Annotated in this window: 44 protein-coding genes, 1 tRNA gene and 3 pseudogenes (2 of these 48 cut by a window edge); 22 read left to right on the plus strand and 26 right to left on the minus strand. The window is 72.1% G+C overall.

The genetic code is table 11. The annotated features are described in order from the left end of the window. Together BM237_RS14095 and BM237_RS14100 are read right to left on the minus strand one after the other, a co-directional pair. A protein-coding gene (locus BM237_RS14095; protein ID WP_093849950.1) for a hypothetical protein crosses the window boundary here: on the minus strand, nt 1–277 show its 5' portion. 2 nt of this gene lie to the left of the window's left edge; only the first 277 of its 279 coding nucleotides appear in the window; its start codon is at nt 275–277; its stop codon straddles the left edge of the window (only 1 of its three bases is visible, at nt 1). Next, on the minus strand, nt 274–594 hold the full coding sequence (locus tag BM237_RS14100; RefSeq protein WP_175541005.1) for a helix-turn-helix domain-containing protein: 321 nt from the start codon (nt 592–594) through the stop codon (nt 274–276). Before BM237_RS14100 ends, BM237_RS14095 begins: the two co-directional genes overlap by 4 nt. A gap of 309 nt (nt 595–903) precedes the next feature. Here BM237_RS14100 and BM237_RS14105 point away from each other — a divergent pair, with 309 nt between their 5' ends. After that, nucleotides 904–1,323, plus strand: coding sequence for a hypothetical protein (locus BM237_RS14105; protein WP_093849952.1), 420 nt, complete (start codon nt 904–906; stop codon nt 1,321–1,323). Between the two features lie 224 nt (nt 1,324–1,547). Next, nucleotides 1,548–1,739, plus strand: coding sequence for a hypothetical protein (locus BM237_RS14110; protein ID WP_217655861.1), 192 nt, complete (start codon nt 1,548–1,550; stop codon nt 1,737–1,739). Here the strand turns inward: BM237_RS14110 and BM237_RS14115 are convergent. The 4 genes from BM237_RS14115 to BM237_RS14130 form a co-directional block, all read right to left on the minus strand. Further along, nucleotides 1,736–2,992, minus strand: a complete 1,257-nt coding sequence (locus BM237_RS14115) for a tyrosine-type recombinase/integrase (RefSeq protein WP_093849954.1) — start codon at nt 2,990–2,992, stop codon at nt 1,736–1,738. The two genes, BM237_RS14110 and BM237_RS14115, sit on opposite strands and share 4 nt — an antisense overlap. 109 nt (nt 2,993–3,101) lie before the next feature. Further along, nucleotides 3,102–3,174: transfer RNA gene (locus BM237_RS14120), tRNA-His, on the minus strand. 122 nt (nt 3,175–3,296) lie between these two features. Beyond that, nucleotides 3,297–3,902: an oligoribonuclease gene (orn, locus tag BM237_RS14125; protein WP_093849955.1), complete on the minus strand. Its 606-nt coding sequence runs from the start codon at nt 3,900–3,902 to the stop codon at nt 3,297–3,299. A gap of 10 nt (nt 3,903–3,912) precedes the next feature. Next, a complete protein-coding gene (locus BM237_RS14130; protein ID WP_093849956.1) occupies nt 3,913–5,205 on the minus strand; it encodes a helix-turn-helix domain-containing protein in 1,293 nt (430 codons plus the stop codon). A 700-nt stretch (nt 5,206–5,905) separates the two neighbouring features. Between BM237_RS14130 and BM237_RS14135 the strand changes: the two genes are divergently transcribed. After that, nucleotides 5,906–6,427, plus strand: coding sequence for a universal stress protein (locus tag BM237_RS14135; protein ID WP_093849957.1), 522 nt, complete (start codon nt 5,906–5,908; stop codon nt 6,425–6,427). Between the two features lie 239 nt (nt 6,428–6,666). Here BM237_RS14135 and glmS read toward each other — a convergent pair whose 3' ends face one another. From glmS to BM237_RS30420, 4 genes and pseudogenes are all read right to left on the minus strand, one after another. Then, nucleotides 6,667–8,493 carry a glutamine--fructose-6-phosphate transaminase (isomerizing) gene (gene glmS / locus BM237_RS14140; protein ID WP_093849958.1) on the minus strand — a complete coding sequence of 609 codons (1,827 nt, stop codon included), beginning with the start codon at nt 8,491–8,493 and terminating at the stop codon, nt 6,667–6,669. An 84-nt stretch (nt 8,494–8,577) separates the two neighbouring features. Further along, the gene (locus BM237_RS14145) at nt 8,578–8,853 is read right to left on the minus strand and encodes a hypothetical protein (RefSeq protein ID WP_093849959.1); all 276 of its coding nucleotides are present in this window, start codon (nt 8,851–8,853) and stop codon (nt 8,578–8,580) included. Between the two features lie 152 nt (nt 8,854–9,005). After that, entirely contained in the window at nt 9,006–9,944 is a 939-nt protein-coding gene (locus BM237_RS14150; protein WP_093849960.1) for a DUF4429 domain-containing protein, read from the minus strand. A gap of 492 nt (nt 9,945–10,436) precedes the next feature. After that, nucleotides 10,437–11,009 (minus strand): annotated as a pseudogene (locus BM237_RS30420) (N-acetylmuramoyl-L-alanine amidase); the annotation flags it as partial. Nucleotides 11,010–11,320: 311 nt separating this feature from the next. Between BM237_RS30420 and BM237_RS14160 the strand changes: the two are divergent. Beyond that, nucleotides 11,321–13,993: a SpoIIE family protein phosphatase gene (locus BM237_RS14160; protein ID WP_093849962.1), complete on the plus strand. Its 2,673-nt coding sequence runs from the start codon at nt 11,321–11,323 to the stop codon at nt 13,991–13,993. 95 nt (nt 13,994–14,088) lie between these two features. Here BM237_RS14160 and BM237_RS14165 read toward each other — a convergent pair whose 3' ends face one another. From BM237_RS14165 to BM237_RS14180, 4 genes are read right to left on the minus strand one after another with little or no spacing between them, the layout of a single operon-like run. Beyond that, nucleotides 14,089–15,252: an acyl-CoA dehydrogenase family protein gene (locus BM237_RS14165; RefSeq protein WP_093849963.1), complete on the minus strand. Its 1,164-nt coding sequence runs from the start codon at nt 15,250–15,252 to the stop codon at nt 14,089–14,091. Nucleotides 15,253–15,257: 5 nt separating this feature from the next. Continuing rightward, complete coding sequence (locus BM237_RS14170) at nt 15,258–16,283, minus strand: hydroxymethylglutaryl-CoA lyase (protein WP_093849964.1); 1,026 nt, start codon at nt 16,281–16,283, stop codon at nt 15,258–15,260. Then, entirely contained in the window at nt 16,280–18,421 is a 2,142-nt protein-coding gene (locus tag BM237_RS14175; protein WP_093849965.1) for an acetyl/propionyl/methylcrotonyl-CoA carboxylase subunit alpha, read from the minus strand. The genes BM237_RS14170 and BM237_RS14175 overlap by 4 nt, the downstream gene beginning before the upstream one ends. Before the next feature lie 14 nt (nt 18,422–18,435). After that, nucleotides 18,436–20,067: a carboxyl transferase domain-containing protein gene (locus tag BM237_RS14180; protein WP_093849966.1), complete on the minus strand. Its 1,632-nt coding sequence runs from the start codon at nt 20,065–20,067 to the stop codon at nt 18,436–18,438. Between the two features lie 86 nt (nt 20,068–20,153). Here BM237_RS14180 and BM237_RS14185 point away from each other — a divergent pair. From BM237_RS14185 to BM237_RS14195, 3 genes and pseudogenes are all read left to right on the plus strand, one after another. Beyond that, nucleotides 20,154–20,747 (plus strand): annotated as a pseudogene (locus BM237_RS14185) (SACE_7040 family transcriptional regulator); the annotation flags it as partial. A 336-nt stretch (nt 20,748–21,083) separates the two neighbouring features. Continuing rightward, nucleotides 21,084–22,241, plus strand: coding sequence for an acyl-CoA dehydrogenase family protein (locus tag BM237_RS14190; RefSeq protein WP_093849968.1), 1,158 nt, complete (start codon nt 21,084–21,086; stop codon nt 22,239–22,241). Nucleotides 22,242–22,296: 55 nt separating this feature from the next. Continuing rightward, the gene (locus BM237_RS14195; RefSeq protein ID WP_093849969.1) at nt 22,297–23,220 is read left to right on the plus strand and encodes an acyl-CoA thioesterase; all 924 of its coding nucleotides are present in this window, start codon (nt 22,297–22,299) and stop codon (nt 23,218–23,220) included. Between the two features lie 29 nt (nt 23,221–23,249). Here BM237_RS14195 and BM237_RS14200 read toward each other — a convergent pair whose 3' ends face one another. Continuing rightward, nucleotides 23,250–24,044, minus strand: a complete 795-nt coding sequence (locus tag BM237_RS14200; RefSeq protein WP_093849970.1) for a phosphatase — start codon at nt 24,042–24,044, stop codon at nt 23,250–23,252. Nucleotides 24,045–24,235: 191 nt separating this feature from the next. On the opposite strand from BM237_RS14200, the gene speB reads away from it, so the two are divergent. From speB to BM237_RS14220, 4 genes and pseudogenes are all read left to right on the plus strand, one after another. Continuing rightward, nucleotides 24,236–25,213 carry an agmatinase gene (gene speB / locus BM237_RS14205; RefSeq protein ID WP_093849971.1) on the plus strand — a complete coding sequence of 326 codons (978 nt, stop codon included), beginning with the start codon at nt 24,236–24,238 and terminating at the stop codon, nt 25,211–25,213. A gap of 97 nt (nt 25,214–25,310) precedes the next feature. Further along, nucleotides 25,311–26,597, plus strand: a complete 1,287-nt coding sequence (locus BM237_RS14210) for an AAA family ATPase (RefSeq protein WP_175541006.1) — start codon at nt 25,311–25,313, stop codon at nt 26,595–26,597. Beyond that, nucleotides 26,537–26,782 (plus strand): annotated as a pseudogene (locus tag BM237_RS30425) (transposase); the annotation flags it as partial. The gene BM237_RS14210 and the pseudogene BM237_RS30425, both read left to right, overlap by 61 nt. 22 nt (nt 26,783–26,804) lie before the next feature. Then, entirely contained in the window at nt 26,805–27,218 is a 414-nt protein-coding gene (locus tag BM237_RS14220) for a cytidine deaminase family protein (protein WP_093849972.1), read from the plus strand. Nucleotides 27,219–27,542: 324 nt separating this feature from the next. Here BM237_RS14220 and BM237_RS14225 read toward each other — a convergent pair whose 3' ends face one another. Further along, complete coding sequence (locus BM237_RS14225; protein WP_093849973.1) at nt 27,543–28,004, minus strand: ATP-binding protein; 462 nt, start codon at nt 28,002–28,004, stop codon at nt 27,543–27,545. A gap of 257 nt (nt 28,005–28,261) precedes the next feature. Here BM237_RS14225 and BM237_RS14230 point away from each other — a divergent pair, with 257 nt between their 5' ends. After that, a complete protein-coding gene (locus BM237_RS14230) occupies nt 28,262–29,116 on the plus strand; it encodes a helix-turn-helix domain-containing protein (protein ID WP_093849974.1) in 855 nt (284 codons plus the stop codon). 11 nt (nt 29,117–29,127) lie between these two features. Then, nucleotides 29,128–29,328: a DUF397 domain-containing protein gene (locus BM237_RS14235; protein WP_093850035.1), complete on the plus strand. Its 201-nt coding sequence runs from the start codon at nt 29,128–29,130 to the stop codon at nt 29,326–29,328. 99 nt (nt 29,329–29,427) lie between these two features. On the opposite strand, the gene BM237_RS14240 is transcribed toward BM237_RS14235, so the two are convergent. Next, nucleotides 29,428–30,030: a TetR/AcrR family transcriptional regulator gene (locus tag BM237_RS14240; RefSeq protein WP_093849975.1), complete on the minus strand. Its 603-nt coding sequence runs from the start codon at nt 30,028–30,030 to the stop codon at nt 29,428–29,430. 71 nt (nt 30,031–30,101) lie between these two features. Between BM237_RS14240 and BM237_RS14245 the strand changes: the two genes are divergently transcribed. Next, nucleotides 30,102–31,016 (plus strand): oxidoreductase, encoded by a 915-nt coding sequence (locus BM237_RS14245; protein WP_093849976.1) that lies wholly within the window; start codon nt 30,102–30,104, stop codon nt 31,014–31,016. A 369-nt stretch (nt 31,017–31,385) separates the two neighbouring features. Then, nucleotides 31,386–31,682 carry a hypothetical protein gene (locus tag BM237_RS14250; RefSeq protein WP_093849977.1) on the plus strand — a complete coding sequence of 99 codons (297 nt, stop codon included), beginning with the start codon at nt 31,386–31,388 and terminating at the stop codon, nt 31,680–31,682. 279 nt (nt 31,683–31,961) lie between these two features. On the opposite strand, the gene BM237_RS14255 is transcribed toward BM237_RS14250, so the two are convergent. Together BM237_RS14255 and BM237_RS14260 are read right to left on the minus strand one after the other, a co-directional pair. Then, a complete protein-coding gene (locus BM237_RS14255; protein WP_093849978.1) occupies nt 31,962–32,366 on the minus strand; it encodes a PIN domain-containing protein in 405 nt (134 codons plus the stop codon). After that, nucleotides 32,359–32,637 carry a type II toxin-antitoxin system Phd/YefM family antitoxin gene (locus tag BM237_RS14260; RefSeq protein ID WP_093849979.1) on the minus strand — a complete coding sequence of 93 codons (279 nt, stop codon included), beginning with the start codon at nt 32,635–32,637 and terminating at the stop codon, nt 32,359–32,361. The genes BM237_RS14255 and BM237_RS14260 overlap by 8 nt, the downstream gene beginning before the upstream one ends. A gap of 269 nt (nt 32,638–32,906) precedes the next feature. Between BM237_RS14260 and BM237_RS14265 the strand changes: the two genes are divergently transcribed. Continuing rightward, nucleotides 32,907–36,722: an ABC transporter ATP-binding protein gene (locus BM237_RS14265; RefSeq protein ID WP_245793623.1), complete on the plus strand. Its 3,816-nt coding sequence runs from the start codon at nt 32,907–32,909 to the stop codon at nt 36,720–36,722. A 54-nt stretch (nt 36,723–36,776) separates the two neighbouring features. Here the strand turns inward: BM237_RS14265 and BM237_RS14270 are convergent, their stop codons facing one another. The 3 genes from BM237_RS14270 to BM237_RS14280 form a co-directional block, all read right to left on the minus strand. Beyond that, the gene (locus BM237_RS14270) at nt 36,777–36,998 is read right to left on the minus strand and encodes a hypothetical protein (protein ID WP_093849981.1); all 222 of its coding nucleotides are present in this window, start codon (nt 36,996–36,998) and stop codon (nt 36,777–36,779) included. Nucleotides 36,999–37,015: 17 nt separating this feature from the next. Next, on the minus strand, nt 37,016–37,555 hold the full coding sequence (locus BM237_RS14275; RefSeq protein ID WP_093849982.1) for an NUDIX domain-containing protein: 540 nt from the start codon (nt 37,553–37,555) through the stop codon (nt 37,016–37,018). A 137-nt stretch (nt 37,556–37,692) separates the two neighbouring features. After that, nucleotides 37,693–43,464 carry a glycosyl hydrolase family 18 protein gene (locus BM237_RS14280; protein WP_093849983.1) on the minus strand — a complete coding sequence of 1,924 codons (5,772 nt, stop codon included), beginning with the start codon at nt 43,462–43,464 and terminating at the stop codon, nt 37,693–37,695. Between the two features lie 269 nt (nt 43,465–43,733). Here BM237_RS14280 and BM237_RS14285 point away from each other — a divergent pair, with 269 nt between their 5' ends. Then, complete coding sequence (locus BM237_RS14285) at nt 43,734–45,149, plus strand: S28 family serine protease (RefSeq protein ID WP_093849984.1); 1,416 nt, start codon at nt 43,734–43,736, stop codon at nt 45,147–45,149. 113 nt (nt 45,150–45,262) lie between these two features. On the opposite strand, the gene BM237_RS14290 is transcribed toward BM237_RS14285, so the two are convergent. Continuing rightward, complete coding sequence (locus tag BM237_RS14290; RefSeq protein WP_139238106.1) at nt 45,263–46,651, minus strand: hypothetical protein; 1,389 nt, start codon at nt 46,649–46,651, stop codon at nt 45,263–45,265. A gap of 123 nt (nt 46,652–46,774) precedes the next feature. Beyond that, nucleotides 46,775–47,917: a LacI family DNA-binding transcriptional regulator gene (locus tag BM237_RS14295; RefSeq protein WP_093849986.1), complete on the minus strand. Its 1,143-nt coding sequence runs from the start codon at nt 47,915–47,917 to the stop codon at nt 46,775–46,777. A 116-nt stretch (nt 47,918–48,033) separates the two neighbouring features. On the opposite strand from BM237_RS14295, the gene BM237_RS14300 reads away from it, so the two are divergent. Genes BM237_RS14300 through BM237_RS14310 form a run of 3 tightly spaced genes read left to right on the plus strand, consistent with a single transcriptional unit; the run spans nt 48,034 to nt 51,241 of the window. Beyond that, nucleotides 48,034–49,203 (plus strand): Gfo/Idh/MocA family protein, encoded by a 1,170-nt coding sequence (locus BM237_RS14300; protein ID WP_093849987.1) that lies wholly within the window; start codon nt 48,034–48,036, stop codon nt 49,201–49,203. Then, nucleotides 49,200–50,369 carry a dihydrodipicolinate synthase family protein gene (locus BM237_RS14305; protein WP_093849988.1) on the plus strand — a complete coding sequence of 390 codons (1,170 nt, stop codon included), beginning with the start codon at nt 49,200–49,202 and terminating at the stop codon, nt 50,367–50,369. The genes BM237_RS14300 and BM237_RS14305 overlap by 4 nt, the downstream gene beginning before the upstream one ends. After that, a complete protein-coding gene (locus BM237_RS14310) occupies nt 50,366–51,241 on the plus strand; it encodes a sugar phosphate isomerase/epimerase family protein (RefSeq protein WP_093849989.1) in 876 nt (291 codons plus the stop codon). Before BM237_RS14305 ends, BM237_RS14310 begins: the two co-directional genes overlap by 4 nt. A gap of 137 nt (nt 51,242–51,378) precedes the next feature. Here the strand turns inward: BM237_RS14310 and BM237_RS14315 are convergent, their stop codons facing one another. Next, a complete protein-coding gene (locus BM237_RS14315; RefSeq protein WP_093849990.1) occupies nt 51,379–51,606 on the minus strand; it encodes a hypothetical protein in 228 nt (75 codons plus the stop codon). Nucleotides 51,607–52,099: 493 nt separating this feature from the next. Here BM237_RS14315 and recD2 point away from each other — a divergent pair, with 493 nt between their 5' ends. Then, entirely contained in the window at nt 52,100–54,322 is a 2,223-nt protein-coding gene (gene recD2, locus BM237_RS14320) for an SF1B family DNA helicase RecD2 (RefSeq protein WP_093849991.1), read from the plus strand. A gap of 132 nt (nt 54,323–54,454) precedes the next feature. After that, nucleotides 54,455–55,759 carry a citrate synthase gene (locus BM237_RS14325; protein WP_093849992.1) on the plus strand — a complete coding sequence of 435 codons (1,305 nt, stop codon included), beginning with the start codon at nt 54,455–54,457 and terminating at the stop codon, nt 55,757–55,759. 524 nt (nt 55,760–56,283) lie between these two features. Here the strand turns inward: BM237_RS14325 and BM237_RS14330 are convergent. Continuing rightward, nucleotides 56,284–57,671, minus strand: the 3' portion of a protein-coding gene (locus BM237_RS14330) for an ABC transporter ATP-binding protein (RefSeq protein WP_139238107.1). The gene runs 442 nt beyond the window's last position; 1,388 of the gene's 1,830 nt are visible here — the last part of the coding sequence; the start codon falls outside the window, past its right edge; its stop codon occupies nt 56,284–56,286.

Raw genomic sequence — 57,671 nt, forward strand, 5'->3', positions numbered from 1 at the left:
AGGCGGACTGCCGTGCGCGGCCGCGGCGCGGCTTGATGACGTCCGCCAGGGGGTGCGGGCCCGACGCGGCGGGCTGCGGGTCGGCCGGCTTCCGGCCGCCGGGCTCGATGTGGAACAGCCGGAACATCTCGGCGATGTCGGAGTCGGTGAAGAACACGACCCCGCCGATCTTCGAGTGCGGCAAGGACCGGATGTTGTTCCGCAGCCACGACTCTTCGACCGGGGCGAGCAGCTCGGCGGCCCGCTTGTAGTCGTAGAACCCGGGAAGCTCGCTCATGCGGGCACCACCTCGTACTCGTCGGCGGTGTCCGACTCGGCGGGAACGGCGCGGCCGGTCAGCTCGAACAGGAACGGCGTGTCGACGCCGAGCACGCGGGCGATCCGGGGGGCGACGTCGAACGGCACGTCGCGGCGGGTCCCGTTGGACAGGCTGCCGATCGTGCCGTGCGAGACGCCGGCGGCGGCGGCGAGTTCACGCGTGGTGATCTTGCGGCCGGTGCCGGTGCGCTCCATGGCTATGCGCAGTCGGTCGGTGCTGACGAGCCGCCAGGGCGGCAGGTCGGTGGCCTGCGGGGCAGGCTCGGGGACAGGCATGTTTACCCCAGAGATCGAAGTGTTCATTCGGGTGAACACCCCGAGCATGGCACACCGTGAACACCTTGTTCAACTCTCTGGTGAACAAAATGTTCAGCGAAATAAACAGCAGGGCATCGCGTGCTCAACCCGATGCACGCGATGCCGTGCACCTGCCGTGCGCCCTGCCGCTACCTCGCGATAGCGTGAACAATCTGTTCAACGTGTGGACTGACCACCCGCATGCCGGACAGGGGCACATCGGCTCGCGCACCACTGGTCACCGCACGACCCAGCGGACGACGCGACACAGACAGGATGGAACCCACGATGACACAGCAGGACAGGCCAACACCCCCCAGAACCGACCTGTCCGACCTCGTGCGCAACCGCCGCGCAGAACTGAACCTCAGCCTGCGCGGACTGGAACGCCGCACGGTAGGAGACGACGGCGAACCCGTCCTCAAGTACGGATGGCTCAACCGGCTCGAAAAGGCCGTCCCGAACCTCACACCGCCCTTCTACGAGGATCTGCAAGCCCTCGCCCGCGCACTCGACCTCCCCCTGCAACGACTCCAGGACGCGGCCGGCGCGCAGTTCTTCGGCATCCAGTCCGTGTGGCACCCCAGCGGCCGGGCACGTGCTATCGCCGTCGCCTCCGACCAACTCGACGAGCGGAAGCAGGAGCAGATCTACCGCCTGATCGAGACGCTCCTCCCGGAACAGGGCGAGGGCGAGCAACGGGCATGACCCTTGGCCACGACATGCACCCTCGGTAGTGATCACGTAGCAGGTATGGATGATTTCCAGACTTGCTGACACGATGTTGAACCGTCTGAGGGGCGCCGTGTTTCGGTAACCTGCATATGCCGGTCGGGCTCGAACGTGTGTCCGAACGGGGGACAGGGAGGTCAGCAGTGATAGACCGTCAACCCGCAGCGCACGCCCGAGTCGAGATCGTCCCCAACGATCTCATGCCCGATGGCCTGAACGTCCTGTGGCTCGAACGGGACGGCGAGGGCCTGTGGGCCGTCAGAGAAGGATGCTCGCTCATGGACGCCATGAGCGAGCTGAACATGGCGCTGGTCTACCTCAGCACAGTCGGGCTGTGGCTCCAGCGCTGGGGCGGCCCCTGCGAGCCGCCCCAGCTCCGGATCGCCGCTTAGGCGCCGCCGGAAACCGCCCGGAGGCCCGGGCTGATCACCCGGGCCCCGAGCGCACCCTCGATCGCCGCCGTGATCTCGTCGTCGAGCCCGCGCACGAGGTGCCCGTACCGGTCGACGGTCGTCGAGATCGACTCGTGCCCCACCCTCGCCTGAATCGCCGGCAGCGGAATGTTCGCCGCGATCAGCCACGACACGTGCGTGTGCCGCAGATCGTGAATCCTCGGACGCTTCGGCAGGCCCTTGTCGATCGCGGCGTCGACCGCCGGCCGCCACTTGCGGTTGTAGAAGTTCGCGTGCCGCCACGACTTGCCGCCCGGGGTGCGGAACAGGAACGCCTCGGGCTTCTGGCCGCTCATCAGCCGTCGTACCACATCGAGCTGAGCGGGCGACAGGGCCACCAGCCGCCGCGCCTTGCGGGTCTTGGGCGGCCCCAGGAAGAACGCCGACGCCGAGCCCTTCGGGGACTTCTTCCATGCCCGCTGGACGGACGCTGTGCCCCGCGTCAGGTTGATGTCCGACACCCGCAGCGCGGTCGCTTCACCCCACCGCATGCCCGTCCCGACGAGCCAGTCCGCGAGGTCGGCGGCGGCCGGGTCGATGGCGCGCAGCTCGGCGGCGATCCGCGCGTACTCCTCATGTTCGAGAAAGCACATCTCCTCCTCGATGTGGTCGTCCAGCCGCGGCAGTCTCGTGCCCTTGCACGGGTTCGTCGTCCGCAGCTGCGGCTCGGCGTCGACCGCGGCCTGCATGATGCAGAACAGCAGCCCGTGCCGGTTCCGGATCGACTTCGGGTTCGCCGGCCGCCGCAGCCACTTCTCGGGGTCGCCCGGGTCGGGTTCGCCCTTCACCTCGGCCCGGACCCAGTCCTGCACATCGTCCTTCGTGACGTTGCAGACGGTCGCGTCGACGACCCGGCCGGACACCTCGGTGTGCTTGAGCAGAGACAGGTGCTGCTCGACGTCGCGCCGGTAGTCCTCTTGGGTGCGCTCGTCGACCTCGACGAGCCGGTCGACGTACCGCCGGGCCCACGTCATCAGCGGCATGTCGCCGGGGACGGGGTCGGGTTCGACGAATCCCTCGCCCTTGATCCAGCCGTGCGGCCACTGGCCGTCGTGGGCCTCGACCAGCTTGCGGAACTTCTCGGCGCTGTCGGGGTCGTCGAACCCTTCGGTCTGCCAGGCGCCGTCTTGCCGCCACTTCACCTGATACGTGGTCTCACCGCTCTTGCGCGGTCGCTTCACGATGCTCGCCATGGCCCGAAGATAGGGCGGTTCAGGCGGCTTGTGTTCCCACGATGTTCCCAAATTCCTTAGCAAGACGAAGGGCTGACCCGTTTTCGCAGGTCAGCCCTTGATCATCTAGGGTGAGTAACGGGACTCGAACCCGCGACATCCTGGACCACAACCAGGTGCTCTACCAGCTGAGCTATACCCACCATGACCGGCGCTCGTGGTGCTTTCCGCACCGGCCGATAAGAGTGTACAGGGTCGTGGACCCTGTCCGCGCACCATTGTTCCGTGTGGCACCGGACGGCCCCGGGAGGAGCCCCGGGGCGCCTCAGCCCGCGGCCGGCAGCACGTGCCGGGCCGCGATACTCCGCGCCGTCTCCGAGTCCGGGCCGGGTCCGGGGACGAAGACCGCCTCGCGGTAGTAGCGCAGTTCCGCGATGGACTCCCTGATGTCCGCCAGCGCCCGGTGGTTGCCGCTCTTCTCCGGACTGTTGTAGTACGCCTTCGGATACCAGCGCCGAGCCAGCTCCTTGATCGAGGAGACGTCGACGATCCGGTAGTGGAGGTAGCCCTCCAGCGTCGGCATGTCGCGCATCAGGAAGCCGCGGTCGGTCCCGACGGAGTTTCCGCACAGCGGGGCCCGTCCGGGCTCGGGGACGTGCTTCCTGACGTACTCCAGGACCCGCTGTTCGGCGTCCTCCAGCGTGGTGCCCCCGGCCAGCTCGTCGAGCAGACCGGAGGCGGTGTGCATCTCGCGGACGACGTCGGGCATGGTGTCCAGCGCCTCGGCGGGCGGACGGATCACGATGTCCACCCCGTCACCGAGCACGTTCAGCTCCGAGTCGGTGACCAGCGCGGCCACCTCGATGAGAGCGTCTTCGGACAGCGAGAGCCCGGTCATCTCGCAGTCGATCCACACCATGCGATCGTTCATGCGCTCCAGCCTACGGGGCCCGGCCGGGTGTACGGCCCCGCTGGGAGGGCAGGCGGGGGGTGTAGGTGTCGGATTCCGGTTTGCCGTTCTCGCCCCGTGGGCCACGCTCCGTCCGGTCGGCGCGCTCCCCCCGGTTTCCCCGTTCCCCCTTGTCCCCTCTTTCTCCCCTGTCCGCTCTCTCCGCTCTCTCCGCGCGCACGGAGTGGGCCGCGCCGTGCGCGGTGGGCTCGGCTGCGGTCTGGTCGGCGCGTGCCTCGGAGGCGCGCTCCCCGCCGCCCTCCGGCCTGCCGGTGCGCGCCCGGTAGGCCGCCCGGTACGCCGCCGGGGAGGCGCCGAGCTGCCGCCGGAAGTGACCGCGCAGCGCGACCGGCGAGCGGAAGCCGCAGCGTCCGGCGACCTCGTCGACCGAGTAGTCGGAGGTCTCCAGCAGCCGCTGTGCCTGGAGCACCCGCTGGGTGATCAGCCACTGCAGCGGCGCGCTGCCGGTCAGCGAGCGGAACCGGCGGTCGAAGGTCCGCCGGCTCATGTAGGCCCGCGCGGCGAGCGTCTCCACGTCGAACTGCTCATGGAGGTGCTCCAGGGCCCAGGCCACGACCTCGGCGAGCGGGTCGGTGCCGATCTCCTCGGGTAAAGACCTGTCCAGGTAGCGCTCCTGGCCGCCGTTGCCGCGCCGGGGCGGTACGACGAGGCGGCGGGCCAGGGCTCCCGCCGCCTCGGCGCCGTGGTCGGTGCGCACCACGTGCAGGCACAGGTCGATACCCGCCGCCGTGCCGGCGGAGGTGAGGATGTCCCCGTCGTCCACGAACAGCTCGCGCGGGTCGACGTGGACGGCCGGGTACCGCTTGGCCAGTGTCGGCGCGTACATCCAGTGCGTCGTCGCGGGGCGGCCGTCGAGCAGCCCCGCCGCGGCGAGCACGAACGCGCCCGTGCACAGGCCTATGATCCGCGCCCCCTCCTCGTGCGCCCGCCGCAGGGCGTCGAGGGCCGCGGAGGGCGGCGGCTGGGTGATGGAACGCCAGGCGGGCACGACGATCGTGCCCGCCCGGGAGAGCGCCTCCAGGCCGTACGGAGCGGTCAACTCCAGGCCTCCCGTGGTGCGCAGGGGTCCCTCTTCGCCCGCGCACACCAGAAGGCGATAGCGGGGAACGCCGGCGTCCTGCCGGTCGATGCCGAAGACGGACAGCGGGATGGAGCTCTCGAAGATCGGGCCGCCGCCGAAGAGCAGTACGGCGACGATCTCGCGGCGGCGGCGCGCGGCCAGCTTGCGCGTCGTCCCAGGGCCGTGCGGTGGCTCCTGGCTCATGGAACTAAGCCCCCCTCAGTCGTCGCGTCCTTCCGGTCCTGCACGTTTCCCCCGCCGTGGTTAGCCAAGATCGAATCTACTGTGTCTGTCGAGGCTGACGGGACAAGTTCACCACTCGCCGCTATGTCGACATGACAACTTGGCGTGAAGCGTTCGATCACGAAGCGTTCCACTCGTCGGCGCCCCTGGGAAGAACGCCTTGCTCCGTGGCCGTCCGTCCGCGGGGTGCACTTGTTCGCCTCGATTCTCCCCACCCTGGTGGGCGGTGCGGGGTCAGCCTCTGGCAAGTTGTGTACCACGGCTGGAAGTTGGCCGAAAAGCGCGGGGGCTCAGAAAGCGGCGACCGGGGTCCCGGGGGTGTGCGCCGCGCACTGGGGGGCGGACTGAGGGCGGTGTCTTCTGCTTCCGTGCGCCCCTGTGCGCCCCTGTTTCGGTACGGCCGGGACGGCCCGCGCCGCCCCACCCCATTCCGCCCCACCGCGGGCGCCGGGAGGCCCCGGACGGTCACGGAGAGGCGCCGGGGCGGCACGGAGACGGCACGGGGGACCGCCCCGGCATTGCGCAACGCTTTCCGCTCCGGCATGCTGCACCGGCAGTGACCGCAGCCTCTGGGCAAGGGGGGAGTGCCGTCGTACCCTCAGGGGTATGGGCTGAGGAACATGCTTCCAGGACGTATTCCTAGGCACACGTGACGTAACCGATGGCTGGACACGAGATCCCCGACCCCGCGGACCGCAAGCGGCTCGCCGATCCGGAGGCGACGCCCCGGGCGGCGGACGAGACGCGCCACTCCTGCGATCCGGCGTTCCGGCACGGGGTCGTGGTGGGATTCGACGGCTCGGTCTCCAGCGAGCGGGCCCTGGCCTACGCCATCGGCATGGCGAGGCGCTCCGACTCCGGGCTGATCATCGTCCATGTCGCCAACCGGCTTCCGACGACCGTGTGGGCGGGCTGCGAGCCGCCGGTCTTCGTCGACGTCCCCGACCACCGCACCGAGGTGCTGGGTCTGGAGCTGGCCTGCGCGGACCATCTGTCCGAGGTCCCCTGGATCCTCGTCGAGCGCGGCGGCGACATCTGCCACGAGCTGGAGGAGGTCGGCTGCGAGTACGAGGCCGACGCCATCGTCGTGGGCTCCACGCACGGCCTCGTCGGCCGGTTCTTCGGCTCGGTCGCGGGCCGCCTCGCCCGCCGCGCGCGGCGCCCGGTCGTCGTCATCCCGTAGCGGCCGCCCCGCCGCTTCCCTCCAACTCGCCCCGGGTGGAGGCGAGTCGGTGAATTCCTCCTCGCCCGGAGGTGGATCGCGCGCCTGTGGCGGGCATACAGACAGCATCGTGCCGCCGCGCGGGAAGTGACGGTCCCACGCCGGTGGCCCACCGCCGGCGTGATGGGCGACGCCGGCGCAGGGAGGCGGTCCCCTCGTGCGCTCGGTGGCACGCACGGGGGGACCGCCCGCTCTACCGCCTACTCCACCGTCACGGACTTCGCCAGGTTGCGGGGCTTGTCGATGTCGCGCCCCAGGGCCAGGGCCGTGTGGTAGGCGAGGAGCTGGAGCGGGATGCCCAGCAGGATCGGATCCAGCTCCACCTCGTTGCGCGGTACCACGATCGTGTGCTCGGCCTTCTCCTGCCCGGAGTGGGCCACGGCCAGGATGCGGCCGCCGCGGGCCCGCACCTCCTCCAGCGTGGCGCGGTTCTTCTCCAGCAGCTCGTCCTCGGGCAGCACCGCCACGGTCGGCACGGCGGGCTCGATCAGGGCCAGCGGACCGTGCTTGAGCTCGGAGGCCGGGTACGCCTCGGCGTGGATGTAGGAGACCTCCTTGAGCTTCAGGGACGCCTCGCGCGCCACCGGGTAGCCGCGCACCCGGCCGACGAACATCATCGACCTCGCGTCCGCGTACTCCTTTGCCGGCTTCGCGATCTCCTCCTCCTTCCCCAGGATCTCGGCGATCTGGCCGGGCAGCCTGCGCAGACCGTCGATGATCCGCCGGCCGTCGGCCACCGACAGGTCGCGGATGCGGCCGAGGTGGAGGGCGAGCAGCGCGAAGGCGACGGCGGTGTTGGTGAAGCACTTGGTGGACACCACGCACACCTCCGGCCCGGCGTGCACGTACACGCCGCCGTCGGTCTCGCGGGCGATGGCCGAGCCGACGACGTTGACCACGCCCAGCACCCGCGCGCCCTTGCGCCGCAGCTCCTGGACGGCGGCCAGGGTGTCGTAGGTCTCCCCGGACTGGCTGACGGCGATGTAGAGGGTGTCGGGGTCCACCACCGGGTTGCGGTAGCGGAACTCGCTGGCGGGCTCGGCGTCGGCGGGCACCCGGGCCAGCTCCTCGATCAGCTGGGCGCCGATCAGACCCGCGTGGTACGCCGAGCCGCAGCCGAGGATCTTCACCCGGCGCACCCCGCGCGCCTCGCGGGCGTCGAGGTTGAGGCCGTCGAGGCGGACGGTGGCGAAGCGGTCGTCGATCCGGCCGCGCAGCACCCGGTCCACGGCCTCGGGCTGCTCGCAGATCTCCTTGTGCATATAGGTGTCGTGGCCGCCCATGTCGTACGACTGCGCCTCCCACTCCACCGTCGTGGGGACGGCGGAGGTGCGGCTGCCCTCGGTGGTGCAGGTGCGGTAGTCATCGGCCTTGACGGTGGCCATCTCGCCGTCCTCCAGGGTGACCACCTGGCGGGTGTGGGAGACCAGGGCGGCCACGTCGGAGGCGACGAACATCTCGTGCTCGCCGATGCCGAGCACCACCGGAGAGCCGTTGCGGGCCACGACGATGCGGTCGGGGAAGTCGGCGTGCAGGACGGCGATGCCGTAGGTGCCCTCGATGTGGCGCAGCGCCTCGCGGACCCGCTCCTCCAGCGTCGCGGCCCGCGAGCGGCCGACGAGGTGGGCGAGGACCTCGGTGTCGGTCTCGGAGGCGAACTCCACACCCTCCGCGGCCAGCCTCGCGCGCAGCTCCCCGGCGTTGTCGACGATGCCGTTGTGGACGACGGCCACCCGGCCGCCGGCGTCCCGGTGCGGGTGGGCGTTCTCGTCGCTGGGGGCGCCGTGGGTGGCCCAGCGGGTGTGGGCGATGCCGGTGGTGCCCGCGAAGCGCTCGGGCAGGCGCGACTCCAGTTCGCGTACGCGGCCCTTGGCCTTGACCGTGCGCAGACCCGCGGCCCGGCCGGTGCCGCTGCCGTGAACGGCGATGCCGGCGGAGTCGTAACCCCGGTACTCCAGGCGCTGGAGGCCCTCCAGCAGGAGCGGGGCGGCTTCGCGCCCGCCGATGTATCCCACGATTCCGCACATACGGGGTCCTCGGTTTCTCGGAAGGTTCTCGGAGGGTTCGATTCGGGCTGGCGGCCTCTCGGGCGCCCGGCTCCCGGGAGGTCGTCAGCCGTAGACGATGCGGCGCAGCTGCCGCAGGGAGAGTCCGGGCGGGGCCACCGCGCGGTGCGGCAGTTCGGCCGTGATCCGCTCGAAGATCTCCTGGTTCGCCATCCCCCGGGACCGCAGCTCGCGGTGGCGGCGGCGCACGAACTCCTCGACGGTCTCGTCGAAGTACGCCAGGACGTCCAGGACCACCCGGGCCGCCTCGCCGCGCCGCAGCGGCGTGGAGCGCACGAGGTGGTCCACGAGGTCGTCATGGGCCGAGGGATGTTCGAGCACCCGTAGATACTGAGGCCCACGCTCGCCCTTGTGCAAGAAATCTGCCCGATATCGGGCAGGGGTGGGCTGAAAGAGGGTGGGGTCGAACCCCGGGGTGACCCGGGCGCCGCCGTCCCGCCGCCCTCCCGCTGCCGTCTGCCGCCCTCCCGCTGTCAGAAGCGGCGCAGCACGGCCCGCTTGGCCGCGGTGAACTCCTCCTCGGTGAGCACTCCCTCCCGGTGCAGCTCGCCCAGCTCACGCAGCCTCCGCAGCAGGGCGTCGTGATCGGCCCCTTCGGGGCCGGAGCCGGGTTCCTTCCCGGACCCGGACCCGGAGTCGGAGTCGGCTCCGGTCCCGGGGCGCGGGCCGCCCGGGGACGGCAGGGCGGGAGCGGAGGTGGGGGCCGACGGGTGCGGCAGCCGGGCGGTGACGGCGGCGGCCAGCAGCACCGAGCTGACGTCCTTCGCCTGCCGCACCCCCCACAGCACCAGGCAGTTGGGATCGTGGTCGGGCTTGAGGACGGCGTGGGAGCCCCTGGGGCGGAAACGCAGGAAGCCGTTCTCCAGCCCGACCGCCGGGGACCACTCCACACCCGCCAGCTCGCGCAGCGCGAGTGTCCGCGGTCCGGCGGAGGACTTGCTCCCCTCGGCCACCCAGTTCCAGTCGATCCGCACCAGGTCCCCGTCGAAGGAGGCCGTCCCGTCGGTGCCCTGCACGGTCAGCGGCACCGGCGGGCCGGGCAGCAGATAGCGGTCGCACGGCTCGGCGACGGGGACCTGCTCCAGTAGCAGGGCGTTGCGCAGCTCGTCCGTGAAGTACTCGGCGACGCCGGCACGCTCCGGCTCCACCTCGAGGCTGTACGGGTCGGCGGCGTCGGGCAGCCGTCCGCCGGCGGCCTGGAGGAGCGGGTCGGCGCCGTGCCGCAGCCGCAGTCGCAGCCGCCCGGCCCTGCGGCCGGGCTCGTACGCGATCCCCGACACCGCCTCCAGCGGCACCGCCACCTCGCCGAGCAGCCTGCGCAGCCTGTGCACGCTCTTGTGGTGCCCCGGCACGATGCGCACCGTGCCGCCGTCGAACGTCCAGTTCCCCGCCCGCTGGAGTATCTCGGTCATGCGGTGATTGTCCCAGCCGCCGCGGTGGAGCCCGCCCCTTGCGTCCCGGTGCTCCGGCCGCGGTGTCCGTCAGTCCCAGTAGAGGCCGCGCAGACGTGAGGTGATGATGGTCACCGGGGCGTCGTCGCCTGGATCGGTGGGGTAGTAGGCGGCCTCGAAGCGCAGCTTCTCGCTGCGCGCGATGCTGCCGGAGTGGTGGAAGTCGGCGAAGGTCTTCCCCGGGGTGCCGACGCGCTCGATGATCCCGGACTCCCAGCGGGTGCCGTCCGTCCGGAGGTGGTAGAAGCGGCCCTGGAGCGTGGATCCGGCCGGCAGAGAGGCGGTGAGATGCGCCATCACCTGATAGCGCGTCGCGCCGGTCAGGATGTCGGTGCCCTTGATGTCGAGGGTCTGCCACCGCCGGGGAGCGAGTTGGATGTCACTGGTCCGGTATTCGCCGATCACCTTGGGCACGTCGTCCTCCTCACCCCGGTCCCAGCCGGGCCTGTGGCTCAGGCGCTCGCGTACGCGGGCGCGCATCGTGTTCATGGAGAAACCGCGCGGGTCGACCTTGCCGGGCTGCCACTCCAGGTGGCCGATCACGGACTCGGCCTTCCAGCCGTGGTGGCGGCAGAGCGCGGCCGCCGCGCGTTCGATGGCGTCCAGCTGGGCCGCGGGCCAGGGGTCGCGGCCGTCGCCGAGGTTCTCGCACTCGAAACCGTAGAAGTGGCGGTTGCCGTCGGTGTTCGTCTCGTTGTCCGGGGGGAGGGGTCTTTCGGCGATGACGGCGCGCAGCACGTCGTCGTCACCGGCGCCGGCGTGGTTGGCGCGTCCGTGACCGACCAGATGGACCCGCCCGTCCTTGGTGATCACTCCGTGGCACAGCGGGCCCGGAAGCGTCGAGTAGCCCCTGCGGCAGATCTCGACCGTCCGGGCCGAACCGGAGGTCACGGTGTGGTGGACCATCACGCCGTGCACCGGCCCCCACGGGCCCTTGTGGTTGCGGTTGTGAGTACGCCAACTGCCGACCTCGACGACCCTGAGCCCCTCTTTCTTGAGCGCGGCGACGAATGCGCTCGCACCGATGGGAGTAGCCATGTGTGTTCTCCCGACTACTTTTGGTGAGGTGCCTGTTCTCTTTCCTTACCCACTCGGGCGGGTGAGCCCGAAGGAGTGGCCAAGATTTTTTGAAACCCTTCCGCCGCCCGCCGCGGCCGCCGCTTCCCCGTCCGTGGGCGGGGACTGTTCGCCACGAAGGGACGAACGGTGTTAAGAATGGGCATGTGATCGGACTTTCCAGCCGATCTCGGGATTCACCGCGCCGACTGCTCGGTGCCCGTCGTCCACCACCGGGACGGCGCGGGGGCGGGAGAACGGAGGGAGGGGATCTCGGGGAGATGACGAGACGACCGCCGAAGCGGCACCCGGGTTCACTGCTGGGCGTGCGCAGTCTGGCGGGCCAGGTGTTCGTCCTCCAGGCCGTCCTCGTCCTCCTGCTCGTCCTCGCGGCCGTCGCGGCCCTGGTGGTGCAGGCGCGCAACGACAGCACGCGGGAGGCGCGCAACCGGTCCATCGCGGTCGCCGAGGGGTTCGCCGGTGCGCCCGGCCTGCCCGCGGCGCTGAGGAGCGACGACCCCGCCGCGCGGCTCCAGCCGCTCGCCGAGGACGTCAGAGAACGGTCCGGTGTGGACTTCCTCGTGGTGACGGACACCGACGGCATCCGCTACACCCACCCCAAGCCGGACCGGATCGGGAAGAAGTTCGTCGGCACCATCGAACCGGCGCTGCGCGGCGAGGTCGTCACCGAGGAGATCGTCGGCACCATCGGCCCCCTGGTGCAGGCGGTGGTCCCCGTCCGGGACGCGGACGGGGACATCGTGGGCCTGGTCTCCGCGGGCATCACCGTCGAGAACGTCGAGGGCACCGCCGGAGGCCAGCTCCCGCTGCTCCTCGGCGCCTCCGCGGGAGCGCTGCTGCTGTCCATGGCGGGCACGGCGGTGGTCAGCCGGCGGCTGCTGCGCCAGACCCGCGGCCTGGGGCCCGGCGAGATGACCCGCATGTACGAGCACCACGACGCCGTGCTGCACGCCGTCCGCGAGGGCGTGCTGATCGCCGGCTCCGACGGCCGGCTGGTGCTCGCCAACGACGAGGCGCGCCGGCTGCTGGACCTGCCCCCGGACGCCGAGGGCCGCCCCGTCGCCGCCCTCGGCCTCCCAGCGCCCCTGGACGGGCTGCTGGCCTCCGGACGGGTGGCCGTCGACGAGGTCCACCCGGCGGGAGAACGCATGCTGGCCGTCAACCAGCAGCCCGTCGGCCGCTACGGGGCCCCGGCGGGCAGCGTGGCGACGTTCCGGGACACCACCGAGATGCGGGTGCTCTCCGAGCGCGCCGAGGTGGCCGGCCGCAGGCTGCGGCTGCTGTACGACGCGGGCACGGGCATCGGCACCACCCTGGACATGGCGCGCACCGCCGAGGCGCTGGCACAGGCCGCCGTGCCCCGGCTGGCCGACTTCGTCACCGTCGACCTGGCCGAACCGGTGCTGCGGGGCGAGGAACCCGCCGGCGAGACGGTGGACATGCGCAGGGTGGCCGCAGCCGGGATCCGGGAGGTCTCTCCCTTCTACGCCCGAGGGGACCTCATCAGGTTCGCCCCCTCCACCCCGCAGGCCCAGGGCTACGGGACGGGGCGGGCGATTCTGGAGGCCGACCTGACCGACGCCCCGGGCTGGCAGGCGCAGGACCCCGAGCGCAGCCGGGGAATCGTGGAGGAGGGCGTCCACTCCCTGATCACGGCCCCCCTCCGGGCGCGCGGCATCGTTCTGGGACTGGTCACCTTCTGGCGCTCGGAGAAGCCCGAGCCGTTCGACGGCGACGATCTGTCCCTGGCCGAGGAACTGGTGGCCCGGGCCGCGGTCGCCGTCGACAACGCCCGCCGCTACACGCGCGAGCGCACCATGGCCGCCGCGCTCCAGCGCAGCCTGCTGCCGCGGGCCCTGCCCGAGCAGGACGCGCTGGACGTCGCCTACCGCTACCTGCCCGCCCACTCGGGGGTGGGCGGCGACTGGTTCGACGTGATCCCGCTGTCCGGCGCCCGGGTGGCGCTGGTGGTCGGCGACGTGGTCGGCCACGGACTGCACGCGGCCGCCACCATGGGCCGGCTGCGGACCGCCGTCCACAACTTCTCCGCTCTGGACCTGCCGCCCGACGAGATCATCGGGCACCTCGACGAGCTGGTGAGCCGGAGCGACCAGGAGGGGGAGGACGAGGACGGGACGCCGGACGACACCCACGGGATGATGGGCGCCACCTGCCTGTACGCGATCTACGACCCGGCCTCCCGGCGCTGCGTCATGGCCCGGGCCGGGCATCCGCCTCCCGCGGTCGTCCGCCCCGACGGCACGGTGGAGTTCCCCGACACGCCCGTGAGCGCCCCCCTGGGACTGGGAGCGCCGCCCTACGAGTCGGCCGAGATCGAACTGGCCGAGGGCAGCCGGCTGGTGCTGTACACCGACGGGCTGGTGGAGGACCGGGCGCGTGACATCGACGCCGGGCTGGACCTGCTGGCGCGGGCCCTGGCCGGGGCCGACCGCTCCCCGGAGGAGACCTGCGACGCGGTGACCGGGGCGATGCTGGCCGAGCGCCCGCGCGACGACATCGCCCTGCTCGTCGCCCGTACCCGGGCCCTGGCCGCCGACCGGACGGCCTCCTGGGACGTGCCCTCCGAGCCCGCCGCGGTCTCCGTCGTACGCGAGGAGGTCGCGCGGCGGCTGGCCGACTGGGGGCTGGAGGAGGCGGCGTTCACCACCGAGCTGATCCTCAGCGAGCTGGTCACCAACGCCATCCGGCACGCCACCGGGCCGGTGCGGGTCAGGCTGCTCAGGGCGGAGCGCAGCCTGATCTGCGAGGTCTTCGACACCAGCAGCACTTCGCCGCATCTGCGCCGCGCGGCGACGACGGACGAGGGCGGGCGAGGGCTGTTCCTGGTGGCGCAGCTCTCCGAGCGCTGGGGCACCCGCTACACCGGGACCGGGAAGATCATCTGGGCCGAACAGCAACTGCCCCCGGCCTGACCGGTCCGGTGGGGCCTGACCGGGGGGCCTGACCGGGGGTGCGGGGCCGGGTGGCGCGGGGCGCCGGTGACGGCGCCCCGCGCCGGCCCGTCCGCTCAGGAGGCGGGGACGCCCAGTTCGCGGGCGATCAGCATGCGCTGGACCTCGCTGGTGCCCTCGCCGATCTCCAGGATCTTCGAGTCCCGCCACATACGGGCCACCGGGTACTCGTTCATGAAGCCGTAGCCGCCGTGGATCTGGGTGGCCTCGCGGGCGTTGGTGACCGCGATCTCCGAGGAGTACAGCTTGGCGATGGCCGCCTCCTTCTTGAACGGCTCGCCCGCCAGCAGCCGGGAGGCCGCGTCGCGCCAGGCGATACGGGCGGTGTGGGCGCGCATCTCCATGTCGGCCAGCTTGAACTGGATGGCCTGGTTGGCGCCGATGGGACGGCCGAAGGCGTGGCGCTCCCCGGCGTACCGCACCGACTCGTCCACACAGCCCTGGGCCAGGCCGGTGGCCAGTGCGGAGATGGCGATGCGGCCCTCGTCCAGGATGCGCAGGAACTGGGCGTAGCCGCGGCCCTCCTCGCCCAGCAGGTTGGCGGCCGGGACCCGGACGTCGGAGAAGGACAGCTCGCGGGTGTCCGAGGCGTTCCAGCCGACCTTGGAGTAGGGCGCGGCGACGGTGAAGCCCGGGGTGCCGGAGGGGACGATGATCGAGGAGATCTCCGGGCGGCCGTCGGGCTTGCGGCCGGTGACGGCGGTGACGGTGACCAGGCCGGTGATGTCGGTGCCGGAGTTGGTGATGAAGCACTTGGTGCCGTTGATCACCCACTCGTCGCCGTCGCGCACGGCGGTGGTGCGGGTGCCGCCCGCGTCCGAGCCGCAGTCGGGCTCGGTCAGGCCGAAGGCACCGAGCATCTCGCCCGAGCACAGCTTCGGCAGCCACTGGCGCTTCTGCTCCTCGGTGCCGAAGCGGTACACGGGCATGGCGCCCAGCGAGACGGCGGCCTCCAGGGTGATGGCGACCGAGGAGTCCACCCGGGCCAGCTCCTCCAGGGCCAGGCACAGGGCGAGGTAGTCGCCGCCCATGCCGCCGTATTCCTCGGGGAAGGGCAGGCCGAACAGGCCCATGCGGCCCATCTCGCGGACGATCTCGTAGGGGAACTCGTGGTTCTCGTAGAACTCCCCGATCTTCGGCGCGATGACGTCGTGCGCGAACTCCTCGACGGTGCGGCGCAGTTCCTCGTGCTCGGGGGAGAGGCGGTGGTCAAGGGACATGGGTGTCACTGCTCCTTGTGGGAGTCGCGGGAGGCCTGGGTGCCGGGGGTGTCCTGGGAGCCGGGGGTGTCCCGGTCTCCCCGGGAGGAGAGGGCGCGGACCGTGCGGGACGGGCTGGGCCGGCCCAGCCGCTCGGCCATCCACACGCTGGTGGCGGTGAGGCGGCCGAGGTCCACCCCGGTGTCGATGCCGAGGCCGTGCAGCATCCACACCAGGTCCTCGGTGGCGAGGTTGCCCGTGGCGCTCCTGGCGTACGGGCAGCCGCCGAGTCCGCCGGCGGAGGCGTCCACGGTGGTGACGCCGTGCCGGAGGGCGGCCAGGGTGTTGGACAGGGCCTGGCCGTAGGTGTCGTGGAAGTGGACGGCGAGGCGGCCGGTGGGCACGCCCGCCTCGTTCAGGGCGGTCAGCAGGGCGGTGACATGGCCGGGGGTGGCCACGCCGATGGTGTCGCCCAGGCTCAGCTCCTCGCAGCCGAGGTCGAGCAGGCGGCGGCAGACGCCGGCCACCTGGGCGATGGGCACCGGCCCCTCCCAGGGGTCGCCGAAGCACATCGACAGATAGCCGCGCACCCCGGCGCCCGCCTCCCTGGCGCGGGCGACCACCGGCTCGAACATCGCCAGGGCCTCGTCGACCGTGCGGTTGAGGTTGGCCCTGGCGAAGGACTCGGTGGCGCTGCCGAAGACGGCGATCTCGCGGACGCCGAGAGCCAGCGCCCGCTCCAGACCGCGCTCGTTGGGCACCAGCACCGGCAGCCGTACGGCGTCGGCGCCCGCCCGGTCGGCGAGATCGGCCACGGCCGGGAACAACTCCTCGGCGTCGGCCAGTTGGGGCACCCACTTGGGGTGGACGAAACTGGTCGCCTCGATGGTGCGCAGCCCGGCGTCGGCGAGCCGGCGGATGAACTGGGCCTTCACCTCGACGGGCACGGTCGAGGGCTCGTTCTGCAGCCCGTCGCGCGCGCCCACCTCGTGGATGCGGACGCGGTCCGGAAGCCCTTCGGCCGGAACGGCCATGGGCAGACCCTCGATCATCGCGCGGCCCCCTTCTCGGGCTTCCCGGGCTTCCCGGGCTTCCCCGACGGCGCCGGAGAATCACCGTCCGGCGCGGATTCCTTCGGCTCGACGACGGCGAGCACCTGGTCCATGGCGACCGTGCTGCCCGCGGTGACGTCCAGCTCGGTGACGACCCCGTCGTAGGGGGCGGCGATGACGTGCTCCATCTTCATCGCCTCCACCACCAGCAGGCTCTGGCCGGCGGTGACCTCCTCGCCGACGGCCGCCTTGACGACGGTGACCGTGCCGGGCATCGGCGCGGTCAGCGCGTCGGCGCCGTGCGCCCCCGCGCCGCCCCGCAGGGCCGCCTCGACCGGGTCGTGGTCGGCCAGGTGCCAGCTCTGCCCGTCGCGGCCGAGCCAGCGGCTGCCGCCGGAGCGTGTGTGGGCGAAGGAGTGGGTCACCCCGTCCCAGGTCAGCAGCGCGCGGCCGGAGTCTCCACCGGAGCCACCGCTGACATCACCGCCGCCTTCCGACCGCAGTGCGGCGCTCACCGGCTCGGCGTCCCCGATGCGGACCTCGGCGCGGTCGGCCCGCCCGCGCACCCGCACGGCCACCGGCTCGTGGCCCGGTATCCGCAGATGGTGGACCGTCCAGGCGGGCTCACCGCCCAGCCGCCAGCCGGTCGGCGCGGAGAACGGGTCCGTCCAGCCGGCCGAGCCACCCGCGGAGGAGGGGGCGGAGGGCTCCAGAGCGGCGTGCCGCAGCAGCGCCGCCGCCGCGTACACCTCGTCGGGCACGGCCGACGGCAGCAGCGAGGCGGCGTCGCGGTCCACCAGGCCGGTGTCCAGCTCCCCGGAGACCACCGCCGGATGGGCCAGCAGGGCGCGCAGGAAGGCGGTGTTGGTGTCCACGCCCAGCACGGTCGTCTCCGCCAGCGCCGAGCGCAGCCGCCGCAGCGCGGAGGCCCGGTCCGGGCCGTGGGCGATCACCTTGGCGAGCATCGGGTCGTAGACCGTGCCCACCTCGGTGCCCCGCGAGAGCCCGGAGTCCGTGCGGACGCCCTCGCCCGAGGGCTCCGACAGCAGATGGACGGTGCCGGCCGAGGGCAGGAAGTCCACCTTCCCGCCGGTGGCGCGCGCGGTCTCCGCGCAGATACGGGCCTCCACCGCGTGCCCGTCCAGGCGGACGTCCTCCTGGCCGAAGGCCAGCGGCTCGCCGGCCGCCACCCGAAGCTGCCACTCCACCAGGTCCAGACCGGTGATCAGCTCCGTCACCGGGTGCTCGACCTGGAGGCGGGTGTTCATCTCCATGAAGAAGTGGGCGGCCGGATCGCCGCCGGGGACGATGAACTCCACCGTGCCGGCGCCCCGGTAGCCGCAGGAGCGGGCGGCGCGTACGGCAGCCTCGCCCATCGCGGCGCGGGTGGCCTCGTCCAGCAGCGGACTGGGCGCCTCCTCGATGATCTTCTGGTGGCGGCGCTGGAGGCTGCACTCGCGCTCGCCCAGGTGCACCACGGTGCCGTGGCCGTCGGCCAGGACCTGGATCTCGATGTGCCGGGGCCGGTCGATCCACCGCTCCACCAGCAGGGTGTCGTCGCCGAAGGCACCGCGGGCCTCGCGCCGCGCGGCGGCGATCTCCTCGGCCAGCAACGCCTCGTCGCGCACCAGCCGCATGCCCTTGCCGCCGCCGCCCGCCGAGGGCTTGAGCAGCACCGGAGTGCCGATCTCCAGTGCCGCGGCGGTCAGTTCGGCGTCGGTCAGTCCGCTGCCGCTGCTGCCGGGCACCACCGGCACCCCGGCGGCCCGCACCGTCTCCTTGGCGCGGATCTTGTCGCCCATCAGCTCGATGGCGTCGGCGGGCGGGCCGACGAAGACCATCCCGGCCGCCTCCACCGCGCGGGCGAAGGCGGCGTTCTCGGCCAGGAAGCCGTAGCCGGGGTGCACCGCCTGGGTCCCCGTGCGCCGGGCGGCCTCCAGCAGCCTCTCGGCCGACAGATAGCTCTCGGAGGCCACCGCCGGGCCGATCCGCACCGCGGTGTCCGCCTCCCGCACATGGCGTGCGTCGGCGTCCGCGTCGCTGAAGACGGCGACCGAGCGCACGCCCAGCCGCCGCAGCGTGCGGATGACGCGGACGGCGATCTCGCCGCGGTTGGCGACCAGCACCGTGTCGAACATGGAACGCATCCCCCTCACATCCGGAAGACGCCGTAGCCGGGCGCCGCGGGGTCCTTCTCGGGCAGTGGCGCGTTCGCGCACGCGGTGAGCGCGAGGCCGAGCACCGTACGCGTCTCCAGCGGGTCGATCACGCCGTCGTCCCACAGCCGCGCGGTGGCGTAGTAGGCGCTGCCCTGGGTCTCGTACTGCTCGCGGACGGGCGTCTTGAAGGCTTCCTCCTCCTGGGCGCTCCACTCCTCGCCGCGCGACTCCAACTGGTCGCGCTTGACGGTGGCCAGCACCGAGGCGGCCTGCTCGCCGCCCATCACCGAGATCTTGGCGTTGGGCCACATCCACATGAAGCGCGGCGAGTACGCCCGGCCGCACATCGAGTAGTTGCCCGCTCCGTAGGAGCCGCCGACGACGACCGTCAGCTTGGGTACCCGGGTGCAGGCCACGGCCGTCACCATCTTGGCGCCGTGCTTGGCGATGCCGCCGGCCTCGTACTGCCGGCCCACCATGAAGCCGGAGATGTTCTGCAGGAACACCAGCGGTATGCCGCGCTGGTCGCACAGTTCGATGAAGTGCGCGCCCTTCTGGGCGGACTCGGCGAACAGGATGCCGTTGTTGGCGACGATCCCCACCGGGTGGCCGTGGATGCGGGCGAAGCCCGTCACCAGCGTCGTGCCGTACTCGGCCTTGAACTCGGCGAACCGGGAGCCGTCGACAACGCGGGCGATGACCTCCCGCACGTCGTAGGGGGTGCGCGAGTCCACCGGGACCGCGCCGTAGAGCCCGGCCGGGTCGGCCTTCGGCTCCTCCACCGGCTCCACCGGCCACGGCAGCGGGCCGCGCCGGGGGAGGGTGGCCACGATATTCCGCACGATGCGCAGGGCGTGGGCGTCGTCCTCGGCGAGGTGGTCGGTCACCCCCGAGGTGCGCGAGTGGACCTCGCCGCCGCCCAGCTCCTCGGCCGTGACGACCTCGCCGGTGGCCGCCTTCACCAGCGGCGGACCGCCCAGGAAGATCGTGCCCTGGCCGCGCACGATCACGGCCTCGTCGCTCATCGCCGGCACGTACGCGCCGCCCGCCGTGCAGGAGCCGAGGACGGCGGCGATCTGCGGGATGCCCGCGCCGGACATCCGGGCCTGGTTGTAGAAGATCCGCCCGAAGTGCTCGCGGTCGGGGAAGACCTCGTCCTGCATGGGCAGGAAGGCGCCGCCCGAATCCACCAGATACACGCACGGCAGCCGGTTCTCCAGGGCCACCTCCTGCGCGCGCAGGTGCTTCTTGACCGTCATCGGGTAGTACGTGCCGCCCTTGACCGTGGCGTCGTTGGCGACGATCACCACTTCGCGGCCCGACACCCGCCCGATGCCGGCGATCACGCCGGCGGCCGGGGCCTGCCCGTCGTACATCCCGTCCGCCGCGAGCGGGGCCAGCTCCAGGAAGGGCGACCCCGGGTCCAGCAGGGTGTCCACCCGGTCCCGCGGCAGCAGTTTGCCGCGCGCGGTGTGCCGAGCCCGTGCCCGCTCGCCGCCGCCCAGCCGTGCCGCGGCGAGCTTCTCGCGCAGCCGCGCGGCCAGCTCGCGGTGCGCGGCCTCGTTCGCCCTCGCCGCCTCTGACGCCGGATCCACGGCGCTGACCAGCGGAGGTGCCTGCTGCATGCCCTTCGAGCCCCCTTGCTCGGTTAGTGAGCGTTAACCTCGCCATCAGGTTAACGCCCGCTAACCCGGCTGTCTACAATTCCCCTATGACGACCAGGACCGACGCCCCCACCCGCCGAGAGCAGATCCTCGGCCAGGCCGCCCGCCTGTTCGCCGAGCGCGGGTTCCACGGCGTCGGCGTGGACGAGATAGGCGCGGCGGTCGGCATCAGCGGCCCCGGCCTCTACCGCCACTTCGCGGGCAAGGACGCGATGCTCGCGGAGCTGCTGGTGGGCATCAGCGAACGGCTGTACTCCGGCGGGCGCCGGTGCCTGGCGGAGTCCGGCGAGGCGGGGCTCGGGCCGGGGGCGACGCTGGACGCGCTCATCGGCCGCCACATCGACTTCGCCCTCGACGACCGCGCCCTGATCACCCTCCACGACCGCGAGCTGGACCGGCTGCGCGACAGCGACCGCAAGCTGGTGCGCCAGCTCCAGCGCCAGTACGTGGAGCTGTGGGTGGGCGTCGTGCGCCAGGTGCACCCGGAGCTGCCGGAGAAGGAGGCCCGCGCCTCCGTCCACGCCGTCTTCGGCCTGCTGAACTCCACCCCCCATCTGAGCCGCCCCTCCTCCCTGCCGGACCGCGACGCGGCGGCCGCCCTCCTGCACCGGCTGGCCCGCGGCGCCCTCGCCGCCGCGGCGGGCACGACCGGGGGCAGCGGCCCGGACGGCGGCTCCGGCGCCCCGGCGGGCGGCGTGTACCGCGTGGACGGCGGCACGGCGGGCGCCGGGCCGCGCGCCGGGGGCTGAACCCCCGGCCCCCGGCCCACCCCCCCCGGGCCCCGCCCGTACCGTCCCCTCCCGTACCCGGTCCGCCCCGGGTACCCGCCCGCCTCCCCTCCCGCGCGTATGACACCGCCCACAGTGGCGGACAACCGCCGGAACACCTCTGGACAGCGGATTCGCCCCTTCGGTAGCTTGCGTCTGAGCAAGCGCTTAGTTTTTCCGGCTAGTTTTCCGGCCCCAGGAGGCGATGACGTGCGTCGCACGGTGTTCAACGAGGACCACGAGGCGTTCCGCGAGACCATCCGCGACTTCATCGCCGCCGAGGTCGTGCCCCACTACGAGCAGTGGGAGAAGCAGGGCTACGTCCCCCGCGAGCTCTACCTCAAGCTCGGCGAGCTGGGCGTCTTCGGCATCGAGGTGCCCGAGGAGTACGGCGGCGCGGGCGAGACCAGCTTCAAGTACAGCGCCGTCATCTCCGAGGAGACCGCCCGTGCCGGCGTCAGCTTCGGCGGCTCCGGCGTCCACACCGCGCTGTGCCTGCCCTACCTGCTGAAGTACGCCGACGAGGAGCAGAAGCGGCGCTGGCTGCCGCCCTTCGTCACCGGCGAGATGATGACCGCCATCGCCATGACCGAGCCCGGCGCCGGCTCGGACCTGGCCGGCATGAAGACCACCGCGAAGCTGTCGGAGGACGGCACGCACTACATACTCAACGGCGCCAAGACCTTCATCACCGGCGGCGTCCAGGCCGACCGCGTCCTGGTCTGCTGCCGCACCGCCCCGCCCACCCCCGAGGACCGCCGCGGGGGCATCTCCATCCTGGTGGTGGACACCAAAAGCGAGGGCTACGCCGTCGGCCGCAACCTCGACAAGCTGGGCCTGAAGTCCTCCGACACCGCCGAGCTGTCCTTCACCGATGTCAAGGTCCCGGTAGAGGACCTGCTCGGCGAGGAGGGCAAGGCGTTCTCCTACCTCACCCACAACCTCCCGCAGGAGCGCCTGGGCATCGCCGTCGGCGCCTACGCCCAGTCCGCCGCCGCCGTCCGCTTCGCCCAGGAGTACGTCAGGGACCGCACGGTCTTCGGCAAGCCCGTGGCCTCCTTCCAGAACACCAAGTTCGTGCTCGCCGACTGCCAGGCGGACGTGGACGCCATGCAGGCGGTCGTGGACCGCGCGCTGGACGCCCTGGACGCCGGGGAGCTGACCCCCGCCGACGCCGCCTCCGTCAAGCTGTTCACCACCGAGACCGCCGCCAAGGTCATCGACAAGTGCCTCCAGCTGCACGGCGGTTACGGCTACATGCGGGAGTACCCGATCTCGCGCCTGTACGCCGACACCCGCGTCACCCGCATCTACGGGGGCACCAGCGAGGTCATGCGGTCCATCATCGCCAAGTCGATGGGCCTGTGAGCGGCCCCGGCACAGGCGGCCGGGCACGGAACCGAGCAGAGGAAACACCCCTTCCATGAGCGACAACGGCACGGACGGGGGCGCCGGACAGGCGCCCCCGTCCGCCCTGCTGGACCTGGTCGGCCTGCTGGACCTGGAGCGGATCGACCGCGACATCTTCCGCGGCCAGAGCCGCCCGGCGGTCGTCCCCCGGGTCTTCGGCGGGCAGGTGGCGGCGCAGGCGCTCGTCGCGGCCTTCCGCACCGTCCCCGACGACCGGCTCGCGCACTCGCTGCACGCCTACTTCCTGCGCCCCGGCGACCCGGCCGCGCCGATCGTCTACACGGCCGACCGCATCCGCGACGGGCGCTCCTTCACCACCCGCCGGGTCGTCGCCGTCCAGCACGGGCAGCCGATCTTCCACCTGTCGGCCTCCTTCCAGACGGACGAGGACGGCCTGGAGCACCAGGAGCCGATGCCGGCCGCCCCGGACCCGGAGACGCTGCCGAACTCCACCGACCTGCTGCCGCGCCACGCTCATCTGTTCAGCGACCCCGGCGTCGCCGACCGCCTCGCCGAGGCGCGGGCGGCCGTCGACCTGCGCTACGTCACCCAGCCGCCGTACGCGACGGCCGGGCAGCCGCGCGAGCCGCGCTCCCAGGTGTGGTTCCGCACGGCCGGCAAGCTCGACGGCGACCTCGACCGGCCGATGCTCCACCTCTGCCTGGCCGCCTACATCTCCGACATGAGCCTGCTGGAGCCCGTCCTGCTCGCCCACGGCCGCGGCGGCTGGACGGTCGGGGACGTGGTGGGCGCGAGCCTGGACCACGCGATGTGGTTCCACCGCCCCTTCCGGGTGGACGAGTGGCTGCTGTACGACCAGTCCAGCCCCACCTCCCAGGCCGGCCGCGGACTGGGCCACGGCCGGATCTTCACCGCCGACGGGCGGCTGGCGATCACGGTGATGCAGGAGGGCGTGGTGCGGGTGCCGCGCGGCTGAGGCCCGCGCGGGCCCCGCCCGCCGCCGCGCTACGCGGGCGTCAGCCCCGCCGCCTCCAGCAGATAGGCGGTCATCGGCTCGTAGTAGCGCGGATTGATCACATGGTCGTCCAGGGGGACGGTGACCGCGAGGGTGCCCTCCGCCTCGCCGAGGAAGAGCGCCGGGTCGTTGCAGTCGGCGAAGCCGACCGTGGTGACGCCGCGCTGCGCCGCGCAGCCCGCCCAGCCGTGGTCGGCGAAGACCAGGTCCGGCAGCGGCTCGCCCTCGCGCTGGAGGGCGTCGAGGATCGCGGTCATCGGCTCGGGGGAGTGGGTGTGCCACAGCGTCGCCCCGCGCTCGTGCATCGCGATGTCCGCGAGCTGCACCACCACGCCCTGGTCCGCGATCAGCCCCAGCGGCACCCGTACGATCTCGCACCCGGCCAGCCGCAGCGCGTTCGCCACCTTGCTGTGCAGATCGATCAGCGCCCCCGGGTGGCCGGTGGCGAACAGCACCCGGTGCCCGGCCTCCGCCGCCTTGCGCAGCTCGACCGCGGCCCGGTCCAGGGCGGCCACCGTCAGCTCCGGGTCGATGGTGTCCTGGCCCTGGCGGTGCCCGGGATCGTCGACGACCCCGCAGCGCTCGGCCATCACCGCCAGCACGTCCTGCTCGTCGCTCCAGCGGTCGCCCAGCTCCAGGCCCAGCCAGTAGTGCCGGTCGCCGTTGGCGAGCCGGCGGTAGTGGTCCAGGTTGTTCTCGCGCGGGGTGGCGACGTCCCCGGCGATACGGGTGCGGACGAGGTGGTCGATCAGCTCGGAGCGGGAGGGGGCGGCGGTTATCGGCATGGGGGCATTGTCCCCCGAGGGGGCCCGCCGGGCGATCGGCTTCGGCCCGTGGCGCCCCGCCGTACGGCCGCCGCACCCGCACGGCACCCCGCCGCACACGCCACCCCCTGTACGAGCTGTCCAAAAGAGAGCGGTCGGCTGTCGGATCCGTACATGTCCGCCGAGGTGGGCCCCTGCCTACCCTCGGCCGCATGAGCAGCGACCAGCAGCAGCCCCGCGGACCCGTCGACTCCTCCCGTATCCCGCGCTTCGCGGGCCCGGCGACCTTCGCCCGCCTGCCCCGCCTGGACGAGGTGGGCCGTGCCGACGTCGCCGTCGTCGGGGTGCCCTTCGACTCGGGCGTCTCCTACCGGCCCGGCGCCCGCTTCGGCTCCAACGCCGTCCGCGAGGCCTCCCGCCTGCTGCGCCCCTACAACCCGGCCCAGGACGCCTCGCCCTTCGCGCTCGCCCAGGTCGCCGACGCGGGCGACATCGCGGCCAACCCCTTCGACATCCACGAGGCGGTCGAGACGGTGGAGCGGGCGGCCGGCGAGCTGCTGGACACCGGCGCCCGGCTGATGACGCTGGGCGGCGACCACACCATCGCCCTGCCCCTGCTGCGCGCGGTGGCCCGCAGGCACGGCCCCGTCGCCCTGCTCCACTTCGACGCCCACCTGGACACCTGGGACACCTACTTCGGCGCCGAGTACACCCACGGCACGCCCTTCCGGCGCGCGGTGGAGGAGGGCATCCTCGACACCTCCGCCCTCTCCCACGTCGGCACCCGCGGCCCGCTGTACGGCAAGAAGGACCTCACCGACGACGCCAAGATGGGCTTCGGCATCGTCACCTCCGCCGACGTGATGCGGCGCGGCGTGGACGAGGTCGCCGACCAGCTCCGGCAGCGCATCGGCGACCGCCCGCTGTACGTCTCCATCGACATCGACTGCCTCGACCCGGCCCATGCCCCCGGCACCGGCACCCCGGAGGCGGGCGGCATGACCTCCCGCGAACTGCTGGAGATCCTGCGCGGGCTGGCCTCCTGCAACCTGGTCTCGGCCGACGTGGTCGAGGTCGCCCCCGCCTACGACCACGCCGAGATCACCTCGGTGGCCGCCTCCCACACCGCCTACGAGCTGACGACGATCATGTCCCGGCAGATCGCGGCGGGCCGGGAGGACCGGGTGTAGCGGCCGGCGTGACCTGCCCCGACCATCGCATCGAACGCCGGATCAAGGGGACGGATACCGGCAGGTGTGGATAGCCTGACCGCGTGAGGTGGACGGCATGCTGCTGAGGTTCCGGGTCGCGAACGTGCGGTCCCTGCGCGACGAGCAGGAGCTGTCGCTCGTCGTGCCGCCGGACGGGGACACGGCCGGTGCCCGCGAGGTGGAGCTGGCCGACGGCACCCTCGCGGTGTACCCGCTCGCCGGGGTCTTCGGGGCCAACGCATCGGGCAAGTCCAATGTGCTGGCCGCGATGGCGGACATGCGCAGCGCGGTCATGAACTCCTACGCCCGCTGGGCCTCCTACCAGGGCATCCCGCGCGAGGCGTTCGCGCTGGACCCCAGGAGCGGCGCCGAGCCGTCGTTCTTCGAGGTGGACGTCGTCATCGACGGTGTGCGCTGGACGTACGGTTTCGAGCTGGGCCGGGAGAGGATCGAGGCCGAGTGGGTGCACAGCTATCCGCGCGGTCGTCGCCAGGAGTGGATGGACCGTGACGCCTCCCGGCCCGAGGTCTACCGCTGGCCCGGTAACAGGGTGAGGGACCGTAACCACCTCGCCCAGCGCACCTGCCCCAACGCCTTGCTGCTGTCCACCGCCGGTACCGACAACCACCCTCAGCTCTCCCCGCTCTTCCACTGGTTCCGCAGGAATCTCTGGCAGATCGGCCCCGAGGCCGAACGGCCCGAGTGGGAGCGGTTCACCGCCAAGCGGCTCGCCGGAGAGCAGGGAGAGCGCATTCGCGAACTGCTGCGAGTGGCAGACCTGGGTATCACCGGAGCCGAGTACGAGCAGACCGACACAGGCTCCCCGGCCGTACGGCTGCTGCACGCCTCGGCGTCGGGAGACGTACCGTTCGAGTGGGAGCGGGAGTCCTGCGGCACCCGTTCCTGGTTCGCGCTTCTCGGACCCATGCTGCTGGCTCTCGACGAGGGCACTGTCCTCCTCATCGACGAACTGGACGCCAGCCTCCACCCCCGGTTCGCCGCCGAGGTCATACGCGTCTTCCACGACCCGGACGCCAACCCGCGCGGCGCCCAGCTCGTCTTCACCTCGCACGACGCGACCGTGCTGAGCAGCCCCAGCGGTGAGCGGCTGTTGGAGCCCGGCCAGGTGTGGCTGACCGAGAAGGACGAGGCGGGTGCCACCGAGCTCTATCCGCTCAGCGCCGCCTCGCCGGGTGGGCAGGAGGATCTGATGCGCTCCTATCTGGCCGGGGTTTTCGGTGGCGTCCCCTCCCTGATGGAGGGACAGACCGCCCGGCATCTGATGACCATCCGGACAGCGACGCTCTCTATCCGCTCGAGGTCCGTGTCGCGATCGCCTGTGACGACTTCTCCCCTCACCTGAGCACGAAGAAGTACCAGCGGGATCGAGGTCCAGTTCACCGCCCTGCGCTACTTCACCCTCGAAGGCACCGACCACGCCCCCACAAGGAACAGGGCAGCATGATCCGCCGCTACATCGTCTGGCGGAACAAGCACACCGCCGATATCCGCTTGCGTACCCTCGTCACCCGGGTCAACGTCGCCTGACACCCTGACGAAGGCGGAGAAGATGACTACGCAGACCCACCACGTGGACCACGAACTCATCCAGGCCGCGACCCACGTCGCGCGCACTCGCTGCCGGGGCGACAACCACACCATGGCAGCCGCAGCCCGCGCCCGGGACGGCCGGATCGTCACCGTGGTGAACGCCTACCACTTCACCGGAGGCCCCTGCGCCGAACTGGTCCTCATCGGCGCGGCAGCCGCCCAGGGCGCCTACGAGCTGGACACGATCGTCGCAGTGGGCGACCGCGAACGGGGGGTCGTCCCCCCGTGCGGCCGGTGCCGTCAGGTCCTTCTCGACTACTTCCCCGCTCTCAAGGTCATTGTCGGCGAAGGCGAACGCATCCGAACCGTCCTCATCACCGACCTGCTGCCCGAAAGCTACGTCTGGGCCGACCACCAGCACGACGCTGAGTAATAAGCTCGACCTGTACACGGACGTGCACGTGTTCGTGGAGGAGGGCCTGGGGATCAGCTCGTACTGATCCCCGGCACCCGGTCCGGAGCCGTACCGCCAGCTCTCCCGGTCACCGCAGGCCAGAAGTGCCTCCCGCGTTTTCCGGAATACCCCGGCCTCTCCTTCTGGAGGTGTGGGACCGGCCGTTCGGACTGTGATCGTGGTGGTCGAAACAGAGGTTGCAGGGTTCGGCAGACGGTGGCGGCGTCAGTGCGCGGGAGAGGACGACGCCGGTGACGGCGACACCGGTGGTGAAGGCCAGCAGGCCGAGGAACACGGTGCCCATCACGTCGTCCGGCCGGTGCGCGTGCCGCGCAGTTCGAACCACACGCTCTTGCCGGACGGTTGGAGTCCGCCGTGCCACACCGTCCCCCAGGCGGCGGCGAGTTCCCGGACCAGGAGGAGACCGCGGCCGTGCTCGGCCTCGGACGGTACGCCGGCTCCGGGGGACGAGGGGGCGCCTGTGATGTCCTCGTCCCGGACGGACACCCGGACCCGGTCTCTTCCGACCGCCGCCTCCAGGGTGAGCAGCGGCACCTTCGTGTGGAGGTGGACGTTCGAGACGACTTCGGAGACCAGCAGCCGGGCCGTCTCCGCCAGCGCCGAGTGGCCGCTGGCGTCGAGCAGTCCGGCCACCATGTCACGCGCGACCTTCACGGTCTCCGGGATGTTCGGGGCACGCAGCTCGTAAGTGCGGGCCCGCTGAAGCGCGTTGACGAGCACGGTGGCGGGTGTCGGGTCGGTCATGGTGTGCCCCCTGTGAACGGATACGGTCGCCGCTCGCGCTCGCCACCGTGGCTCTGTCGTCCCCCGAGCACGCCCGTGGACGGGCGCGCAGGAGACGACCGCACTGCGGATTTACCGGCATGCGTAGCGGTACGGGTACGGACAGTAGGTGGCAAGCTTGCTTCGGCGCAAGGTTGCCACCAAAAGTCACTCTGTTGAGTGGGGTTGTGGTACTGCTACGCAGAGACCTCGCTGAGTCACGGAAGGATGAGCCGCCCATGCCCGCACGGGACAACCCCACCGTTCGACAGGTGCGCCTGGGCGCCGAGTTGCGCAAGCTGCGGGAGCGGGCAGGGAAGACGGCGCGTGAAGCGGCGGGCTTGCTCGGTACTGACCAGGGGAAGGTCAGTCACATCGAGTCCGGGCGTATCGGTGTCAGTGAAGAGCGCGTCCGGAGACTCGCGTCCTACTACTCCTGTGGGGATGGCGAGTTGATCGACGCGCTGTGCGCCATCGCATGCGAGCGCAGAGGGCGACATTGGTGGGAAGAGTACAGGGGTATCCTTGCTCCTGGTTTCCTGGATCTTGCGGAGCTTGAGCACCACGCCACCTTTCTGCGTTTGATGCAGACGGTTTCCCTTCCCGGGCTCTTTCAGACGGAGGACTACGCGAGGGCCTTGTTCAGCGGGGCGATTCCCAGGCTGCCGACCAGTGAGATCGAGGCACGCGTCGAGCACCGCATGCGGCGGTGCATGATCTTCGAGCGTGATGAACCCCCGGTGGTCGTCGCGATCATTCATGAGGCCGCACTGCGTATGCGTTTCGGCGGCCGCCGAGTCGTGCGGGCGCAACTGGAGAAGCTGTTGGAGGTGACCGAGTGGCCCAGCGTGACGGTGCGCGTAGTGCCGTTCACCAACGAGAGCTTCATCGAGGTCACGCAGCCGGTGCTCTACGCAGGCGGGGTGGTGCCTCAACTGGATACGTTGCAGATGGACACCCCGTTCGGTGGGCGGTACCTGCACGCCGAGGCCGTCCTGCACAGCTACCGGCAGTTGCTCGACATCGCGGAGGACGGTTCGCTCACCGCAGAAGAGTCGCGGCAGCTCATCCACCACATCGCGAGGGAACTGTGAGGCGCATAGGCATGAGTGCACCGATCCAGTGGCAGAAGTCTTCTTTCTCCGGCGGCGGCGGGGAGAACTGTGTGGAGGTCGCGCGGCAGGGCGACGACCTGCTCATACGGGAGAGTGACGAGCCGGGGCTCGTCCTCGCCGCGAGCCGGGCGGACCTGGCCGCGTTCATCGCGGGCATCAAGGCCGGGGAGTTCGACCGCTTCGTGAAATGATCCGGCCGTGCCGAGGGGTGCCGCTTGTCGGCGCCCCTCGGCACGGTGATTTCACGGCGGCCGAGGCCCGCGCCGGGCATGCCCGCCGCCGGGCGGCGATCAGCGGGGTCTGAGGCCGTGCAGCAGGTGGTGGATCAGGTCGTCGGTCATGCCGAGGGCCTCGGCCGGGTCGAGTATGCCGCCCACCGTGAAGCCGGCGATGCCGTGGAGGGCGGCGCCGGTGAAGAGGGTGAGACGTTCCGGGTCGGCCTCGACGATCTCGCCGCGCCGCTGGGCGTCCGCGATCACCCGATCGAAGACGCCCACCGTCCGGTCGACCCCGGCGGCCATCTGCTCGGCGGCCCCGGGCTCGTGCTTGCGGGCGTACATGAGGGCCAGGAGTTCGGCGTTCTCGGCGGCGAAGGCGAGGTAGACGCGGGCGAGGGCGGTCAGGCGGGGCTGGAGCGGGAGCGAGGGGTCGTCGGCGCCCTCCAGGGCTCGGGCCAGCCGGTCGTAACCGGCCAGGGCCAGGGCGTCGAGCAGGGCCCGCTTGTCCTTGAAGTGGCGGCCGGGCGCGGCGTGGCTGACGCCGGTCTCGCGGGCGAGTTCGCGCAGGGACAGGGAGGCGACGCCCTTCTCCCGCAGGGTGCGCTCGGCGCTCTCCAGCAGGGCGGCGCGCAGGTCGCCGTGGTGGTAGGGGCGGCTCCGGGACATGCGGGCCATCGTATCCCGATGTTGACGACGGCATCTTTGTTGTCATTGCCATCATTGTTGTCATCGTCTACTTTGAGGTCATGGCAACCGACCAGAGCAAGCGATGGAACACCGACCTCCTCCCCGACCTCGCCGGCCGCACGGCCGTCGTCACCGGCGCCAACAGCGGCATCGGACTCACCGCGGCGGACGCACTGGCCCGCGCGGGTGCGCACGTGGTGTTCGCCGTGCGGGACGTGGAGCGGGGCCGCGCGGCGGCGGCGACGGTGGACGGCCGCACGGAGGTGCTCCGTCTGGACCTGGCGGACCTGTCCTCCGTGCGCGGTTTCGCGGAGGGCTGGCAGGACCGTCCCCTGGACCTGCTGATCAACAACGCCGGTGTGATGATGATCCCGCGGCGGCGCACGCGGGACGGCTTCGAGATGCAGTTCGGCACGAACCACCTCGGCCACTTCGCGCTGACGAACCTGCTCCTGCCCCATATCACCGACCGCGTCGTCACGCTGGCCTCCGCCGCGCACCGCTGGGGTGACGCGAGGATCCGGTTCGACGACCCGAACCTGGAGGCGGGCTACTCCCCGCGGGGCGCCTACGCCCAGTCCAAGCTGGCGAACCTCCTGTTCACCCTGGAGCTCCAGCGCCGCCTGGCTGAGTCGGGCTCCCCGGTCCGCGCCCTGGCCGCCCACCCCGGATATGCGGCCACCAACCTCCAGAGCCATGCGGCGAACCCCGTGGCCCGCGCCGTCATGCGGTTCGGCAACAGGTTCCTCGCCCAGGACGACAGGGCCGGCGCCCTGCCGACCCTGTACGCGGCGACGGCGGACCTGCCCGGCGCGAGCTACGTCGGCCCGGACGGGGTGATGGAGGCACGGGGCGGGCCGACGCTGGTGGGGCGCAGCGCGGCGGCGAGCGACCCGGTGGCGGCGCGGCGGCTGTGGGCGATGTCGGAGGAGATGACGGGGGTCGGCTTCCCGGTGGTGCCGACGGGGCGCTGAGGGGCGTGTCCGGCCGGGCGCGCCGGGCCGGGCGGGGGCGGTCGCGGTGGTTGTTGCGGCTGCAATCGCTTCCGGGAGCGTGCTCGCGGCATGTCGCCGCGCGGGTTCCACCGGCTGTGACCCTCTGCTTTTCGGTCACGTTTGGAACGTTGCGTATCCGGACGTATGCACAGCGTTTCGAGACCCGCGAAGGCGATCGATCACAACGTCGCTGGTGATCGGTGTACCGGCCCTGTACCCCCGGGGGTTACGGCAGGCTACTCATTTAATACGCAACGTTACTCGAAATGATCGTCGAAGGTGCATCCGGCGTCGCTACCCGACAGACTCACGTTCGCTATCCGTTACACCCCGACGGAAGGACGCGTCATGCGGAACGCGGTGAAGTGCGCCCTGGTGAGCGGCCTGCTGGCCGCGGGCACGCTCGCCCCGCTGTGCGGCGCGGCGCTCGCGGCGCCGGCGCCCCACGCGCCCTCGGCGCTGGTGCTCGCCGCCATGCCGGAGCGTACGGGGGAGGCGGGTGGCGCGGACGCGCCGGCCTGCGCCCCCGAGGGCTTCGGGAGGGCCGAGAGCCCGGGAAGGCCCGGGGGGCGTTCCACGCCGGAGATCCTCTGCGCGTGGCCGGACGGCGCGAAGGGGGACGGCGCGGAGGTGTTCGCCATCTGACCGAACCTCCCGGCGGAAACCGGGGTCCGCACCACCTGGGACCCCACTGAAGCGGCCGGTCGCCGTGCACGCCCCGGACAGGCGGCGCGAGCGGGCCGGCGGGCCTCGCGGTCACCTCCTCACCGCGGGGCGGGCCGATCGAGCGGACGGGCGGAGAGCCGGTCCTGTGGGGGGTGCTGGCACGCACCGCCCGTCCACGCCGCGGCCCACCGAGGGCGCGGTCCGGAGAGAATGCCTGGCTCTCCGGGCCGCGCCCCCTTTGCTCGCCTCCGAGGTGGATCAGATGGCGACGACGGTGAGCAGGCGATCGAGCCCCTTGAAGTCATCGGGGTTGCGAGTGAACAGCGGCAGACCGTGGATTGAGGCGATCGAAGCGATCATCAGGTCCATGCGGCGCGGCCGCGGGTCACGTCCGATGGCGATCGTCAGTGTCACAAACGTGCCGTAGCGCGCTGTGGCTTCCTTGTCGAAAGGGAGGGGTTCGAAATCGGCGGTGGCCGCGGCCAGTACTTCGCTTCGCGCCGCCCGGGCGGCCGGGTCCCTTGCCATGGCGACTCCCTGGTGCAGTTCGGCAAGGGTGATGGCGGTGAGTTCGGGGACAAGGGGGAGTCGTTCGGCCGGCAGTAGGTCGAGATCGATGTACGCGCAGGTGTCGAGAACTCCTGCCTGGTGGCGGTCAGCCACGATGACGCTCCCAGGGGTCCTCGTCGCCGACACGGTCCTCACTGCCGAAGAATTCGTCGGCCTCCCTCCGCATGGCGGCGTAATCGATGCGGGGCAGTTTCCGATGTTTGGCCACCAACTCCTCCGCGGTCATCTTGCGCCTGCGGGCGAGGGGGCGCAGCTCGGCGATCTCTATGCCGTTTCTGGTGATGTGGTAAGTCTCGCCTGCTTCGACCGCGTTCATCACGGCGGCGGAGTTGTTGCGGAACTCACGCTGATTGATGACCTTCATGGAGGTAGTGTAGCGCCGAGTGTCACAAGGTGCTACATCTGCTTCGGTCGGTCAGTCCTCCCTCCAGCGGGATGAAATACGGTCGCACGCGCGTTGGTCCACTGGTGCAGTGGACACACAGGGCGACACACGGTCGCACACGGCGACGCACGGCCAGCGGGAGGTAACCGGAAGTGGCGGGTACGCAGGCGGGGGAGACCGGGGAGACCGGGAAAGCCGGAGACACGGGGGAGGCCGGGGACGCGCGGAGGCCGGGCTGGGCGCGGCGGCTGACCGCGTACTGCTGGCGCTACCGCCGCAACGTGCTGCTGTCGCTGGGCGCCTCGCTCGCCGGTATGGCCGTGATGGCGCTCGTCCCCCTGGTCACCAAGGTGATCATCGACGACTTCATCGTCGACGGGGGCACCGGCGGCGGAGGCGGGCTCGGCCTGTGGATCGGGCTGCTGATCGCCGCCGCGGTCGCGGTGTACGGGCTGACGTACGTGCGCCGCTACTACGGCGGCAGACTCGCGCTCGACGTCCAGCACGACCTGCGCACCGAGATGTACGGCTCCATCGCCCGCCTCGACGGGCGGCGGCAGGACGAGCTGTCCACCGGCCAGGTCGTCGGGCGCGGCACCAGCGACCTCCAGCTCATCCAGGGCCTGCTGTTCATGACGCCGATGATGATCGGCAACATCCTGCTCTTCGTCATCTCGCTGATCGTGATGGTCTCGCTCTCGCCGCTGCTGACGCTGGTGGCGCTGGCCGTCGCGCCCGCGCTGACGTTCATCGCCCGGCGCAGCCGCGACCGGCTGTTCCCCGCGAGCTGGTACGCCCAGGCCCAGGCCGGCGCGGTGGCGGGCGTGGTGGACGGGGCCGTGGGCGGTGTGCGCGTGGTCAAGGGCTTCGGCCAGGAGGAGCAGGAGACCGGCAAGCTGCGCTCGGCCGGCCGCGAGCTGTTCGCCGCCCGGCTGCGCACGGTGAAGCTGAACGCGCGCTACACCCCCGCGCTGCAGGCCGTACCCGCCCTCGGCCAGGTCGCGATGCTCGCCTTCGGCGGCTGGATGGCCACCCGCGGCCAGATCACCCTGGGCACCTTCGTCGCCTTCTCCACCTACCTCGCCCAGCTCGTCGGGCCGGTGCGGATGCTGACCATGATGCTGACGGTCGGCCAGCAGGCGCGGGCGGGCGTCGAGCGCGTCCTGGAGCTGATCGACACCGAGCCGGCCATCCGCGAGAGCGAGGACGCCCGCGAGCTGCCCGCCGACGCCCCGGCCACCGTCGAGTTCGACCGCGTCGGTTTCGCCTACGACACCGGACCCGACGCGCGGCCGGTGCTGGAGGACTTCTCGCTGAGCATCTCGCCCGGCGAGACCGTCGCCGTCGTCGGCACCTCCGGCAGCGGCAAGTCCACCGTCTCGCTGCTGCTGCCGCGCTTCTACGACGTGACCTCCGGCGCGGTGCGGGTCGGCGGCCACGACGTGCGCGAGCTGACCTCCGCCTCGCTGCGCGCGGCCATCGGCCTGGTGCCCGAGCACAGCTTCCTGTTCTCCGACACCGTCCGCGCCAACATCGCCTACGGTCACCCCGACGCCACCGACGAGCAGGTACGGGCCGCCGCGCGCGCCGCCCAGGCCGACGGCTTCATCTCCGACCTGCCAGACGGCTACGACACCACCGTCGGCGAGCAGGGCCTGACCCTCTCCGGCGGCCAGCGCCAGCGCATCGCCCTGGCCCGCGCCATCCTGTCCGACCCCAGGCTGCTGGTGCTGGACGACGCGACCTCCGCCGTGGACGCCCGGGTGGAGCACGAGATCCACGAGGCGCTGCGCGGGGTGATGGCCGGCCGCACCACCCTGCTGATCGCCCACCGCCGCTCCACCCTCTCCCTGGCCGACCGCATCGCCGTGCTCGACGGCGGGCGGCTGGTGGACGTCGGCACCGACGCCGAGCTCCAGGAACGCTGCGAGCTGTACCGCAGGCTGCTCAGCGACCCCGACGAGCTGGGCGGCGTCGAACGCGACCCGGCCGGGCAGGCCGCCGCGGCCCGTGAGGCGTCCGGTGAAATGTCCGGGGACGCGGCGGGGGACGGCGGCTCCGACGGCCGGGTCGACGGCGTCACCCCCGATCTGTGGATCAGGGAGGGGGACCCGGAGGACACCTCCGCCACCACCCCCGGCGCACCCGCCCCCGCCACCGGCGGGCCGGGCTTCGCGGGAGCCCTGGCCGGGGTCCCGGCCACCCCCGAGATGCTCGACAAGGTCGCCGCCCTGCCCCCGGCCGACGACACCCCCGGTATCGACGAGGAGCGCGCCGAGTCCGCCGAGTCCGCCTACGGGCTGCGGCGCCTGCTGCGCGGCTTCCGCGGGCCGCTGCTGCTGAGCCTGCTGCTGGTCGTGATCGACGCGGTCGCCGGGCTGCTGCTGCCGGTCCTGGTGCGGCACGGCATCGACGAGGGCGTCCAGCGGGCGGCGCTCGGGGCGGTCTGGGCCGCCTCCGCGCTGGCGCTGGTCGTCGTCCTGGTCCAGTGGGCCGCGCAGACCGGTGAGACCCGCGCGATCGGCCGCACCGGCGAGCGGATCCTCTACACCCTCCGCGTCAAGATCTTCGCCCAGCTCCAGCGCCTCGGGCTCGACTACTACGAGCGCGAGCTGACCGGGAAGATCATGACCCGGATGACCACCGACGTGGACGCCCTGACGACCTTCCTGCAGACCGGGCTGGTCCAGGCGATCGTCGCGGTGCTGACCTTCTTCGGCATCATGGTCGCCCTCGTGGTCATCGACGCGGGGCTGGCGCTGGTGGTCCTGGCGACCCTGCCGCCGCTGGTGATCGGCACGGTCTTCTTCCGCCGCCAGAGCATCAAGGCGTACGAGCTGGCGCGCGAGCGCGTCAGCGGCGTCAACGCCGCCCTCCAGGAGGGCGTGGCCGGTCTGCGGATCGTGCAGGCGTTCCGCCGCGAGGAGCGCGACGCGCGCCGCTTCGCCGAGCTCAGCGACGGATACCGGCAGGCGCGTGTGCGCGGCCAGTGGCTGATCTCCGTGTACTTCCCCTTCATCCAGTTCCTCGCCTCCCTGGCGACCGCCGCCGTGCTGATCGTCGGGGCGAACCGGGTGGGCGACGGCACGCTGACGGCGGGCGCGCTGGTGGCCTACCTGCTCTACATCGAGCTGTTCTTCGCCCCCGTGCAGCAGCTCTCGCAGGTCTTCGACGGCTACCAGCAGGCGGTCGTCTCCCTGGGCCGCGTCCAGGAGCTGCTGCGCGAGCGGACGACGACGCCGCTGCCGAAGGAGCCGCGCGAGGTGGGCCGGCTGCGCGGCGAGATCGTCTTCGAGGACGTCGCCTTCCGGTACAACGCCGACGCCGACGGGGACAGTGGCGGGGATGGGACCGGGGAGGGCGGCGAGAACGCGCTGTCCGGCATCGACCTGAAGATCCCCGCCGGACAGACGGTCGCCTTCGTCGGCGAGACGGGCGCGGGCAAGTCCACGCTGGTCAAGCTGGTCGCCCGGTTCTACGACCCGACCTCGGGCACCGTCCGGGTGGACGGCGCCGACCTGCGCGAACTGGACCTGGCCGGCTACCGCCACCGGCTCGGGGTGGTGCCGCAGGAGTCGTACCTCTTCCCCGGCACGGTGCGTGACGCCATCGCCTACGGCCGTCCCGACGCCACCGACGCCGAGGTGGAGGCCGCCGCGCGGGCGGTCGGCGCGCACGACATGATCGCCACGCTCTCCGGCGGCTATCTGCACCCGGTCGCCGAGAAGGGGCGCAACCTCTCGGCCGGGCAGCGGCAGCTGATCGCCCTGGCCCGCGCGGAGCTGGTGGGCCCGGACATCCTGCTGCTGGACGAGGCCACCGCGGCCCTGGACCTGGCCACCGAGGCGCTGGTCAACCAGGCCACCGACCGCCTGGCGGGCCGCCGCACCACCCTGGTCGTCGCCCACCGCCTCACCACGGCCGCCCGCGCGGACCGGGTGGTGGTCCTGGACCGCGGCCGGGTGGTGGAGGACGGCACCCACGTGGAGTTGCTGGAGCGCGGCGGGCGGTACGCGGAGCTGTGGCGCACCTACGCGGGCGTGCCCGCGGGCGCGGGGGTGTGAGCGCGCCGCCGAGTGCTTCCCCGCCGCTGAGCGCGCTCCCGCCGAGGGGCGCGCTCAGCGGCGGTTGCGCGGGTGGCCGCGGGCCGTGCGCTCGTTGCCGCGCCGGTAGTTCCCCGTCCAGCGGGCCATCACCAGCTGCGGATCGTCCGAGTCCACCTCCGCCAGGAAGCGCCGGGCGCGCTCGCCGCGCAGGGTGGTGACCGGGCGGCCGTGGTGGGCGACGGTCACCGTGCCGTCGCCGTACACGTCGTAGGAGAAACCTCCGGGTGCGGGCATACGGGCGACCGTACGGGTCAGGGGCGGCAGAGCGCAGCCAGATATTCGTCCACCGTCTGCACCGCCCCGCCCTCCAGCGGCTCGGAGCCCTCCCTCCAGTGGGCGGCGGCGATCTCCTCACAGGGGGTGAACGGCGCCGGCGCGTCCGTCTCGGCGGTGAACAGGGCGCCGTACATCATCCGGCGCTCGGGGCCGACCACGGTGCGTGCGAAACCGGCGAACCGCAGCCGCTCCGGGGCCACCTCCTGGCCGCTCTCCTCGCGCAGTTCGCGCACCGCCGCCTGCCGGGGCGTCTCCCCGGGATCGATCTTGCCGCCCGGCAGCTCCCAGCAGTCGCGCCCGCGCACCCGCACCATCAGCAGCCGATCCTGGTGCCACAGGGCCACCAGGACGTAGCCCACGCGCGCGTCGGCGAAGACCGTGTCCTCCGGCTCCCGGTGGAATTCCAGCAGTTCCATCCCCCGCGGCCCGCCGACCAGCGGGGACTGCCCGTCCGTCACGGAGTTCTCCGTGGTGTCCGTCGCGCTGCCCGTCCCGGTGTTCGTGGTGTCGGTCATGGCGGCGAGCGTACGGCCGCGGGCGGCGGCCGCGGTACCGGGCAGAGGGCGGGGGCGGGAATGGGGGCGGGGCGGGAACGGCCGACGGCCCGCCGGAGGGATCCGGCGGGCCGTCGGTACGGGTGGTGCGGGTGGCGTCAGCCGGCCGGGACCGGGCCGAGCCTGGTCCACGGGTTGTCCGGATCGCTCGCGTCGGGCGTGTCGCCCCTGGTCCAGTACTTGGCCTTCCAGTAGTAGCCGCCGTGGGAGACGACGGTGCGGGTGATGCCGCCGGGATCACCGGCGACGGCGTGGGTTCCGGCCGCGTTACCGCTGTTGAGCGGCTCGGCGACGAAGTCGGACGACGATCCGGTGGTGTCGTTGTGGGTGATCAGCGTGTAGGAGGCGCCGTGCTGCGGGGCGTTCGCGGGGTCGCCGTCGGCGTCCAGCAGCCGCCACCGCTGGCCGCCGGCGCTTCCGCAGTCGCGGACGTTCAGCGACGCCAGTTTCCTCTGGGCCCCCAGGCACTGCTCTTTCCCGTTGCTGCTGTTGGTGATCCGGAACACCCCGTCGCCGCCGTCCGGTTCGATGTCCCACAGCTGGTGGACGTTGTCCCGCGAGGGGTAGAGGTGGGCCCGGTCCCAGCCGGCCGGGTGGTCCAGGAGGTTGCCGCTGTTGACGTCCTCGATCTTCCACTGGTCGCCGGTCTGCCACAGGGTGAACGGCGCCCAGGCCGGGTTGTAGGTGCGCCCGGCGTCCCAGGCCTCGGCCTTGCACGCGGCGCCGCCGCCGGAGGCGTCGGGTTCCACGGTGGTGGTGCCCTTGCGGTGGTCCTGGGCCAGTCCGTACTCCTCTCCGCCGATTTCGAGCTTGAAGTTGGCGGGCCCGGTGATCGGCAGGTAGTACTTCAGCGCGATGTCGCGTGAGGAGCCCGGGGCGATGTCCTCGCAGTAGCCGAGTCTGATCGTCACCCGGTGGAAGTCCCCGTCGAGGCCGCCGGCGCTGGGCCCGGTGTGGCCGGGTTCGACGGCGTCCTCCATCTCCTGCCACGCCTCGTCCTTGAGCAGGGGCGGGGCGGAGGTGGGGATGTCGAAGGAGAGTTCGGTGCCCTCCGGCAGGGTGGTGTCGGTGTCGTTGGTGATGCGCAGCTTGGGCTGCTGGGGCCACATCTGCGCGGTGTCGGTCGGGTAGTCGGTCAGCTCGGCGGTCACGTCGACCACCTCGGTGGGCAGTTCGGTCCCGCCGTTGCGGGTCGCGTCGTACTCCCCGGCGTCGCGCAGGGCGTTGTCCAGAGCCTTGGTCATGGTGTAGCCGGGGACGCACTCCCGGTCCTGCGGGCAGTTGTAGTCGCCGGCCAGTTCCCACACCATCGCGCCGCCCGCGCCCTTGGCCGCGATGTAGTCGGCCTTGGCCCGCACGTCCTGCTCGTCCTGCGTGGACAGGAACACCTTCTTGTCCCCGTTCCACAGCCAGGACGCCTTGAGGGTGTCGTCCCAGTGACGGGTGTAGCCGTCGACCCGGTTGGCCGGGTCGGCCGGGTTCAGGCCGAACTGCTCGCGGTAGGAGGGCGGGATGCCCCTCTGAAGATTCTTGGCGTGCCACATCGGGTTCGATCCGGCCGCGACCTCCCTGCCCCGGTCGGTGTCGTGCCAGAGGTTGTCGATGCCGGTGGCTCCGGCGCCGCAGGGCGTGGTGCCACCGTTGGGCCCGGTGCCGTCGGAGCACTGGCTCTGGTCGGCCAGCTCCGCCCGGCCCCACAGCCCGTCCTCGCCGCCGGTGACCCCCTTCCAGCCGCGCGTGTAGTACGGGACGCCGATGTTGATACGCCCGGACTGCAGCGCGCCGCGCAGGTAGTGGTAGGACCAGTCGGTGTTGAAGTAACCCAGCTTCCCGTACTCGGGGTTGGCCTCCTCGTCGTAGATGCCGGCCGCGGCCAGCTCGGCGTCCTTCCCGTCGTCGTACAGCGGGGACTGCGGGCCGACGTAGGGGTTCCACGAGCCGTGGAAGTCGTAGGTCATGGTGTTGACGAAGTCCAGGTACTGCAGCGCGCGGAAGTCCTCCTGGCCGCGCAGCAGATATCCGGACGCCGATGCGGCGGCGGTGAGCTGGTAGTAGTGGCCGTCGTCGGCCGAGGCCCGGTCCAGCTTCTCGCGCAGCGTCCTCATCAGCGCCGTGTAACCGGCGTTGAGCCCCTTGCGGCGCGGGTTGGCGACGTGCCAGTCGGCCGGGTTGCCCGCGTCCATCAGGGCGGTGGGGTACTCGTAGTCGATGTCCACCCCGTCGAAGCCGTATGTCCTGATGAACTCCACGGCGGAGTCGGCGAAGGTGTCGATGGCCGGCTGGTTGACGCTGCCGTCGGCGTTGGTGGCCAGGGTGTAGAAGCCGCCGTCGGCGATGCGTTCGCCGCTCGCGTCGAAGTGCCCGCCGGTCTCGGCCCAGCCGCCGACCGAGATCAGCGTCCTCACCCGCGGATGCTGCTTCTTGTACTTGTTCAGCAGGTTGAAGTTGCCCTTGTACGGCAGGTCGGGGTCCATCTCGGCGCCGGGGACGCCCGGCCAGGTCATCCCGGTGGCCGGGTTGGCCGGGTCGGAGGTGTCACCGACCGAGACCCGGTTGTCCTCGATGTGCGCGAAGGCGTAGTTGACGTGGGTGACCTGGCCCCAGGGGATGCTTCCGGGCAGGTACATCGGCTCGCCGTCCTTCCCGGTGCGCCAGCCGGTGAAGTACCCGACCAGCCGCCGCGGGTGCCGCTCGCCCATCCGCTCCCGGCCCTTGTCGTCGTGGAGCAGGCAGTACGGGGTGTTGACCCCCTCGGTGGGCGTCATGCCGTCGGGGCGGCACTTGGGCTGGTCGGCGGCGTCGGTGGACCACGGTCCCGGTCCCTCGGGCTCGGGATCCTCCGGCGGCAGGGGGCCGGACATCAGGGCCTGCTTCTGGACCACCAGCGGGGGCGGCAGCTCCTGGAGCCAGTCCAGCTCCCGCAGGGCGGGCCACATCTCGGTGAGGGACATGGGCCCCTTGACGACGGTGGTCCCGGACAGGTCGGACCGGTCCACGTTCAGCATCACCGCCCGGTCGCCGGAGACGAGGACGGTCAGGCTTCCGTACAGGGTCATCGCACTGTCGACGTGTTGGTCGAAGCCGGTGCCCGCCAGGACGGGCATCGCGGTGGCGATGGTGGCCGGCTCCTTGATCCAGCTGTCGTTGTTCTGCTCCAGGGTCATGTTGAGCAGCCCCACCAGATCACCGCGGAACATCAGCACACCGCCGCCGGTGTGGTCGTTGGCGGCGGCGTCGACGCCGCTCTCGAACGGGGTGCCCCGCAGGACGTGGAAGAAGTCCCCGATCGGCCCGGGGCCCTTGACCACCTCGTTCTGCGCACTGCCGATGGGTCGTTGGACCCGGACGTACTGGTCCCCGCGCAACAGGATGAGCTGGAAGTACGTCTGGAAGCCGCAGCAGTACGACGAGAAGGCGGTGTCCACCCCGTCCTCGAACACGGTGCCCCGCAGGCTGTCCAGCTCGTCGGCCAGGGAGCCCTGTCCGAGGAGCCGCCCCTCGGCCTCACCGAAGTCGGCGGAGGTGCCGTCCCGGTTCACGGTGGGGTCGAGACGGGCGTGCCTGCCCCCCTTGAACAGGTAGTGGTCCTCGTACACGTGGCCCTTGTCGTCGTCTCCGTACCGGCCGGTCCACACCGAGGCGTCGACCAGGGTCTTGACGGGGGAGACGGTGGTGTCGTCCGGGGAGCGCGAGGCGGAGCCGGAGCACCGGAAGGTCCGGTCGGTGTCATCGGCCAGGTTGGCCGCCTTGCTCAGGCAGGCGCCCATGGCCCGCTGGCCGTGGGCGTTGGGGTGGATGGCCTCCTGCTGGTCGCCCTGCGACTCCCAGGGCACGTCCTTCGTCCCGTCCAGGAGGTAGGGGACCCAGCGGATCCACTCGGCGTCGGCGGCGGGCAGCCGGTTGTCCGGGCTGTTGGAGCTGCTCGCCTGCCGGGCGGTCCTCGCGCACAGCTCATGACCGGCGAAGGCGTTCTGCAGGTCGAGGAAGACCGCGCCGCTCGCCTCGGCGGCCCGGCCGATCATCGCGCTGATCCGGGGCACCACGGAACTGTGCGCCCAGTCCGCGTCGACGTCCCGGAAGGGGCAGCCGCCGCTGCGGTAGCGGCTGTAGTCGACCAGGTCCTGCGGGTACTCGAAGTCCGCGCCGCGCGGCAGCGGGTTGGGGTAGGACTGCAGCACGATGCGGTAGTCGGTGTCGGACTGGCCGGCGTCGCGCAGCGTCTCGCGGATCTTCCGGACGGTGCCGGCGACCTTCTGCTCCACGTCGTCGAGGGCGGCCGCGAACGCCTCCTCCTCGGTGTCCCTGCACGGTGTGGATCCGAAGATCATGTACGACTTCGCGCAGGCGGCGATCAGGTCGGAGAAGTTCAGGTCGTTGCCGCCGATGGAGAGCGCCACCAGGGAGACGCGATGGTCCTCGGCGATCTCCGCGAGCTGTTCCACCTGGGGGTTCTGCCCCTTGAACTCCTCCTCGACGACGTGCTCGGTCTCCGATCCGGAGCAGGCGATGTTGAACCGCCGCTCCTCGGGGACACCGAGTTCGGCCGACATGATCGGCGCGGTGTCCGAGCGGTCGCACCGGTTGCCGCCCTCCGCGTAGGAGGAGTCGCCGTAGACCCGGGTCAGATCGTGGTCGCAGTCGTCGGCCGCCGAGCAGTTCACGGCTGCCCGGTCCGTGCCCCACACATGGCCGCTCGCCGAGGTGTTGGCGTTGCCCGCCCAGCGGCCTCCCTCGCCGGAGATGAAGCTGTCGCCCATGGAGACGACGGCGGACGGCCGCGAGTCGTAGCCCTCGCACGCCGCGCCGTCCTCGGCGGCCGTGCTGTTCCCGGCGTCCGGTGCGGAGGGGGCCGGCGGCACGGGGGCCCGCAGTACGTCCCGCAGCATGAGGTTCGACGGGAAGTGGACCGTCACGAAGTTCCAGATCCCGCAGATCGTCGCGCCCGGGTCGGCGAACAGCACGGGATAGTGGTCCGAGCCGCCGTTCGAGCCCAGCCGCACGGTGTGGTCGGCGAGCTGCTCGTCGGCCACCATGAAGTCCAGTGCGTAGCCCGACTGCTGGGTGGGGGCGGGCTCCCCGTTGCTCTTCTTCGCGTAGTAGACGTGGCCGCCCGCCGTGTCGGTGAACGTGTCCGGCTTGCTGTTGAAGTCGCCCAGGACACGCCAGTGCTCGCCCGCGGGCACACTGTCCGCCACGGCGCTCACCAGATCCCTGGCGTGCCCGTTCTGCGCGTCACCGGACCGCCTGGACTCCGTGTGGATGCCGAAGAACCAGGTGTCGCCGAACTTCAGCCCGAGTGCGGGGCGCGAGCGCAGGTAGTGCGTGGCGGCGTTGGGGGAGTCGGCCGCCCGGACGATCATCGCGTCGTCCGGGCGGACGGCGCTCCAGATCGCCATGGACTTGCCGGAGTTGCCGTTCGGGTCCACCGGCTCCCCGGCGCCCTGGAGGTTGTAGATCTTGAGGTAGTACAGGTAGCCGGTCTCCGGGTTCGCCCGGGGCTTGCCCCATCTCAGCTCGTGCAGGCTGTACTTGAGGCTGGGCAGACCGGTCGGGGTGGTGTCCAGGTCCCCGAGGTTGTCGTGGATCCGGTTGGCGGCGGTGAGCGCCGTACCGCTGGGCGGCGTCTGCGCCTCCTGGAGCGCCACCAGATCGGCCGCGCCGATCAGGTTCTGCACCGGGGAGGACCATTTGAGGCCGCCGCCCTGCATGTTGAAGGTGATGGCCCGCGTGGGCACGGGCGCCACGGCGGCGGCCGGTTTCGCGGGTGTCAGGGCCGCCAGCAGGCCGGCCAGCAGGGCCAGGACCAGCAGCGCGGGGAGGGGTAACGGCCGGGACCGGGCCCGGCGCAGGCCGGTGGGGGGTCTGCCCATGGAAGGCGCTCTCTCTTCTCTTGTCGGGGCCGCGCGGGCGGCGCGGAACGGCACCGGGACGGGCGTCGGGGTGCTGTGGAATTTTTGCAAACGCCGGTAACAAATCAGTGAACTCCCCCGGACACCGGCCAAAGCGGTACGGGGCGGCCGGCGGCGCGGTGCGCGGCGAGTGCGGTTCTCCGGGTTCCGGCGCCAACACGCCCTGGCGGGTCAGGTGTTGCGCCGGATAGGTTCGCCGCGTTCACGGACAAGCCCACGGGAGGGCACACATGCGCAAGGCGCTCAGAGCGCTGCTGACCCTGCTGGTGCTCATCGGCACCGTCAGCGTCGGCAGCGCGTCGGCGGGGGCCGCCACCGCGGCCGGGACCGACATCGAGGACCGCATCCTCGCGATACCGGGGATGCGTCTGATCGAGGAGAAGCCGGTCGACGGCTACCGCTTCCTCGTGCTGGGCTACCGGCAGCCCGTCGACCACCGCAGGCCCTGGAAGGGCGGCTTCGAGCAGCGCCTGACGGTGCTGCACAGGGGCGAGGACCGGCCCACCGTCTTCTACACCTCCGGCTACGGGCTGCGCACCACGCCCTCGCGCAGCGAGCCGACACGGATGACCGACGCCAACCAGGTCTCCATGGAGTACCGCTTCTTCACCCCGTCGCGGCCCCAGCCCGCCGACTGGTCCAAGCTCGACATCTGGCAGGCGGCCAGTGACCAGCACCGCGTCTTCCGCGCCCTGCACCGGATCTACGACGAGGAGTGGATCTCCACCGGCGGCAGCAAGGGCGGGATGACGGCCACGTACTACCGCCGCTTCTACCCGCACGACATGGACGGCACGGTCGCCTACGTCGCGCCCAACGACGTCAACGACAAGGAGGACTCGGCCTACGACGAGTTCTTCGCCACCGTCTCCACCGCCGAGTGCCGCGAGCGGCTGAACACCGTGCAGCGCGAGGTCTTCGTGCGCCGCGACGAGATCGTGGCCCGCTACGAGGCGTGGGCGAAGGAGGAGGGCTACACCTTCGAGGTCGTCGGCAGCGCCGACAAGGCATTCGAGAACGTCGGCCTGGACCTGGTGTGGGCCTGGTGGCAGTACGGATCGGAGTCCGACTGCGGCCAGGTGCCCACCGCGGACGCGACCACCGACGAGCTGTACGACTTCGTCGACCGGGTGGCGGGCTTCTCCTTCTACACCGACCAGGGCCTGGAGTACTACACGCCGTACTACTACCAGGCCGGCACCCAGCTCGGCGCGCCGAGCTTCGACACCCCGCACCTGGACGGGCTGCTGCGCTACCCGGGCATCTACGACCCGCGCTCCTACGTCCCGCGCGAGATCCCGATGAGCTTCGACAGGAAGGCGATGCGCGACATCGACAAGTGGGTGCGCAAGGACGCCGAGCGGATGCTGTTCGTCTACGGCGAGAACGACCCGTGGGGAGCGGAGCCCTTCCGGCCGGGCCGCGGCAGTGAGGACTCCTACGTCCTGACCGCGCCCGGCGCCAACCACGGCGCGAACATCGCCGCCCTGGAGGAGGACGACAGGGCCCTGGCCACCGACGCCCTGATGCGGTGGGCCGGCCTGGACGCCGACGCCTCCGCGAAGCGGAAGGCGGCGCCGCTCGCGCCGTACGACGCGAAGCTGGACCGGGCCGACAAGGCCGACCGGCGGATGCTGCGCCCGTAGGGCGCGCCCCGCAGGAGGAAACGGTGGGCGCGACCGGGCTTCCGGTCGCGCCCACCGCCGCGTACGGACCGTGTGTCCGGACGGGGTGCCCGGACCGTGTGTCCGGACGGGTGTCAGCCGCGCGGGTGGAACACGAACAGCAGTCCGCCGCCGTCCGCCATCGGGGAGAAGCCGCCCGCCTCCGGCAGCGACAGGAACGGCACCTCGGTGCCCTGGGGCAGCGCCTCGGGCTCACCCGTGGAGAGGGAGACGGCGACGGGCGCGCTTTCGGTCGTCCCGCCACCCCCGGCGAAGCCGTAGGCGGTGCCGTCGTCGCCGACGGACAGCAGCCGGACGCCCTTGCGCTGGTCGGTCTCCCCCAAGCAGTGGGCCCTGCCGCGTTCGAAGTCGAGGGCGAGGGCGCCGACGACGGCGTAGCGGCCGTTCGCGGACAGCACCGGCCGGGGCGGTGCGTCGGCCGACCGTTCCACCGTGCGGCACGGGGCGGACATCTCCAGCTTCCCGGTACTCAGGTCGTGCACGGCCCACACCGGCCGGCCCAGGGGGTCGTCCTCGGCGGTCCAGGAGGAGATGACGTGGTCGCCGGCGGTCGTCCACAACCGGCCGTCCTTGTACCTCTCGTACTCCTGCGTGTCGACGCCCGGCGGAACGGCGTCGCTCGCCTGCCAGCCCCCGTCGACGCCGAAGCCGCGGGTGGAGAGCGCGATCACCGGACCGGCGGGGGACAGCGCGCCCACCTCACCGCTGCCGCAGCCCACCTTCCGGCAGTAGACGGGCAGTTCCTGGTCGGCCCGGTACGTCTCGAACCGGCCCGTGGAGACGTCGACCGCCGCCGCGTTCCAGCCGAGGTCCTTCCAGCGGACCAGGAGCCCGTCCCCGCCGTCGCGCACCTCGACGTCCCCGGAGCGGGTGTCGGCCGGGACGGTGACGGTCCGGGCGGGGGCGACCTTCTCCCCGGACGAGCCGGCCGGGTAGAGGGCCAGGGAGATCACCTTCTCGCCCTTGCTGAGCGCGTCCTCGCCCTGGAGGCCGTGCGCCCAGACGACGACGTACTCGCGCCCCTTCTCGTGCACGACGAGGAGTCGGGGGATCCGCGGCGCCCGTATGGACAGGCCTCCGTCGTCCTCCGCGGCCGGCGGCTCCCACGGCTCGCCCTTCCAGCGCAGGGCGCCGGTGACCGCGTCACGGGCCTCGACGGAGTAGGCCCCGCCGTCGCGCTGGAGGAAGGCGACGATCCCCGCTTCGGGCGCGGCGTCCACCGGCGCGGTCCGGGCGCCCTCCGGCAGCCAGGTGACGGTCTCCTGCCAGCCCTTGGAGGTGTCGAAGCCCTCCGGGGCCTTCACCGGGGTCCTGAGCGGCTTCTCGGCCCCGATGGGCGGCTTGCCGGAGCCGTCGGCGGCGGACCCGGGCCCGCCCGTGCCGCCCTCGTCGCCGCTCCCGCCGCATGCGGCCAGCAGCCCCGCGGCCACCACGGCCGCGAGCGCCTTCCTCACGGTTGTCACCGCGCGCCTCCTCGGGCAGGGGGCGGCGTTCCCTGCCGACTCCCCCCATAGCATCGATCAGGTCGCCCGAAGACTACCGAGCGTCCACGGCGGCCGGTGCGGGCGGCCCGGGCAAGAGGTCCTTCAACCGGCTTGTGGAACAGGTCGGTTGGCGCGCGGAGCCGCGGTCGAGGCGCGGACCATCAGCTCGGTGCGGACGGTCGCCACGCCTCCGGGGGGAGCCGACTCCCGGCCCAGCGCCAGCCGTCCGGCGCGGGCGCCCGCGTCGTGGAGCGGGATGCGGACGGTGGTCAGGGCGGGGGAGGCGTCCGCGCTGAAGGGCAGGTCGTCGAAGCCGGCCACGGACACGTCCCCGGGGATGCTCAGGCCCGCCTCGCGCAGTGCGGCGCAGACGCCGAGGGCGACGGTGTCGTTGGCGGCCAGTACGGCCGTCAGGCCCGGCTCGCGGCGCAGCAGCTCCAGGGTGCCGTCGTAGCCGGAGGAGCGGTCGTACGCGCCGTGCACGGTCAGACGCGCGGCCTCCGCGAGCAGGTCGTGACCGTGGTCGCGGCCGTGGTCGGCCAGGGCGGCCCGGTGGCCCTCCAGCCGGTGCCGGGTGGTGGTGCGCTCGGCCGGGCCCGCGACATAGCCGATGCGGCGGTGGCCGAGTGCGAGCAGATGCCCGGTCAGGCGGCGGGCGCCGCCGCGGTTGTCGAAGGCCACGGTGAGCGGCGCCCCGCCGCCGGGGATCCCCTTCCCGCCGTCCCCGGTCCCGCCGTCGTCCCCGTCCCCGTCCGCCTCGGGCAGCGGCGGCCTGCCGCACAGCACCACCCGGGTGCCGGCGGCGGCCAGCCGGCGCAGCCGGGCGGACAGCGCCTCGGCGTGCTCCGGGTCCTCCACCGCGCTGCCGGTGAGGACGACGGCGGCGGCGCGCTGGCGCTGGAGGAGCGTGAGGTAGGTCAGTTCGCGCTGGGGGGAGCCGCCGGTGTTGCACACCACCGCCAGTTTCCCGCCGGCCTTCTCCGGTTCCATCTCCGACTGGACGGCGCTTGCCATGATCCCGAAGAACGGATCGGCGATGTCGTTGACGAGGACGCCGACGAGATCGGAGCTGGCGGCGGCCAGGGAGCTGGCCGGCCCGTTCACGACGTACTCCAGCTCCTCCACCGCGCGCAGCACCCGGCTGCGGGTGGCCCCGGCCACCGGGTAGTTGCCGCTCAGTACGCGCGAGACGGTGGCCGCCGAGACCCCGGCCCGGGCCGCCACGTCCGCCAGCGTCACTGCCATCGATTCCTCCGGTGCGGTTCTTCCGCGGGTGTCGTCTGCGGGTCTTGTCGTGAGTGCTGTGGGCAGGCTAGCTTGCCCTGGGATAGAAAGCGCTTTCTAAAGCGAGAGGGAAGCTCATGACACGCAGGGTCGTACGGATCGCCATGAACGGCGTCACCGGCCGGATGGGATACCGCCAGCATCTGGTCCGCTCCATCCTCGCCATCCGCGAGCAGGGCGGACTGGAGCTGGGCGACGGCGATGTGCTGTGGCCCGAACCGGTCCTCGTCGGGCGCCGCGAGCACGCGCTCAGAGCGCTCGCCGAGCGCCACGGCCTCGACCCCGACGCCGTGAGCTGCGACCTCGACGCCGTACTGGCCGACGAGAGCGTCGAGATCTACTTCGACGCCCAGGTCACCTCCGCCCGCGAGGCCGCCATCCGCAAGGCGATCGCCGCCGGCAAGCACGTCTACACCGAGAAGCCCACCGCCACCGGCCTCGACGGCGCGCTGGAACTGGCCCGGCTCGCCCGCACCGCCGGCGTCAAGCACGGCGTGGTGCAGGACAAGCTCTTTCTGCCGGGACTGCTCAAGCTCAAGCGGCTGATCGACGGCGGCTTCTTCGGCCGCATCCTGTCGGTGCGCGGCGAGTTCGGCTACTGGGTCTTCGAGGGCGACTGGCAGCCCGCCCAGCGCCCCTCGTGGAACTACCGGGCCGAGGACGGCGGCGGCATCGTCGTCGACATGTTCCCGCACTGGGAGTACGTGCTGCACGAGCTGTTCGGCCGGGTGCGCACCGTCCAGGCCGTCACCGCCACCCACGTCCCGCAGCGCTGGGACGAGATGGGCAAGCCGTACCAGGCCACCGCCGACGACGCCGCCTACGGCATCTTCCAGCTCGACGGCGGGATCGTCGCCCAGATCAACTCCTCCTGGACCGTGCGGGTCAACCGCGACGAACTGGTGGAGTTCCAGGTCGACGGCACCGAGGGGTCGGCCGTCGCCGGACTGCGCACCTGCCGCGTCCAGCACCGCTCCGCCACCCCGAAGCCGGTGTGGAACCCGGACCTGCCGGTGACCGAGTCCTTCCGCGACCAGTGGCAGGAGGTGCCGGACAACCACCCCGAGGGCGGGGAGTTCGACAACGGTTTCAAGGCGCAGTGGGAGCTGTTCCTGCGTCATGTGGTGCTGGACGAGCCCTACACCTGGGATCTGCTGGCCGGCGCCCGCGGCGTCCAGCTCGCCGAACTCGGCCTGGCCTCGGCCGCCGAGGGCCGCCGCCTCGACGTACCGGAGCTGAGCCTGTGATCCGCCTGCCCGACGCCTGCGGCGTCCTGCGCGAGTACACCCCCCGCACCGAGCCCGCGGTGCCCGCCGCCGGGAGCCCGCCGCCGGCCTCCCGCACGGTGTTCTCCGCCGCCCACGTCGTCGCCGACCCGTTCGCGGACGTGACGCCCGACGGCCCGGCCGCCGTCGACTGGGACGCCACGCTCGCCTTCCGCCGCCATCTGTGGTCCCACGGGCTCGGGGTCGCCGAGGCCATGGACACCGCCCAGCGAGGCATGGGCCTGGACTGGGCCGCGGCCGCCGAGCTGATCCGCCGCTCCGCCGCCGAGGCCGCCGCCTGCCGGGGCCGTATCGCCTGCGGGGTGGGCACCGACCAGCTCACCGGCCCCGCCGCGTCCCTGGGCGAGGTCCGCACCGCCTACGAGGAGCAGCTCGCCGTGGTGGAGGAGGCCGGCGCCCGGGCGATCATGATGGCCTCCCGCGCCATGGCCGCCCTCGCCCGGGGCCCCGAGGACTACCTGGAGCTCTACGGGCACCTGCTGCGCCAGGCGTCCGAGCCGGTGATCCTGCACTGGCTCGGCCCGATGTTCGACCCGGCGCTCACCGGCTACTGGGGCAGCGAGGACCTGGACGCCGCCACCGAGACCTTCCTCGCCGTCGTCGCCGAGCACCCCGACAAGGTCGACGGCGTCAAGATCTCCCTGCTGGACGCGGGCCGCGAGGTCGCGCTGCGCCGCCGACTGCCGGACGGGGTGCGCTGCTACACCGGCGACGACTTCAACTACCCGGAACTGATCGCGGGCGAGGACCCCGCGGCCGGCGGGCGCTTCAGCCACGCCCTGCTGGGCGTCTTCGACCCGCTGGCGCCGCTGGCGGCCGAGGCCGTGCGGGTGCTGGACACCGGGAACGCGGCGGGCTTCCGCAAACTGCTGGACCCCACCGTCGAGCTGTCCCGCCACCTGTTCCAGGCCCCGACCCGCTACTACAAGACCGGCGTGGTGTTCCTCGCCTGGCTGGCCGGGCACCAGGAGCACTTCGCCATGGTCGGCGGGGCGCAGTCCGCGCGCTCGCTGCCGCACCTGGCACGGGCGTACGAACTGGCCGACTCCCTGGGACTGTTCCCCGACCCGGCGCTGGCCGAGGCGCGGATGCGGCACCTGCTGGCGGTGTACGGGGTGGCGGCGTGAACGCGTTCCCCGAAGCCCCTGGGGCCCCTGGCGCCGGCGGGTCCGCCGGCCCCGGCCGCTTCTCCATCAACCAGGAGACCGTCCGGCAGCTCTCCCTGCCCGAACTGGTGAAGGAGTGTGCCTCGCTGGGCGTCGGCGGCGTCGGCCTGTGGCGGGCGCCCGTCCGCAAGTACGGGGTGGAGGCCACCGCCCGCCTGGTGCGGGAGGCGGGTCTGACCGTCACCAGCCTGTGCCGCGGCGGCTTCCTCACCGCCGCCGACCCCGCCGCGCGCCGTGCGGCGCTGGAGGACAACCGGGCGGCGGTCGACGAGGCGGCCGGGATCGGCACCGACACCCTGGTCCTGGTCTCCGGCGGGCTGCCCGAGGGCGACCGCGACCTGTACGGCGCCCGCGAGCGGATCGCCGACGCGCTGGCCGAACTGGCCCCCTACGCGGTCGGGCGCGGGGTGCGGCTGGCCATCGAGCCGCTGCACCCGATGTTCGCCTCGGACCGCTGCGTCGTCTCCACCCTCGGACAGGCCCTGGACCTGGCCGAGCGCTTCCCGGCCGAGCAGGTCGGCGTGGTCGTGGACACGTACCACATCTGGTGGGACGACCTGGCGCCCGCGCAGATCGACCGGGCGGGGCAGGGCGGCCGCATCGCCGCCTTCCAGCTCGCCGACTGGTGCACCCCGCTGCCGGCGGGCGTGCTGCTGGGCCGCGGGCAGCTCGGGGACGGCTCGGTCGACTTCCGCTTCTGGCGCGACCGGGTGGCGGCGGCCGGCTACACCGGCTGGACGGAGGTGGAGATCTTCAACGAGGCCCTGTGGGACCGCGACGGCCGCGAGGCGCTCGCGGAGACGGTGGAGCGCTTCCGCGCCCACGTCCTGTAGGGGCCGCCGTCCCGCAGGGGCCGTTCCGCGGGGGCGGAGCCCGCCGGGGCCGCAGGACGGACGCGGTCCGCCACCGTCGCGCCGCGGACCGCGCCGGCCGCCGTCGCCTCCCGTCCGCACGGGAGGCGACGGCGGCGTCACCGCGCGCCGCCGCGGTCCTGCTCGGCGCCCTCCGCGCCCTTGCCGCCCTCGGCCTGCGAAGGGGTGGCGGCCGGGCCCTTCTCCCCGGCGCCGGCGGCCTTCCTCGCCGCTCCCTTCCTCGTGGCGGCTTCGGCCTCGTGCCGCTCGTGCAGCCCGCGTGACTGGTCGATGCCCTCCTCGTCGTCCCGCTCGCCCTCGGCCTGGGACGGGGTCCACCCGCTCATGCGCCGTCTCCTCACTGTCGGATGCCGTCACGGTCGCCTCCCGCCGCTCCCGAACGCCGGAGCCTCCCGCCGCTCCCGTCCGCCGGAGGGCTCCGGCGGAGCCGTTGGGCGGGGCCGGCCCGGTGGGGTCCCGGGGAAGCCCGGGCCGGGTACCCGGACCCGCGCCGATTCCACTTCCGCCGCCCGCCGCAAAGGCACCGCGGGAGAACCGGCGGAAAAAATCTTGTTCCGCCGTGCAACCCTTCCGGCCCTCCGAGGGTCATAGCGGGTGTCGGTCGAACCGGGGAGGGATCTCGGGGGAGGGTGAGACCGACGGGGGACACGAGGGGCCCCGGCCGTTCAGGCCGGGCCCCTCGTAACGTTCCGCATGTTCCGCATGTTCCGCGGCGTTCCGCCCGCGGCGGGAACCCGCACCACCCCGCACCGCCCCGTACCCGCCGCGTCCCCGCGGCCGGGATTCCGGTTGTCGGTCCCCGGAGTTACGGTCTGTGACATGTCGTTCCAACCCGCCGTCCTCGAGGCCGTCCTCGAGCGCATCACCTACGCCAACGAGGAAAACGGCTACACGGTCGCCCGTGTCGACACCGGGCGCGGCGGCGAGCTGCTCACGGTCGTCGGCTCGCTGCTCGGCGCACAGGTGGGGGAGTCGCTGCGGATGGAGGGCCGCTGGGGCTCGCACCCGCAGTACGGCCGCCAGTTCACCGTGGAGAACTACACCACGGTCCTGCCGGCCACCGTCCAGGGCATCCGGCGCTATCTGGGCTCCGGCCTGATCAAGGGCATCGGCCCGAAGATCGCCGAGCGGATCGTGGACCACTTCGGGCTGGAGACCCTGGAGGTCATCGAGAACGAGCCGGAGCGGCTGATCGAGGTGCCCGGCCTCGGCCCGAAGCGGACGAAGCTGATCGGCGCGGCCTGGGAGGAGCAGAAGGCGATCAAGGAGGTGATGGTCTTCCTCCAGGGGGTGGGGGTGTCCACCTCGATCGCGGTGCGCATCTACAAGAAGTACGGCGACGCCTCGATCTCGGTGGTGCGCAACCAGCCCTACCGGCTGGCCGCCGACGTGTGGGGCATCGGCTTCCTGACCGCCGACCGCATCGCGCAGGCCGTCGGCATCCCGCACGACAGCCCCGACCGGGTGAAGGCCGGGCTGCAGTACGCGCTGTCGCAGTCGGCCGACCAGGGGCACTGCTACCTGCCGGAGGAGCGGCTGATCGCCGACACCGTCAAGCTCCTCCAGGTGGACACCGGCCTGGTCATCGACTGCCTGGGCGAGCTGGCGGGCGAGGAGGAGGGGGTGGTGCGCGAGCGGGTCCCCGACCCGGAGCACCCCGAGCAGCGGGTCTCGGCGGTCTATCTGGTGCCCTTCCACCGCGCCGAGCTGTCCCTGTCGGCCCAGCTGCTGCGCCTGCTGCGCACCGAGGAGGACCGCATCCCGGCCTTCCGGGACGTCGACTGGGAGAAGGCCCTGGCCTGGCTGGCGAAGCGCACCGGGGCCGAGCTGGCCCCCGAGCAGCGGGACGCGGTGAAGCTGGCGCTGACCGAGAAGGTGGCGGTGCTCACCGGCGGGCCCGGCTGCGGCAAGTCCTTCACCGTGCGGTCGGTGGTGGAGCTGGCGCGGGCCAAGCGGGCGAAGGTGGTGCTGGCCGCGCCCACCGGCCGGGCGGCCAAGCGGCTGTCGGAGCTGACGGGGGCGGAGGCCTCCACCGTCCACCGGCTGCTGGAGCTCAAGCCCGGCGGGGACGCCGCCTACGACCGGGAACGACCGCTGGACGCCGACCTGGTGGTCGTCGACGAGGCGTCCATGCTGGACCTGCTGCTGGCCAACAAGCTGATCAAGGCCGTGGCGCCGGGCGCCCATCTGCTGCTGGTGGGGGACGTGGACCAGCTGCCGTCGGTGGGTGCGGGCGAGGTGCTGCGCGACCTGCTCTCCGAGGGCAGCCCGGTCCCGGCGGTGCGGCTGACGCGGATCTTCCGGCAGGCCCAGCAGTCCGGCGTGGTCACCAACGCCCACCGCATCAACTCCGGGGTCCCGCCCATCACCCGGGGTCTGTCGGACTTCTTCCTCTTCGTGGAGGACGACACCGAGGAGGCCGGCCGGCTCACCGTCGACGTGGCGGCCCGGCGCGTCCCGGCGAAGTTCGGCCTCGACCCGCGCCGCGACGTACAGGTGCTGGCGCCGATGCACCGGGGCCCGGCCGGCGCGGGCACGCTCAACGGGCTGCTCCAGCAGGCCATCACCCCCGGCCGGCCCGATCTGCCCGAAAAGCGATTCGGCGGACGGGTTTTCCGGGTGGGCGACAAGGTCACTCAGATCCGCAACAACTACGAGAAGGGAGCCAACGGGGTCTTCAACGGCACGGTGGGCGTGGTCACCGCCCTGAGCACGGAGGAGCAGCGCCTGACGGTGCGCACCGACGAGGACGAGGAGGTGGGCTACGACTTCGACGAACTGGACGAACTCGCGCACGCCTACGCGGTGACCATCCACCGCTCCCAGGGCAGCGAGTACCCGGCGGTGGTCGTACCGGTCACCACCGGCGCCTGGATGATGCTCCAGCGCAACCTGCTCTACACGGCCGTGACCAGGGCCAAACGCCTTGTGGTGCTGGTGGGGTCGCGCAGGGCTCTGGGCCAGGCCGTGCGGACGGTCTCCGCGGGACGGCGCTGCACCGCCCTGGACCACCGATTGCGCGGCACGCCACACCCCGCGTAACTTTCCGGAGGCACTCCGTGCCACCTGCGGGCCTGCTGGCCGACCCCGAGTGCACCGCACCGCACCGAATGGGAGACAGTGGGACGAGGACAGGGCACTCGAAGATGAGGCACTACGTCGGTGAGGGATGACGTGAGCGAACACCGTGAAAGCGATGGCGCAGTAGTACTGCGGTACGGGGACGGCGAGTACAGCTTCCCGCTGGTCGGCAGCACTGTCGGTGACAGTGGTTTCGACATCTCCAAGCTGCGCGCCCAGACCGGTCTGGTGACCCTGGACTCCGGTTACGGCAACACCGCCGCGTACAAGTCGGCGGTCACCTTTCTCGACGGCGAGAAGGGCATCCTCCGCTACCGCGGGTATCCGATCGAGCAGCTCGCCGAGCACGGCACGTTCCTCGAGACGGCTTACCTGCTGATCAACGGAGAGCTGCCCACGGTCGACCAGCTGGCCGGCTTCCGCAACGAGATCACCCAGCACACCCTGCTCCACGAGGACGTCAAACGGTTCTACGACGGCTTCCCGCGGGACGCCCACCCGATGGCGATGCTCTCCTCGGTGGTGAGCGCGCTGTCCACCTTCTACCAGGACAGCCACAACCCCTTCGACGAGCAGCAGCGGCACCTGTCCACCATCCGGCTGCTCGCCAAGCTGCCCACCATCGCGGCGTACGCGTACAAGAAGTCGGTGGGCCACCCGGTGGTCTACCCGCGCAACGACCTGGGCTACGTCGAGAACTTCCTGCGTATGACCTTCTCGGTCCCGGCCGAGGAGTACGAGCTCAACCCGGTCGTGAGCAGTGCCCTGGACAAGCTGCTCATCCTGCACGCGGACCACGAGCAGAACTGCTCGACCTCCACCGTGCGTCTGGTCGGCTCCTCCCAGGCGAACATGTTCGCCTCCATCTCCGCCGGGATCAGCGCCCTGTGGGGCCCCCTGCACGGCGGCGCCAACCAGTCGGTGCTGGAGATGCTGGAGCGCATCAAGGCCGAGGGCGGTGACGTCGACTCCTTCATCCGCCGGGTGAAGAACAAGGAGGAGGGCGTCCGGCTGATGGGCTTCGGCCACCGCGTCTACAAGAGCTTCGACCCCCGGGCGAAGATCATCAAGGCGGCGGCGCACGACGTCCTCTCCGCGCTCGGCAAGTCCGACGAACTGCTGGACATCGCGCTGAAGCTGGAGGAGCACGCGCTGGCCGACGACTACTTCGTCGAGCGCAACCTCTACCCGAACGTCGACTTCTACACCGGTCTGATCTACCGGGCCATGGGCTTCCCGACCACCATGTTCACCGTGCTGTTCGCGCTCGGCCGCCTGCCCGGCTGGATCGCGCAGTGGCACGAGATGATCAAGGAGCCGGGCTCCCGCATCGGCCGTCCGCGCCAGATCTACACCGGCGTCGTCGAGCGCGACTACGTCCCGGTGGAGCAGCGCTGAGCGCGCCTCCGGGCGCCTAGAGCCACCTGCCGCGGCCCCCGCTTCGCAGCCTTTCGGGATGCGGAGCGGGGGCCGCGGTGTGTTCCCGGCGCGGGGGAGCGGTGGAGGAGGCGTGAAGAAGGGTGACGCAGGTCACACATAAAGAGGGGTAACCATTCGGCGGACTCGTGTGTCTTATGGGGTGGCGTCGGTACTCCGGCGGAGCCGCCGCCGCCCGCCGTGTTCGTCTGTGGGGGACGAGGACGGTGGTCCGCAGGCGGTGTGCCTCGGGGGAGCTTGAGCGGCCCTCCCGCCCGTACACCGCCCGGCAGACACCCGGCCAGGATCCCGTGGGGGGAGTCCATGACCGGGAAGAGGAGGCGCCCCGTCGACGGGCCCGTGGGGGGACTCGTCGTTCGGGGCGCTTCTGTGTGCGCAGGGCCTTGCCGCGGAAGCCGGGCGTGCCCCTGCCGGCGGGGTCTGCCGTGCGGGGTCTGCCGTGCGGGGTCTGCCGTGCGTGCCGTGGGAGTCCCGCCGTGCGGCGCTCACGGGGGACCGCAGGAGCCCTTCGCGGTCCGGGCGGGGGAGCGGTCCGTCACGAGCTGTGTGGCGGCGAGCCCGGCGTACAGCGAGTCCGAGCGCAGCAGATCGGCGTGGCGGCCCACCGCGCGCACCCGGCCGCCCTCCATGACCACGATGCGGTCGGCCCGCACCACCGTGGAGAGCCGGTGCGCGATGGTCAGGACGGTGGTCTCGGCGGCGAGTTCCACGACGACCTCGCGCAGCGCCTCCTCGTTGACCGCGTCGAGCTGCGACGTCACCTCGTCGAGCAGCATCAGCCCGGGCCTGCGCAGCAGCGCCCGGGCGATGGCGATCCGCTGGCGCTCGCCGCCCGACAGCGTCACCCCCCGGTGGCCGACCTGTGCGTCCAGGCCCCCGGGCAGCCGCTCGACGAGGCCGTCGAGCCGGGTGCGCGACACCGCGCGCCGCACCTCCCCCTCCGGTGCGTCCGGAGCGGCCAGCAGCAGGTTCTCCCGCAGGGTTCCGGCCAGCACGGGCGCGTCCTGCTCGACATAGGCGATCGCCGACCGCAGTTCGGCCAGCGGCCAGCGGCGGATGTCGCGCCCGCCGACGGCCACGGTGCCCGCATCGTGCTCGTAGAAGCGCTCCAGCAGCGCGAACACCGTCGACTTCCCGGCGCCGGAGGGGCCCACGAGCGCCGTCAGACCGCCGGCGGGCACCTCGAAGGTCACCCCCCGGTGCGCCGGTTCCCGTCCGTCGCCGTAGCCGAAGACCACGTTCTCGAAGGCGACGCCGAGCGGGGGCACCCCCTTCGGCGACGCCCCCTTCGGAGCCGGCCCGCTGTCCAGGTGCTCCCCCGGCAGCTCCTCGATCTCCCGGATGCGCCGCACCGCGGCCAGCCCGCTGCTCAGACCGCTCCAGCCGTCGGTGACCCGGCCGAGAGGGCCCATCAGGGTGAAGAGGTAGAGCAGGAAGGCGACCAGCGAGGAGATCTCCATCGCTCCGGAGACGGTTCTGGCACCGCCGACCCCCAGCACGGCGAGGAAGGCGAACTGCATCGCCACGGAGGTCGTGACGTCGGAGACCGAGTTCCACCAGGCCACCGCCACACCGCGGTCGTGGGCCCGGCGGGCCGCCTCGAAGACGGCCGCGGTCTCGCGTTCCTCGGCCCCGCTGGCCTTGACGGTGCGGAACGCCTGCAGCGCGCGGTCCAGCGCCGAGCCCATCGCGCCGACCGCCTCCTGCGCCTGGTGCTGCGCCCGCTGGATCCTCGGCATGAGCAGGGCGAGCAGGCCCAGGGCGAGGAGTACGGCGAGGAGGGTGACCCCGAGGAGGACGAGATCCACGACCGCCATCAGAACGACGGTGCCCAGCAGGACCAGCACCCCGGTGACCGCGTCGGCGACGTTGC

This window comes from Streptomyces mangrovi (genome assembly GCF_900114215.1).
GTDB classification, from domain to species: Bacteria; Actinomycetota; Actinomycetes; order Streptomycetales; family Streptomycetaceae; genus Streptomyces; species Streptomyces barkulensis.

Coding starts and splice junctions, on each gene's coding strand:
- BM237_RS14100 (WP_175541005.1), bottom strand. CDS start 594: ATGCCTGTCCCCGAGCCTGCCCCGCAGGCCACCGACCTGCCGCCCTGG.
- BM237_RS14105 (WP_093849952.1), top strand. CDS start 904: ATGACACAGCAGGACAGGCCAACACCCCCCAGAACCGACCTGTCCGAC.
- BM237_RS14110 (WP_217655861.1), top strand. CDS start 1,548: ATGCCCGATGGCCTGAACGTCCTGTGGCTCGAACGGGACGGCGAGGGC.
- BM237_RS14115 (WP_093849954.1), bottom strand. CDS start 2,992: ATGGCGAGCATCGTGAAGCGACCGCGCAAGAGCGGTGAGACCACGTAT.
- orn (WP_093849955.1), bottom strand. CDS start 3,902: ATGAACGATCGCATGGTGTGGATCGACTGCGAGATGACCGGGCTCTCG.
- BM237_RS14130 (WP_093849956.1), bottom strand. CDS start 5,205: ATGAGCCAGGAGCCACCGCACGGCCCTGGGACGACGCGCAAGCTGGCC.
- BM237_RS14135 (WP_093849957.1), top strand. CDS start 5,906: ATGGCTGGACACGAGATCCCCGACCCCGCGGACCGCAAGCGGCTCGCC.
- glmS (WP_093849958.1), bottom strand. CDS start 8,493: ATGTGCGGAATCGTGGGATACATCGGCGGGCGCGAAGCCGCCCCGCTC.
- BM237_RS14150 (WP_093849960.1), bottom strand. CDS start 9,944: ATGACCGAGATACTCCAGCGGGCGGGGAACTGGACGTTCGACGGCGGC.
- BM237_RS14160 (WP_093849962.1), top strand. CDS start 11,321: ATGACGAGACGACCGCCGAAGCGGCACCCGGGTTCACTGCTGGGCGTG.
- BM237_RS14165 (WP_093849963.1), bottom strand. CDS start 15,252: ATGTCCCTTGACCACCGCCTCTCCCCCGAGCACGAGGAACTGCGCCGC.
- BM237_RS14170 (WP_093849964.1), bottom strand. CDS start 16,283: ATGATCGAGGGTCTGCCCATGGCCGTTCCGGCCGAAGGGCTTCCGGAC.
- BM237_RS14175 (WP_093849965.1), bottom strand. CDS start 18,421: ATGTTCGACACGGTGCTGGTCGCCAACCGCGGCGAGATCGCCGTCCGC.
- BM237_RS14180 (WP_093849966.1), bottom strand. CDS start 20,067: ATGCAGCAGGCACCTCCGCTGGTCAGCGCCGTGGATCCGGCGTCAGAG.
- BM237_RS14195 (WP_093849969.1), top strand. CDS start 22,297: ATGAGCGACAACGGCACGGACGGGGGCGCCGGACAGGCGCCCCCGTCC.
- BM237_RS14200 (WP_093849970.1), bottom strand. CDS start 24,044: ATGCCGATAACCGCCGCCCCCTCCCGCTCCGAGCTGATCGACCACCTC.
- speB (WP_093849971.1), top strand. CDS start 24,236: ATGAGCAGCGACCAGCAGCAGCCCCGCGGACCCGTCGACTCCTCCCGT.
- BM237_RS14210 (WP_175541006.1), top strand. CDS start 25,311: ATGCTGCTGAGGTTCCGGGTCGCGAACGTGCGGTCCCTGCGCGACGAG.
- BM237_RS14220 (WP_093849972.1), top strand. CDS start 26,805: ATGACTACGCAGACCCACCACGTGGACCACGAACTCATCCAGGCCGCG.
- BM237_RS14225 (WP_093849973.1), bottom strand. CDS start 28,004: ATGACCGACCCGACACCCGCCACCGTGCTCGTCAACGCGCTTCAGCGG.
- BM237_RS14230 (WP_093849974.1), top strand. CDS start 28,262: ATGCCCGCACGGGACAACCCCACCGTTCGACAGGTGCGCCTGGGCGCC.
- BM237_RS14235 (WP_093850035.1), top strand. CDS start 29,128: ATGAGTGCACCGATCCAGTGGCAGAAGTCTTCTTTCTCCGGCGGCGGC.
- BM237_RS14240 (WP_093849975.1), bottom strand. CDS start 30,030: ATGGCCCGCATGTCCCGGAGCCGCCCCTACCACCACGGCGACCTGCGC.
- BM237_RS14245 (WP_093849976.1), top strand. CDS start 30,102: ATGGCAACCGACCAGAGCAAGCGATGGAACACCGACCTCCTCCCCGAC.
- BM237_RS14250 (WP_093849977.1), top strand. CDS start 31,386: ATGCGGAACGCGGTGAAGTGCGCCCTGGTGAGCGGCCTGCTGGCCGCG.
- BM237_RS14260 (WP_093849979.1), bottom strand. CDS start 32,637: ATGAAGGTCATCAATCAGCGTGAGTTCCGCAACAACTCCGCCGCCGTG.
- BM237_RS14270 (WP_093849981.1), bottom strand. CDS start 36,998: ATGCCCGCACCCGGAGGTTTCTCCTACGACGTGTACGGCGACGGCACG.
- BM237_RS14275 (WP_093849982.1), bottom strand. CDS start 37,555: ATGACCGACACCACGAACACCGGGACGGGCAGCGCGACGGACACCACG.
- BM237_RS14280 (WP_093849983.1), bottom strand. CDS start 43,464: ATGGGCAGACCCCCCACCGGCCTGCGCCGGGCCCGGTCCCGGCCGTTA.
- BM237_RS14285 (WP_093849984.1), top strand. CDS start 43,734: ATGCGCAAGGCGCTCAGAGCGCTGCTGACCCTGCTGGTGCTCATCGGC.
- BM237_RS14295 (WP_093849986.1), bottom strand. CDS start 47,917: ATGGCAGTGACGCTGGCGGACGTGGCGGCCCGGGCCGGGGTCTCGGCG.
- BM237_RS14300 (WP_093849987.1), top strand. CDS start 48,034: ATGACACGCAGGGTCGTACGGATCGCCATGAACGGCGTCACCGGCCGG.
- BM237_RS14315 (WP_093849990.1), bottom strand. CDS start 51,606: ATGAGCGGGTGGACCCCGTCCCAGGCCGAGGGCGAGCGGGACGACGAG.
- recD2 (WP_093849991.1), top strand. CDS start 52,100: ATGTCGTTCCAACCCGCCGTCCTCGAGGCCGTCCTCGAGCGCATCACC.